52 protein-coding genes and 1 pseudogene (1 of these 53 running past the window's edge) are annotated in these 57671 nt (G+C 60.9%); 34 read left to right on the top strand and 19 right to left on the bottom strand.

Going from position 1 to position 57671, the window contains the following annotated elements:
* The first annotated feature begins 27 nt into the window (after positions 1-27).
* The 3 genes from ACU680_RS09150 (at position 28) to ACU680_RS09140 (ending at position 1860) form a co-directional block, all read left to right on the top strand.
* Entirely contained in the window at positions 28-498 is a 471-nt protein-coding gene (locus tag ACU680_RS09150; RefSeq protein WP_448179258.1) for a nuclear transport factor 2 family protein, read from the top strand.
* A 39-nt stretch (positions 499-537) separates the two neighbouring features.
* Positions 538-840: a GIY-YIG nuclease family protein gene (locus ACU680_RS09145; protein ID WP_448179257.1), complete on the top strand. Its 303-nt coding sequence runs from the start codon at positions 538-540 to the stop codon at positions 838-840.
* Positions 841-924: 84 nt separating this feature from the next.
* The gene (locus ACU680_RS09140) at positions 925-1860 is read left to right on the top strand and encodes a glutathione S-transferase family protein (RefSeq protein ID WP_448179256.1); all 936 of its coding nucleotides are present in this window, start codon (positions 925-927) and stop codon (positions 1858-1860) included.
* Between the two features lie 162 nt (positions 1861-2022).
* Here ACU680_RS09140 and ACU680_RS09135 read toward each other — a convergent pair whose 3' ends face one another.
* Both ACU680_RS09135 and yejK read right to left on the bottom strand, forming a co-directional pair.
* Positions 2023-2373 (bottom strand): glutaredoxin family protein, encoded by a 351-nt coding sequence (locus ACU680_RS09135; protein WP_115986579.1) that lies wholly within the window; start codon positions 2371-2373, stop codon positions 2023-2025.
* A complete protein-coding gene (gene yejK / locus ACU680_RS09130) occupies positions 2373-3377 on the bottom strand; it encodes a nucleoid-associated protein YejK (protein ID WP_108592630.1) in 1005 nt (334 codons plus the stop codon). Before yejK ends, ACU680_RS09135 begins: the two co-directional genes overlap by 1 nt.
* A 54-nt stretch (positions 3378-3431) precedes the next feature.
* Between yejK and ACU680_RS09125 the strand changes: the two genes are divergently transcribed.
* Together ACU680_RS09125 and ACU680_RS09120 are read left to right on the top strand one after the other, a co-directional pair.
* Positions 3432-3860, top strand: coding sequence for a hypothetical protein (locus tag ACU680_RS09125; protein WP_448179255.1), 429 nt, complete (start codon positions 3432-3434; stop codon positions 3858-3860).
* Between the two features lie 47 nt (positions 3861-3907).
* Positions 3908-4189: an HU family DNA-binding protein gene (locus tag ACU680_RS09120; RefSeq protein ID WP_003221909.1), complete on the top strand. Its 282-nt coding sequence runs from the start codon at positions 3908-3910 to the stop codon at positions 4187-4189.
* 179 nt (positions 4190-4368) lie between these two features.
* Here the strand turns inward: ACU680_RS09120 and rlmF are convergent, their stop codons facing one another.
* From rlmF to ACU680_RS09095, 5 genes are all read right to left on the bottom strand, one after another.
* Entirely contained in the window at positions 4369-5388 is a 1020-nt protein-coding gene (gene rlmF / locus ACU680_RS09115) for a 23S rRNA (adenine(1618)-N(6))-methyltransferase RlmF (RefSeq protein WP_041064757.1), read from the bottom strand.
* Positions 5389-5613: 225 nt separating this feature from the next.
* On the bottom strand, positions 5614-8460 hold the full coding sequence (locus ACU680_RS09110) for a valine--tRNA ligase (RefSeq protein WP_007965170.1): 2847 nt from the start codon (positions 8458-8460) through the stop codon (positions 5614-5616).
* A 265-nt stretch (positions 8461-8725) separates the two neighbouring features.
* The gene (locus tag ACU680_RS09105; RefSeq protein ID WP_007965168.1) at positions 8726-9112 is read right to left on the bottom strand and encodes a hypothetical protein; all 387 of its coding nucleotides are present in this window, start codon (positions 9110-9112) and stop codon (positions 8726-8728) included.
* Positions 9113-9120: 8 nt separating this feature from the next.
* The gene (locus tag ACU680_RS09100) at positions 9121-9549 is read right to left on the bottom strand and encodes a DNA polymerase III subunit chi (protein WP_400760994.1); all 429 of its coding nucleotides are present in this window, start codon (positions 9547-9549) and stop codon (positions 9121-9123) included.
* Positions 9550-9609: 60 nt separating this feature from the next.
* Positions 9610-11100, bottom strand: coding sequence for a leucyl aminopeptidase (locus ACU680_RS09095; RefSeq protein ID WP_027610952.1), 1491 nt, complete (start codon positions 11098-11100; stop codon positions 9610-9612).
* Between the two features lie 308 nt (positions 11101-11408).
* On the opposite strand from ACU680_RS09095, the gene lptF reads away from it, so the two are divergent.
* The 8 genes from lptF to pdxJ all read left to right on the top strand — a co-directional run bounded on the left by lptF (position 11409) and on the right by pdxJ (position 19851).
* Positions 11409-12530, top strand: coding sequence for an LPS export ABC transporter permease LptF (gene lptF, locus ACU680_RS09090; RefSeq protein ID WP_258678562.1), 1122 nt, complete (start codon positions 11409-11411; stop codon positions 12528-12530).
* Positions 12523-13584: an LPS export ABC transporter permease LptG gene (gene lptG, locus ACU680_RS09085; RefSeq protein WP_007965162.1), complete on the top strand. Its 1062-nt coding sequence runs from the start codon at positions 12523-12525 to the stop codon at positions 13582-13584. The genes lptF and lptG overlap by 8 nt, the downstream gene beginning before the upstream one ends.
* Before the next feature lie 172 nt (positions 13585-13756).
* Positions 13757-15553, top strand: coding sequence for a translation elongation factor 4 (gene lepA, locus ACU680_RS09080; RefSeq protein ID WP_003221926.1), 1797 nt, complete (start codon positions 13757-13759; stop codon positions 15551-15553).
* A gap of 9 nt (positions 15554-15562) precedes the next feature.
* Positions 15563-16417, top strand: a complete 855-nt coding sequence (lepB, locus tag ACU680_RS09075) for a signal peptidase I (RefSeq protein ID WP_007965160.1) — start codon at positions 15563-15565, stop codon at positions 16415-16417.
* Between the two features lie 183 nt (positions 16418-16600).
* A complete protein-coding gene (rnc, locus tag ACU680_RS09070) occupies positions 16601-17290 on the top strand; it encodes a ribonuclease III (protein WP_024011703.1) in 690 nt (229 codons plus the stop codon).
* Positions 17283-18185 carry a GTPase Era gene (era, locus tag ACU680_RS09065; RefSeq protein WP_003221935.1) on the top strand — a complete coding sequence of 301 codons (903 nt, stop codon included), beginning with the start codon at positions 17283-17285 and terminating at the stop codon, positions 18183-18185. The genes rnc and era overlap by 8 nt, the downstream gene beginning before the upstream one ends.
* Positions 18186-18375: 190 nt before the next feature.
* Positions 18376-19065 (top strand): DNA repair protein RecO, encoded by a 690-nt coding sequence (gene recO / locus ACU680_RS09060; protein WP_448179254.1) that lies wholly within the window; start codon positions 18376-18378, stop codon positions 19063-19065.
* Positions 19066-19104: 39 nt separating this feature from the next.
* The gene (gene pdxJ / locus ACU680_RS09055; RefSeq protein WP_008083632.1) at positions 19105-19851 is read left to right on the top strand and encodes a pyridoxine 5'-phosphate synthase; all 747 of its coding nucleotides are present in this window, start codon (positions 19105-19107) and stop codon (positions 19849-19851) included.
* Positions 19852-19936: 85 nt separating this feature from the next.
* On the opposite strand, the gene mltF is transcribed toward pdxJ, so the two are convergent.
* Positions 19937-21397: a membrane-bound lytic murein transglycosylase MltF gene (gene mltF, locus ACU680_RS09050; RefSeq protein ID WP_448179253.1), complete on the bottom strand. Its 1461-nt coding sequence runs from the start codon at positions 21395-21397 to the stop codon at positions 19937-19939.
* A gap of 285 nt (positions 21398-21682) precedes the next feature.
* Here mltF and purL point away from each other — a divergent pair, with 285 nt between their 5' ends.
* The 5 genes and pseudogenes from purL to ACU680_RS09025 all read left to right on the top strand — a co-directional run bounded on the left by purL (position 21683) and on the right by ACU680_RS09025 (position 29397).
* The gene (gene purL / locus ACU680_RS09045; RefSeq protein ID WP_448179252.1) at positions 21683-25579 is read left to right on the top strand and encodes a phosphoribosylformylglycinamidine synthase; all 3897 of its coding nucleotides are present in this window, start codon (positions 21683-21685) and stop codon (positions 25577-25579) included.
* A 5-nt stretch (positions 25580-25584) separates the two neighbouring features.
* Positions 25585-25896, top strand: a complete 312-nt coding sequence (locus ACU680_RS09040; RefSeq protein WP_367083238.1) for a YqfO family protein — start codon at positions 25585-25587, stop codon at positions 25894-25896.
* Between the two features lie 389 nt (positions 25897-26285).
* A pseudogene (locus ACU680_RS09035) lies at positions 26286-27374 on the top strand (autotransporter outer membrane beta-barrel domain-containing protein); the annotation flags it as partial.
* A gap of 1116 nt (positions 27375-28490) precedes the next feature.
* Positions 28491-28853 carry a DUF6124 family protein gene (locus tag ACU680_RS09030; protein WP_400760983.1) on the top strand — a complete coding sequence of 121 codons (363 nt, stop codon included), beginning with the start codon at positions 28491-28493 and terminating at the stop codon, positions 28851-28853.
* Positions 28854-29097: 244 nt separating this feature from the next.
* The gene (locus tag ACU680_RS09025; protein ID WP_448179251.1) at positions 29098-29397 is read left to right on the top strand and encodes a hypothetical protein; all 300 of its coding nucleotides are present in this window, start codon (positions 29098-29100) and stop codon (positions 29395-29397) included.
* A 79-nt stretch (positions 29398-29476) separates the two neighbouring features.
* Here ACU680_RS09025 and nagE read toward each other — a convergent pair whose 3' ends face one another.
* The 7 genes from nagE to ACU680_RS08990 all read right to left on the bottom strand — a co-directional run bounded on the left by nagE (position 29477) and on the right by ACU680_RS08990 (position 38394).
* Positions 29477-31192 carry an N-acetylglucosamine-specific PTS transporter subunit IIBC gene (gene nagE, locus ACU680_RS09020; protein WP_448179250.1) on the bottom strand — a complete coding sequence of 572 codons (1716 nt, stop codon included), beginning with the start codon at positions 31190-31192 and terminating at the stop codon, positions 29477-29479.
* 35 nt (positions 31193-31227) lie between these two features.
* Positions 31228-33741: a phosphoenolpyruvate--protein phosphotransferase gene (gene ptsP, locus ACU680_RS09015; RefSeq protein WP_448179249.1), complete on the bottom strand. Its 2514-nt coding sequence runs from the start codon at positions 33739-33741 to the stop codon at positions 31228-31230.
* 180 nt (positions 33742-33921) lie between these two features.
* Positions 33922-34944, bottom strand: coding sequence for an SIS domain-containing protein (locus tag ACU680_RS09010; RefSeq protein ID WP_448179248.1), 1023 nt, complete (start codon positions 34942-34944; stop codon positions 33922-33924).
* The gene (nagA, locus tag ACU680_RS09005) at positions 34925-36031 is read right to left on the bottom strand and encodes an N-acetylglucosamine-6-phosphate deacetylase (protein WP_448179247.1); all 1107 of its coding nucleotides are present in this window, start codon (positions 36029-36031) and stop codon (positions 34925-34927) included. Before nagA ends, ACU680_RS09010 begins: the two co-directional genes overlap by 20 nt.
* Before the next feature lie 24 nt (positions 36032-36055).
* Complete coding sequence (locus ACU680_RS09000; RefSeq protein ID WP_448179246.1) at positions 36056-36787, bottom strand: GntR family transcriptional regulator; 732 nt, start codon at positions 36785-36787, stop codon at positions 36056-36058.
* Between the two features lie 457 nt (positions 36788-37244).
* On the bottom strand, positions 37245-37760 hold the full coding sequence (locus ACU680_RS08995) for a L,D-transpeptidase family protein (protein WP_007967807.1): 516 nt from the start codon (positions 37758-37760) through the stop codon (positions 37245-37247).
* A gap of 82 nt (positions 37761-37842) precedes the next feature.
* Positions 37843-38394 (bottom strand): NUDIX hydrolase, encoded by a 552-nt coding sequence (locus ACU680_RS08990; protein ID WP_448179245.1) that lies wholly within the window; start codon positions 38392-38394, stop codon positions 37843-37845.
* A 146-nt stretch (positions 38395-38540) separates the two neighbouring features.
* Here ACU680_RS08990 and ACU680_RS08985 point away from each other — a divergent pair, with 146 nt between their 5' ends.
* The 5 genes from ACU680_RS08985 to purT all read left to right on the top strand — a co-directional run bounded on the left by ACU680_RS08985 (position 38541) and on the right by purT (position 41897).
* Positions 38541-39140, top strand: coding sequence for a CoA pyrophosphatase (locus tag ACU680_RS08985; protein ID WP_448179244.1), 600 nt, complete (start codon positions 38541-38543; stop codon positions 39138-39140).
* A gap of 47 nt (positions 39141-39187) precedes the next feature.
* On the top strand, positions 39188-39712 hold the full coding sequence (locus ACU680_RS08980) for a gamma carbonic anhydrase family protein (RefSeq protein WP_042606912.1): 525 nt from the start codon (positions 39188-39190) through the stop codon (positions 39710-39712).
* Positions 39709-39918 carry a DUF1289 domain-containing protein gene (locus tag ACU680_RS08975; protein WP_400760969.1) on the top strand — a complete coding sequence of 70 codons (210 nt, stop codon included), beginning with the start codon at positions 39709-39711 and terminating at the stop codon, positions 39916-39918. Before ACU680_RS08980 ends, ACU680_RS08975 begins: the two co-directional genes overlap by 4 nt.
* Before the next feature lie 230 nt (positions 39919-40148).
* On the top strand, positions 40149-40616 hold the full coding sequence (locus ACU680_RS08970) for a preQ0 transporter (protein WP_448179243.1): 468 nt from the start codon (positions 40149-40151) through the stop codon (positions 40614-40616).
* Between the two features lie 99 nt (positions 40617-40715).
* On the top strand, positions 40716-41897 hold the full coding sequence (purT, locus tag ACU680_RS08965) for a formate-dependent phosphoribosylglycinamide formyltransferase (RefSeq protein ID WP_003221968.1): 1182 nt from the start codon (positions 40716-40718) through the stop codon (positions 41895-41897).
* Between the two features lie 114 nt (positions 41898-42011).
* Here purT and ACU680_RS08960 read toward each other — a convergent pair whose 3' ends face one another.
* From ACU680_RS08960 to ACU680_RS08950, 3 genes are all read right to left on the bottom strand, one after another.
* A complete protein-coding gene (locus tag ACU680_RS08960; protein ID WP_047292737.1) occupies positions 42012-43328 on the bottom strand; it encodes an MFS transporter in 1317 nt (438 codons plus the stop codon).
* 362 nt (positions 43329-43690) lie between these two features.
* Complete coding sequence (locus ACU680_RS08955; RefSeq protein WP_400760962.1) at positions 43691-44923, bottom strand: CNNM domain-containing protein; 1233 nt, start codon at positions 44921-44923, stop codon at positions 43691-43693.
* A gap of 12 nt (positions 44924-44935) precedes the next feature.
* Complete coding sequence (locus tag ACU680_RS08950; protein ID WP_027610969.1) at positions 44936-45748, bottom strand: cytochrome C assembly family protein; 813 nt, start codon at positions 45746-45748, stop codon at positions 44936-44938.
* 195 nt (positions 45749-45943) lie between these two features.
* On the opposite strand from ACU680_RS08950, the gene ffh reads away from it, so the two are divergent.
* The 6 genes from ffh (at position 45944) to ACU680_RS08920 (ending at position 50088) form a co-directional block, all read left to right on the top strand.
* Positions 45944-47320, top strand: coding sequence for a signal recognition particle protein (ffh, locus tag ACU680_RS08945; protein WP_007967791.1), 1377 nt, complete (start codon positions 45944-45946; stop codon positions 47318-47320).
* Between the two features lie 261 nt (positions 47321-47581).
* Complete coding sequence (gene rpsP, locus ACU680_RS08940; RefSeq protein WP_003185073.1) at positions 47582-47833, top strand: 30S ribosomal protein S16; 252 nt, start codon at positions 47582-47584, stop codon at positions 47831-47833.
* A 5-nt stretch (positions 47834-47838) separates the two neighbouring features.
* Entirely contained in the window at positions 47839-48375 is a 537-nt protein-coding gene (gene rimM, locus ACU680_RS08935; RefSeq protein ID WP_047292745.1) for a ribosome maturation factor RimM, read from the top strand.
* A gap of 3 nt (positions 48376-48378) precedes the next feature.
* Positions 48379-49131, top strand: coding sequence for a tRNA (guanosine(37)-N1)-methyltransferase TrmD (trmD, locus tag ACU680_RS08930; RefSeq protein WP_003221981.1), 753 nt, complete (start codon positions 48379-48381; stop codon positions 49129-49131).
* A gap of 45 nt (positions 49132-49176) precedes the next feature.
* Entirely contained in the window at positions 49177-49527 is a 351-nt protein-coding gene (gene rplS / locus ACU680_RS08925) for a 50S ribosomal protein L19 (protein WP_003175895.1), read from the top strand.
* A gap of 147 nt (positions 49528-49674) precedes the next feature.
* The gene (locus ACU680_RS08920) at positions 49675-50088 is read left to right on the top strand and encodes an acyl-CoA thioesterase (protein ID WP_166221098.1); all 414 of its coding nucleotides are present in this window, start codon (positions 49675-49677) and stop codon (positions 50086-50088) included.
* A 115-nt stretch (positions 50089-50203) separates the two neighbouring features.
* Here ACU680_RS08920 and ACU680_RS08915 read toward each other — a convergent pair whose 3' ends face one another.
* Positions 50204-52012 carry a cation:proton antiporter gene (locus ACU680_RS08915; RefSeq protein ID WP_448179242.1) on the bottom strand — a complete coding sequence of 603 codons (1809 nt, stop codon included), beginning with the start codon at positions 52010-52012 and terminating at the stop codon, positions 50204-50206.
* 108 nt (positions 52013-52120) lie between these two features.
* On the opposite strand from ACU680_RS08915, the gene xerD reads away from it, so the two are divergent.
* The 5 genes from xerD to ACU680_RS08890 form a co-directional block, all read left to right on the top strand.
* Positions 52121-53017, top strand: a complete 897-nt coding sequence (gene xerD / locus ACU680_RS08910; RefSeq protein WP_096795208.1) for a site-specific tyrosine recombinase XerD — start codon at positions 52121-52123, stop codon at positions 53015-53017.
* Between the two features lie 300 nt (positions 53018-53317).
* The gene (gene dsbC / locus ACU680_RS08905; protein ID WP_007967782.1) at positions 53318-54049 is read left to right on the top strand and encodes a bifunctional protein-disulfide isomerase/oxidoreductase DsbC; all 732 of its coding nucleotides are present in this window, start codon (positions 53318-53320) and stop codon (positions 54047-54049) included.
* Positions 54050-54180: 131 nt separating this feature from the next.
* Positions 54181-55485, top strand: coding sequence for a homoserine dehydrogenase (locus ACU680_RS08900; RefSeq protein ID WP_448179241.1), 1305 nt, complete (start codon positions 54181-54183; stop codon positions 55483-55485).
* Between the two features lie 66 nt (positions 55486-55551).
* Complete coding sequence (gene thrC, locus ACU680_RS08895) at positions 55552-56961, top strand: threonine synthase (protein ID WP_108181786.1); 1410 nt, start codon at positions 55552-55554, stop codon at positions 56959-56961.
* A gap of 119 nt (positions 56962-57080) precedes the next feature.
* Positions 57081-57671, top strand: the beginning of a protein-coding gene (locus ACU680_RS08890; protein WP_448179240.1) for a transporter substrate-binding domain-containing protein. The gene runs 762 nt beyond the window's last position; 591 of the gene's 1353 nt are visible here — the first part of the coding sequence; the start codon lies at positions 57081-57083; its stop codon lies off the right edge, out of view.

Genomic DNA, 57671 nt, shown 5'->3' with positions numbered 1-57671 from the left:
AATCTGTCCATTTCCCGGAGTTTGCCCATGAGCGAAGCCCACGCCGCGTTGATCACCCGCTTCTATCAGGCCTTCCAGCGCCTCGACGCCGAGGCCATGGCCGCGTGCTACACCGACGATGTGGTATTCAGCGATCCGGCCTTCGGTGAGCTGCGCGGGCGCGATGCCGGCGACATGTGGCGCATGCTCACCACTCGGGCCAAGGACTTCTCCCTGACCTTCGACAATGTCCGCGCCGACGAGCGCAGCGGCGGCGCGCACTGGGTGGCGACTTACCTGTTCAGCCAGACCGGCAACGTGGTGATCAACGATATCCAGGCGCGCTTCGTCTTTCGCGACGGCAAGATCTGCGAACACCACGACTACTTCGACCTGTGGCGCTGGTCGCGGCAGGCGTTGGGTTTCAAAGGCTTGCTGCTGGGCTGGACACCGCTGGTGCGCAACGCGGTCCGTGCGCAGGCGCTGAAAGGGCTGAAGGCATTTCAGGCCGGTCGCTGATAAGATCGCGGCCTGTTTCCTACACGTCCAGATCCCGAAGTGACCAGCCTCAGCGAAAAACCGGTTGAAGTCGTCGAGCCAGCGAGCAAGGCCTGGTTCGTCTACCTCGTGCGCGCGGCCAACGGTTCGCTGTATTGCGGGATCAGCGACGACCCGGTGCGCCGCTTCGCCAAGCATCAGAGCGGCAAGGGCGCACGCTTTTTCCTGTCCAGCCCGGCGATGGCGCTGGTCTACACCGAACTCTGTCGGGACAAGAGCGATGCGCTGCGCCAGGAACGGCTGATCAAAAAGCTGCGCAAGAGCGCCAAGGAATGTCTGGTCGCGTCTTATCAATCTGACTGATCGGTTCCCATCAGGTAGATCTGTAGGCTGCTAATCAAATGCGCGCTAAGCTGCCGACTCACTTTCTGTGCGGCGGAGCCGAGCATGTCCGAGTTGATTCTGCATCATTACCCGACCTCTCCATTTGCCGAAAAGGCTCGCCTGCTGCTGGGTTTCAAAGGCTTGTCCTGGCGCTCGGTGCACATCTCGCCGGTGATGCCCAAGCCGGATCTGACCGCGCTGACTGGCGGCTACCGCAAGACCCCGGTGTTGCAGATCGGCGCCGACATCTATTGCGACACGTCGTTGATCGCCCGTCGTCTGGAGCAGGAAAAGGCCCTGCCGGCGTTTTTCCCCGAAGGCCAGGAAATGATCAGCGCCAGTTTCGCGGCATGGGCCGACTCGGTGGTGTTTCAGCATGCCGTCAGCCTGGTGTTCCAGCCGGAATCGGTGGCGGTGCGTTTCGGCAAGTTGCCGCCGGAAGCGATCAAGGCGTTCATTGCTGACCGTGCTGGATTGTTCAGTGGTGGCACGGCAACCAAACTGTCCGCCGAGCAGGCCAAGCACCAATGGCCAACGCTCATGGCGCGGCTGGAGCAGCAGTTGCAGCGCGAGCAGGGCGACTTCCTGTTCGGCGAGCCGTCGATTGCCGACTTCGCCCTGGCGCATCCGCTGTGGTTCCTCAAGGCGACGCACGTCACTGCGCCGTTGGTCGATGAATATCCGGCTGTGACTGCCTGGCTGGGGCGTGTGCTGGGCTTTGGTCATGGTGCAGCGAGTGCGATGACTGCCGAGGAGGCGCTGGAAGTCGCGCGCAACTCCACGCCGGCGACGCTGCCGGATGAGCAGTTTTTCGATCCGAACGGCTTCAAGGCGGGGCAGCAGGTGGCGATTGCTGCGACAGACTACGGGGTTGACCCGGTGGTGGGTGAGTTGCTGTTTGCTGGCCGCGAAGAGCTGATCCTGCGTCGTGAAGATCCGCGTGGCGGTGGGGTGCATGTGCACTTCCCGCGCTTTGGTTTCCGTATCGAAGCCAAGTAACGGTTACACACAACATCCTGTGGCGAGGGAGCTTGTCGAATCGTCGCACCGTCCCGCTCGACTGCGCAGCAGTCGTAAACCTGCGAACGTGTTCTCGCCCGGAAAAGCGGGGGCCGCTTCGCAGCCCAGCGGGAGCAAGCTCCCTCGCCACAGGTGTGTGTGTTACTTCAGGGCGGCGAGGATCTCGTCCGGGTCGAACCCACGAATCAACGTGCCATTCACGTCAATCAGCGGAATCCCGCGCCCACCCAGCGCCTCATACGCCTTGCGCGCCTCGGCGTCCTTCTCGATGTCGAATTCCTTGAAGGGAATCCCCTTGCTGTCGAGAAAACGCTTGGTCTGCTTGCAGTAGCCGCACCAGTCGGTGGCATACAGCACAACACGGGCCTGCGCCCGCGTCTGCTCGGAGACCATCTGCGACGGGTTGAACACCCGCTCGATCTTGCCCCAGTTCTGATAGACCACCACCACCAGGAGAACCAGCGCAACCTTCTTCAGCACATTGCCGAGCATCAGTTGCGGCGCTTGAGCTGATCGGTGAGCGAGGTCGGCAGGCCCTTGATGATCAGGGTGCCAGCCTCTTCGTCGTACTCGATCTTCGAGCCCAGCAGGTGCGCCTCAAAGCTGATCGACAGGCCTTCGGCGCGGCCGGTGAAGCGGCGGAACTGGTTGAGGGTGCGTTTGTCCGCCGGAATCTCCGGCGACAGGCCGTAGTCTTTGTTGCGGATGTGGTCGTAGAAGGCTTTCGGCCGCTCTTCGTCGATCAGCTCCGACAGCTCTTCCAGACCCATCGGCTCGCCGAGCTTGGCCTGGCTGCTGGCGTAATCGACCAGGGTCTTGGTTTTCTCGCGGGCGGAGTCTTCCGGCAGGTCTTCGCTCTCGACGAAGTCGCTGAAGGCCTTGAGCAGGGTGCGGGTTTCGCCCGGGCCGTCGACGCCTTCCTGGCAGCCGATGAAGTCGCGGAAGTATTCCGAAACCTTCTTGCCGTTCTTGCCCTTGATGAACGAGATGTACTGCTTGGACTGCTTGTTGTTCTGCCACTCGGAGACGTTGATCCGCGCCGCCAGGTGCAACTGGCCGAGGTCGAGGTGACGCGACGGGGTCACGTCCAGCTCATCGGTCACCGCCACGCCTTCGCTGTGGTGCAACAGGGCGATCGCGAGGTAATCGGTCATGCCTTGCTGATAGTGGGCGAACAGCACGTGGCCGCCGACTGACAGGTTCGATTCTTCCATCAGCTTTTGCAGATGCTCGACCGCGACTTTGCTGAACGCGGTGAAGTCCTTGCCGCCGTCCATGTATTCCTTCAGCCAGCCGCTGAACGGGAACGCACCGGATTCCGGATGGAACAGACCCCAGGCTTTGCCCTGTTTGGCGTTGTAGCTCTCGTTGAGGTCGGCGAGCATGTTCTCGATGGCCGCGGATTCAGCGAGCTCTGTATCACGGGCGTGCAGAACTGCGGGCGTGCCGTCGGGTTTTTTGTCGATCAGGTGGACGATGCAATGACGGATCGGCATGGGCTTCTCGGCTGGTGGAAGGGAGGAGGGCAGGCTCCCCCGAAAAAGCGCCCAGTGTACCGCAAACTCCATCCGAGACTCCCTGTAGGAGCTGCCGAAGGCTGCGATCTTTTGACTTTGATTTTTCAAAAACAAGATCAAAAGATCGCAGCCTGCGGCAGCTCCTACAAAAACAGGGCGCAGCAAAAAATTGCGGCCCATGGCGGCGTAATCAGGGGGTGGAAGGGCAAATCCGGGGCAAGTGCCCGGCCTTATGCAGTTTTTTACCGATTTAGAGCAATAAAGCTGACCAAATGGGTAGCTAGAGGCGGATATTTCCCCGTCTCTGTGCTAGTTTTGCCCGGTCTTACGCGAAGTCACTGCGTTAAGCGTGCATTCAGCATTTGTCAGGTCGAACCAAACCCTGATTTCGGCATCTATAACCCGACTCGTCGTGGTTATCGCCGAGGGTGCCAGATCCAGAAGATCGGGCTCGATGGCTGACACTGCACTCTGCAATCCATATGAATTTGATAGGGAAGGAACACTACATGGCTCTTACTAAAGACCAACTGATCGCCGACATCGCTGAAGCTATCGACGCGCCGAAAACCACCGCGCGTAACGCTCTGGACCAACTGGGCCAAATCGTTGCTGATCAGCTGGAAAATGGCGGCGAAATCACCTTGCCAGGTATCGGCAAGCTGAAAGTGACCGAGCGTCCTGCCCGCACTGGCCGTAACCCTTCGACTGGCGCTGCCATCGAAATCCCTGCCAAGAAAGTGATCAAGCTGGTTGTGGCCAAAGGCCTGACCGACGCTGTGAACAAGTAAGACGCAGCGAAAAAAAACCGTGCACCGGAGTGATCCGGGCACGGTTTTTTTGTGCCTGCGATTTGGCGTGGTGCTACGCCGCCCTGTAGGAGCTGACGAGTGAAACGAGGCTGCGATCTTTTGATCTTGTTTTCAAGCAGGATCAAAAGATCGCAGCGTGCCGCAGCTCCTACACAGAATCAGCGAACCCAGCGCTCGCGCCGCCAGATCTGCTGCTCGGACTTGGTCTGGAAGGTCCACGCCACGAAGCGGCTCTGTTTCTGCCCTTGCGACATCTCCACCACCTGACTTTCCAGCACACCGGCCTTTTTCAGGGCGGTTTCGATGGCGGGCAGGTTCGAGGCTTTCGACACCAGGGTGCTGAACCACAGCACCTTGTGCTGGAAGTTCGCGCTCTCGGCGATCAGTTGGGTCACGAAACGCGCTTCGCCGCCTTCACACCACAGCTCGGCGGACTGACCACCGAAGTTCAGCACCGGCAGTTTGCGTTTCGGATCGGCCTTGCCCAGTGCGCGCCATTTGCGCTCGCTGCCCTTGGTCGCCTCTTCCATCGAAGCGTGGAACGGCGGGTTGCACATGGTCAGGTCAAAGCGCTCGCCCGGCTCCAGCAAGCCGATCAGGATGTGCTTGCGGTTTTCCTGCTGGCGTAGCTGGATCACCTTGTTCAGCCCGTTGGACTGGACGATGGCTCGGGCGGCAGCCACGGCGGTCGGATCGATTTCCGAACCGAGGAAGTGCCAGCGGTATTCGCTGTTACCGATCAGCGGATACACGCAGTTGGCGCCCATGCCGATGTCCAGCACGTTGACGATTGCACCACGCGGCACCTTGCCGTCGTTCATGCTCGCCAGCAAGTCCGCGAGGAAGTGCACGTAGTCGGCACGACCCGGCACCGGCGGGCAGAGATAATCGGCCGGGATGTCCCAATGCTCGATGCCATAAAACGCCTTGAGCAGCGCCCGGTTGAACACGCGCACCGCGTCGGGGCTGGCGAAGTCGATGCTTTCCTTGCCGTACGGGTTGGTGATCACGAATTTCGCCAGTTCCGGCGTGGTCTTGATCAGCGCCGGGAAGTCGTAACGACCCTGATGGCGATTGCGCGGGTGCAGGCTGGCCTTTTCACGCGGCTCGACGGCTTTGGCCGGGGTCGCGGCATCAGGCTTCTTGCGCGCAGGTTTGGGTGTGCGGGGGGCGTTCATGGGTGTGATCGATTCGGGTATGGCTGAAAGTGACGGGTATTGTCCCACATCCAGCCGCTGTGAACCCCATTCCCTGTAGGAGCTGCCGCAGGCTGCGATCTTTTGATCTTGTTTTTAAAAAACAGAGTCAAAAGATCGCAGCCTGCGGCAGCTCCTACAGGGGGTTGGTGTTCTGGAATGAAAAAGGGAGGCCACTTGGCCTCCCTTTTTGATTGCGGCTTGCCCTTACAGGCTGGAAATCCGCGCGTGCTGCTCGGCCAGTTTGCCCAAGGCCTGTTCAGCCTCGGCCAGTTTGGCGCGTTCCTTCTCGATGACTTCGGCCGGGGCCTTGTCAACGAAACCGGCGTTCGACAGCTTGCCGCCAACCCGCTGGACTTCGCCCTGCAGACGCAGGATTTCCTTGTCCAGACGTGCCAGTTCGGCGCCCTTGTCGATCAGACCGGCCATCGGCACCAGCACTTCCATCTCGCCGACCAGCGCGGTGGCGGACAGCGGCGCTTCTTCACCGGCGGCGAGTACGGTGATCGATTCCAGGCGCGCCAGCTTCTTCAGCAGCGCCTCGTTCTCGGTCAGACGGCGCTGGTCTTCAGCGCTGACGTTCTTCAGGTAGATCGGCAGCGGCTTGCCCGGGCCGATGTTCATTTCGCCACGGATGTTACGCGTGCCGAGCATCAGGCCTTTGAGCCACTCGATGTCGTCTTCGGCCGCCGGATCGATGCGCTCTTCGTTGGCCACCGGCCACGGTTGCAGCATGATCGTCTTGCCCTGAATGCCGGCCAGCGGCGCGATGCGCTGCCAGATTTCTTCAGTGATGAACGGCATGAACGGATGCGCCAGACGCAGCGCCACTTCCAGCACGCGCACCAGCGTGCGACGGGTGCCGCGCTGACGTTCGACCGGCGCGTTTTCGTCCCACAGCACTGGCTTGGACAATTCCAGGTACCAGTCGCAGTACTGGTTCCAGATGAACTCGTACAGCGCTTGCGCGGCGAGGTCGAAACGGAACTGATCCAGTTGGCGGGTCACTTCGGCTTCGGTGCGCTGCAGCTGCGAGATGATCCAGCGATCCGCCAGCGACAGCTCGTAGGCTTCGCCGTTCTGGCCGCAGTCTTCGCCTTTGTCCAGAACATAACGCGCGGCGTTCCAGATCTTGTTGCAGAAGTTGCGATAGCCTTCGACGCGGCCCATGTCGAACTTGATGTCGCGACCGGTGGACGCCAGCGAGCAGAAAGTGAAGCGCAGGGCGTCGGTGCCGTAGCTGGCGATGCCGTCGGCGAACTCGTCGCGGGTCTGCTTCTCGATCTTCTTCGCCAGTTTCGGCTGCATCATGCCGGAGGTGCGTTTCTGCACCAGGGCTTCCAGCTCGATACCGTCGATGATGTCCAGCGGGTCCAGGACGTTGCCCTTGGACTTGGACATCTTCTGGCCCTGGCCATCACGCACCAGACCGTGCACGTAAACGGTCTTGAACGGTACTTGCGGGGTACCGTCCTCGTTCTTGATCAGGTGCATTGTCAGCATGATCATCCGGGCAACCCAGAAGAAAATGATGTCGAAACCGGTGACCAGCACGTCGGTGGAGTGGAATTTCTTCAGGAATTCGGTCTTTTCCGGCCAGCCGAGGGTGGAGAACGTCCACAGACCCGAGCTGAACCAGGTGTCGAGCACGTCGTTGTCCTGTTGCAGTGCAACGTCCGGGCCGAGGTTGTGCTTGGCGCGCACTTCGGCTTCGTCGCGACCGACGTAGACCTTGCCCGACTCGTCGTACCAGGCCGGAATCCGGTGGCCCCACCACAGCTGACGGCTGATGCACCAGTCCTGGATGTCGCGCATCCACGAGAAGTACATGTTTTCGTACTGCTTGGGCACGAACTGGATACGGCCGTCTTCAACGGCAGCAATCGCCGGCTCAGCCAGCGGTTTGGTCGACACGTACCACTGGTCGGTCAGCCACGGCTCGATCACGGTACCGGAACGGTCGCCTTTCGGCACTTTCAGGTTGTGATCGTCGACGCTGACCAGCAGGCCGGCGGCGTCGAACGCGGCAACGATCTGCTTGCGCGCTTCGAAACGCTCGAGACCGGCGTACTCGGCCGGGATCTTGCCGTCGATGCTGTCGTTCAGCGTGCCGTCGAGGTTGAACACCTGGGCTGCTGGCAGCACGTTGGCGTTCTTGTCGAAGATGTTCAGCAGCGGCAGGTTGTGCCGCTTGCCGACTTCGTAGTCATTAAAATCGTGGGCCGGGGTGATTTTCACGCAGCCGGTGCCGAATTCTGGATCGCAGTAATCGTCGGCGATGATCGGGATGCGGCGGCCAACCAGTGGCAGCTCGACGAATTTGCCGATCAGGGCTTTGTAGCGCTCATCGTTCGGGTTAACCGCGACGGCAGAGTCGCCGAGCATGGTTTCCGGACGGGTGGTCGCGACGATCAGGAAATCGTTGCCTTCAGCGGTTTTCGCGCCGTCGGCCAGCGGGTACTTGAGGTTCCACAGGAAACCTTTTTCGTCGTGGTTTTCCACTTCGAGGTCGGAAATCGCCGTGTGCAGCTTGGTGTCCCAGTTGACCAGGCGCTTACCGCGGTAGATCAGACCGTCTTCGTGCAGGCGCACGAAGGCTTCTTTGACCGCTTCCGAGAGACCGTCGTCCATGGTGAAGCGCTCGCGGCTCCAGTCCACGGACGAGCCGAGGCGGCGGATCTGACGGCTGATGTTGCCGCCGGACTGATCCTTCCACTCCCAGACTTTCTCGAGGAATTTCTCGCGGCCCAGGTCATGGCGGTTCTGGCCGGTGGCTTCGAGTTGACGCTCCACCAGCATCTGCGTGGCGATACCGGCATGGTCGGTGCCCGGCTGCCACAGGGTGTTGCGACCCTGCATGCGGCGGAAACGGATCAGGGCGTCCATGATCGCGTTGTTGAAACCGTGCCCCATGTGCAGGCTGCCGGTGACGTTCGGCGGCGGGATCATGATGGTGTAGGAATCGCCCGCGCCTTGCGGTGCGAAATAGTTCTCGGACTCCCAGGTGTTGTACCAGGAAGTTTCAATGGCGTGCGGCTGGTAGGTCTTATCCATGCGCGGCGGGACCCTATTGGCATTTATTCAGGAAAAGCCGGGAAGTATAGCGGGGCATGGGGCCGAGGGCGAGCGGGGCGGGCCGGATGGAGATCTAAATGTGGTCGCGAACTCTGTGGCGAGGGAGCTTGCTCCCGCTCGGCTGCGCAGCAGTCGTAACACGGCCACGCAGGCTTCGTGGACAAAACACTGTTGAATGGTTTTGGGGGGCGCTTCGCACCCCAACGGGAGCAAGCTCCCTCGCCACAAAATACCGGGGGCCGGACTATTCGTATTGGCTCAGCAACCGTTCCATCCGCGCCTCGAGGCGGCGTTTGATTTCGGTTTCGATGTGCGGCGCGAAGTCGTCGAGCACGTCCTGCATGATCAATTGCGCGGCGGCGCGCAGTTCGCTGTCCAGGTGCAGCAGGGCGTCCGGGCCTTTATCCACAGGCGCAACAGCAGGTGCCGGGGCCGGAGCGGGTGGTGGTTCGATGGCGGGCGGCGTGGCGTCGACGGCCTCGAACAACATCGGAATCTGTTCCTGTTCGCCATCCTCGACCGTGTCGGTCAGCAGTGGCGGTTGCAGGTTGTCATCGCCGAGCAACTGACGGATCGATTCGAGATCGTCCAGCAGGTGTGCGGGCTTTTGCAGCGGTTTTGGAGTGTCCATCGGCGTACTCAGAGTCGCTGTAAACGGTGATCTTGCAGAGGATAGCCCTGTTCGCGGTAGAAACGGAAACTCTCCCGTGCCGCCGCGCGAATCGTCGGATCTTCCACCACCACTTCCGCCACCCGGGCGAATTGGCTGGCGAAGGTCGGGACTTTCAGGTCGAGGTTGACCAGCAGATCCTGATGTCCGCCGCAGTCAGCACCCAGTCCCAGCACGATCAAACCGTCCGCTTCACTCTCGGCAGGGCCGTGGGGCACGAAGGTTTCACCCTTGAACGCCCACAGGCGCGCATCGAGGTCGTCACGCTGAGCGGCATCGCTGCAATGCAGGTAGATGCGGTGGCCCATGCGCCAGGCTTTCTCGGTGAGCTTGCAGGCAAAGTCCAGGCGAGCCGAAGGGTCGGCGCTGGGCAGGATGTAGAAGTCGACTTTGGTCATTGCGGTTCCTGAGCCTTGAGCGGCGTCACCGTAGAGTGACGCCGCCCAGGTTCATCGGTTTCAGGCTTTGGCGCGGTCCAGCAGGTATTGGGTCAGCAGCGGAACCGGACGGCCGGTGGCGCCCTTGTCCTTACCGCCGCTGGTCCACGCGGTGCCCGCGATGTCCAGGTGCGCCCAGTTGAGGTTCTTGGTGAAGCGCGACAGGAAGCACGCGGCAGTGATGGTGCCGGCCTTCGGCCCGCCAATGTTGGCGATGTCGGCGAACGGGCTGTCCAGTTGCTCCTGGTATTCGTCGAACAGCGGCAGCTGCCAGGCGCGGTCATCAGCGGCTTTACCGGCGCTGAGCAGTTGCTCGATCAGCTCGTCGTTGTTGCCCAGCAGGCCAGACGTGTGTGCACCGAGTGCAACCACACAGGCACCGGTCAGGGTGGCGATGTCGATCACCGCTTGCGGCTTGAAGCGCTCGGAATAGGTCAGGGCATCGCACAGCACCAGACGGCCTTCGGCGTCGGTGTTGAGGATTTCCACGGTCTGGCCGCTCATGGTGGTGACGATGTCGCCCGGACGCGAGGCATTGCCGCTCGGCATGTTTTCCGCGCAGGCGAGGATGCACACCAGATTGATCGGCAGCTTCAACTCAAGCACGGCACGCAGGGTCCCGAACACCGAGGCCGCGCCGCCCATGTCGTACTTCATTTCGTCCATGCCGGCGCCCGGCTTCAGGCTGATGCCGCCGGTGTCGAAGGTGATGCCTTTACCGACCAGCGCGTAAGGCTTCTCGGATTTTTTGCCACCGTTGTATTGCATGACGATCAGGCGCGGCGGCTGGGCGCTGCCCTGGCCAACGGCGTAGAACGAGCCCATGCCGAGGGATTTGATCTTCTTCTCGTCGAGGACTTCGACTTTCAGATCCTTGAACTCTTTGCCGAGGTTCTTCGCTTGCTCGCCGAGGAAGGTCGGGTGGCAGATGTTCGGCGGCAGGTTGCCCAGATTACGGGTGAAGGCCATGCCGTTGGCGATCGCGGTGGCGTGGTTCACGGCGCGCTGCACTTCAGCCTGAGCAGCCTTGATGGTCAGCAGGGTGATTTTCTTCAGGGCGCGCGGTTCGGCTTTCTGGCTCTTGAACTGGTCGAAGGTGTATTCGCCGTCCACCAGGGTTTCCGCCAGCAGGCGGGTTTTGCCGTAGCTGTCGCGGTTCTTGACGATGATTTCATCCAGCGCCAGCACGGCGTCGCTGCCGCCCAGGCCTTTGAGCGTATTGAGGATGCCGGCAACGATTTTGCGGAACGGACGGTCGCCCAGTTCTTCATCCTTGCCCACGCCGACCAGCAGCACGCGTTCGGCTTTCAGGTTCGGCAGGCTATGCAGCAGCAGGCTTTGACCGACCTTGCCGGCCAGGTCGCCACGCTTGAGCACGGCGCTGATCGCGCCACCGCTCAACTCGTCGACCTGTCTGGCAGCCACGCCGAGTTTGCGGCCTTCGCCGACGGCAACCACCAGGGTGGCGGTTTTCAACGTTTCTGGGCTAACGCTTTTTACAACCAGTTCCATGTCCGGATCCCTGAATGAATGGTCAACACACAGGCGCTCGACGGTGTCCGCAGTCGCCTGCTTATAGATAGAAGAGGCGCAGGTCTGTGCCTGCGACGAAGGCGGCAGTTTGAACCTCGCTCACCGCGCCTGACAACCCTCGGTTGTGCGATCTTCAACGGAATCTACGCTTGGGTGAGTGTGCGCAGTGACAGGCGCCCTCAATCACAGGATAATGCCGCATCTTTTTTCGACGGCTCTGCCTTGCGGGCCGGTCGAGACGTTTGCTTGTTTGGCCGCCTTAGCCTGACAACCCTGGAGTGTCTGGTTTGATCGTCTTCCGTTATCTGTCCCGTGAAGTGATGTTGACCCTGAGCGCCGTCAGCGCCGTGCTGCTGGTCATCATCATGAGCGGTCGCTTCATCAAATACCTTGCCCAGGCCGCTGCGGGCCAACTCGATCCGGGATCGCTGTTCCTGATCATGGGTTACCGTCTGCCGGGCTTCATGCAGCTGATCCTGCCGTTGGGCCTGTTTCTCGGGATCCTGCTGGCTTACGGCCGGTTGTACCTCGAAAGCGAAATGACCGTGCTTTCGGCCACCGGCATGAGTCAGCAGCGTCTGCTGCGCATGACCCTGTTCCCGGCGACGCTGGTAGCACTGGTGGTGGCGTGGCTGAGCCTGAGTCTGGCCCCGCAAGGCGCCAACCAGTTTCAGTTGCTGCTGAACAAGCAGGACGCCCTGACAGAGTTCGATACCCTCGAGCCTGGCCGTTTTCAGGCTTTGCGTGACGGCACTCGGGTGACCTACACCGAAAGCCTGACCGACGACCGCGTCAACCTCGGCGGCGTGTTCATCTCGCAGAAAAATCTCGGGGCCAATCAGAAGGACCGCGGGATTTCCGTGCTGGTGGCCGAAAAGGGCCGTCAGGAGATCCACTCGGACGGCAACCGCTACCTGATCCTGCACAATGGCTATCGCTATGACGGCAGCCCGGGTCAGGCCGATTACCGCGCGATCAAATACGACACCTACGGCGTATTGCTGCCAAAACCCGACGCCAGTGACGAAGTCACCGACCGTGACGCGATCCCGACTTCGACCCTGCTGGGCGCCGACGACGAGCGTTCCAGGGCCGAGCTGCAATGGCGAATTTCGTTGCCGTTGCTGGTCTTCATCGTGACCCTGATGGCGGTGCCGCTGTCGCGGGTCAATCCGCGTCAGGGCCGTTTCCTGAAGCTGCTGCCGGCGATTCTTCTTTATATGGCTTACCTGACTATCCTGATTGCCGCCCGCGGCGCCCTCGAAAAAGGCAAGATCCCACCGGCCCTTGGCCTGTGGTGGGTGCACGGGATCTTCCTGGTCATCGGTCTCGGCCTGCTGTACTGGGAGCCGTTGCGCCTGAAGCTGGCCAGCCGTCGCAGCGCTGCGCTGGAGGTGGCCCGTGGTTAAACTCGACCGCTACATCGGCAGCAGCGTATTCGTGGCGATCATCGCCGTGCTGGCGATCATTCTGGGTCTGGCGACCCTGTTCGCCTTCATCGACGAGATGAGCGACGTCAGCGATACCTACACATTGACCGACGTGCTGAGCTTCGTCCTGCTCACCGCGCCGCGTCGCCTGTATGAAATGTTGCCGATGGCCGCGCTGATCGGCTGTCTGATCGGCCTCGGCAGTCTGGCCAGCAGCAGCGAGCTGACGGTCATGCGTGCCGCGGGTGTGTCCATCGGGCGCATCGTCTGGGCGGTCATGAAGCCAATGCTGGTGCTCATGTTGGCCGGCGTACTGATCGGCGAATACGTGGCGCCGGCGACCGAAAGCATGGCCCAAGCCAATCGCTCGCTGGCGCAAGGCAGTGGCGACGCGCAGAGCGCCAAGCACGGCATGTGGCACCGTCAGGGTGAGGAATTCATCCATATCAACGCCGTGCAACCCGACGGCCTGTTGTATGGCGTGACCCGCTATCACTTCGACAAAGAGCGTCACTTGCTCAGTTCCAGCTTCGCCAAGCGTGCGGAGTTCGACGGCAAGCGCTGGCTGCTCAGCGACGTGACCACCACGGTGTTCCACGAGCGCAGCACCGAAGTGGTGAACGCGCCGAGCGAGGAGTGGGACGTGTCGCTGAGCCCGCAATTGCTCAACACAGTGGTGATGGCGCCTGAGTCGCTGTCGATTTCCGGTCTGTGGGGCTACATCCACTATCTGGCGGATCAGGGCCTGAGCAACGGCCGCTACTGGCTGGCATTTTGGGTCAAGGTGTTGCAGCCGCTGGTCACCGCCGCGCTGGTGCTGATGGCGATCTCCTTCATCTTCGGTCCGTTGCGCTCGGTGACCCTCGGGCAGCGGGTGTTCACCGGCGTGCTGGTGGGCTTCACCTTCCGCATCGTCCAGGATCTGCTCGGCCCGTCGAGCCTGGTGTTCGGTTTCTCGCCGCTGTTCGCGGTGCTGGTGCCGGCCACGGTCTGTGCATTGGCGGGTGTGTGGTTGCTGCGACGGGCCGGTTGATGGCCGCGTTGTTGCCAACGCTTTAACCGCGAAAACGCCTCGGTCGACAGATCGGGGCGTTTTCGTATGCAATCGGGGTGACAGGCGAACGTGACGCTTGCGCCGTGTATCAGGTACAATTCCCGGCTATTTTTCGGCGGGCCAAGCCTGCAGCCTTTTTGAGTGTTGATCCGTGAGTGATTTGAGTCATATCCGCAATTTCTCCATCATCGCCCACATTGACCATGGCAAGTCGACGCTGGCTGACCGTTTCATCCAGATGTGCGGTGGCCTGGCCGAGCGTGAAATGGAAGCCCAGGTACTGGATTCCATGGATCTGGAGCGCGAACGCGGGATCACCATCAAGGCCCACAGCGTTACCCTCTATTACAAAGCCAAAGACGGCGTCACCTACCAGCTGAACTTCATTGACACCCCGGGCCACGTCGACTTCACCTACGAAGTCAGCCGTTCCCTGGCCGCGTGTGAAGGGGCATTGCTGGTGGTCGATGCCGGTCAGGGTGTTGAAGCCCAGTCCGTGGCCAACTGCTACACCGCCATCGAGCAAGGCCTCGAAGTCATGCCGGTGCTGAACAAGATCGACCTGCCACAGGCCGAACCGGACCGCGTCAAGGACGAGATCGAGAAGATCATCGGCATCGACGCCACCGACGCCGTCACCTGCAGCGCCAAGACCGGCCTGGGTGTCGACGAAGTGCTCGAGCGTCTGGTCGCGACCATTCCTGCGCCGACCGGCAATATCGAAGATCCGCTGCAAGCGTTGATCATCGACTCCTGGTTCGACAACTACCTGGGCGTTGTCTCCCTGGTGCGCGTGCGTCATGGCCGCGTGAAGAAGGGCGACAAGATCCTGGTGAAATCCACCGGCAAGATCCACCTGGTCGACAGCGTCGGTGTATTCAACCCGAAGCACACCGCTACCGCGGACCTCAAGGCTGGCGAAGTGGGCTTCATCATCGCCAGCATCAAGGACATTCACGGTGCACCGGTCGGTGACACCCTGACCCTGAGCTCGACCCCGGATGTGCCGGTTCTGCCCGGTTTCAAACGCATCCAGCCGCAGGTTTACGCCGGCCTGTTCCCGGTCAGCTCCGACGACTTCGAGGACTTCCGCGAAGCGCTGCAGAAACTGACCCTGAACGACTCGTCGCTGCAGTACACCCCGGAAAGCTCCGACGCCCTGGGCTTCGGCTTCCGTTGCGGGTTCCTCGGCATGCTGCACATGGAGATCATCCAGGAGCGCCTGGAGCGCGAATACGACCTGGACCTGATCACCACCGCGCCAACGGTAATTTTCGAGCTGGTGCTGAAAACCGGTGAAACGATTTACGTCGACAACCCATCCAAGCTTCCGGATGTGTCGGCAATCGAAGACATGCGCGAGCCGATCGTGCGGGCCAACATCCTGGTTCCGCAGGAACACCTGGGCAACGTCATCACCCTGTGCATCGAGAAACGCGGCGTACAGGTCGACATGCTGTTCCTCGGCAATCAGGTTCAAGTGACCTACGACCTGCCGATGAACGAAGTGGTCCTGGACTTCTTCGATCGCCTCAAATCCACCAGCCGCGGCTATGCTTCGCTGGATTACCATTTCGATCGTTACCAATCGGCTAATCTGGTGAAACTGGACGTGCTGATCAACGGTGACAAGGTCGACGCCCTGGCGTTGATCGTGCACCGTGACAATTCGCACTTCAAAGGTCGCCAGTTGACCGAGAAGATGAAAGAACTGATTCCTCGTCAGATGTTCGACGTGGCGATCCAGGCGGCCATTGGCGGTCAGATCGTTGCCCGGACAACCGTCAAGGCACTCAGAAAGAACGTATTGGCCAAATGCTACGGCGGTGACGTAAGCCGTAAGAAAAAGCTGCTTGAAAAGCAAAAGGCCGGTAAGAAACGCATGAAGCAGGTCGGCAACGTGGAAATTCCACAAGAAGCCTTCCTTGCCGTGCTCAGGTTGGAATAGTCAGGTCCTATGTCACTAAATTTCCCGCTGTTGCTGGTCATCGCCGTGTTCGTCTGCGGCCTGTTGGCGTTGCTCGATCTGCTGTTCCTGGCACCGCGTCGGCGTGCTGCCATTGCCTCCTATCAAGGCAGTGTCAGCCAGCCCGAGCCCGTGGTGGTCGAGAAGCTGAACAAAGAGCCGTTGCTGGTTGAATACGGCAAGTCGTTCTTTCCGGTGCTGTTCATCGTGCTGGTGCTGCGTTCGTTCCTGGTGGAACCGTTCCAGATTCCATCCGGCTCGATGAAACCGACCCTGGACGTGGGCGACTTCATTCTGGTGAACAAGTTTTCTTACGGGATCCGCCTGCCGGTGATCGACAAGAAAGTCATCGAAGTCGGTGATCCACAGCGTGGCGATGTGATGGTGTTCCGCTACCCGAGCGACCCGAACGTCAACTACATCAAGCGTGTAGTCGGCCTGCCAGGCGACACGGTGCGTTACACCGCCGACAAGCGTCTGTTGGTCAATGGCGAGTCGATTGCCGAGCAACTGGTCGGCTCCGAGCCGGGCACGCTGGGCAGCGCGGAGCTCTACAAGGAAAAACTCGGCGCTGCCGAACACCTGATCCGCAAGGAAATGAGCCGCTACCGTGCTACCCCGGACCATACCTGGACCGTGCCGGCCGGCCATTACTTCATGATGGGTGACAACCGCGACAACTCCAACGACAGTCGCTACTGGGATGACCCGAACATTCCCAAGGATCTGCTGGGCATGGTTCCCGACCAGAATATCGTCGGCAAAGCCTTCGCTGTCTGGATGAGCTGGCCGGAACCGAAACTCAGCCACCTGCCGAATTTCTCGCGGGTTGGCCTGATCAAGTAATCAATCACGGCGCTGTTGACCACAGCGCCGAATGCATTTCTGGAGTCGACACAAATCGGCGCCAGGGCATGAAGCCACGATATTCAGGACGTCATTTTTGAACACAGCGTTAATTGTCCCAGGCCTGCGCCGTACCCCGGCGATGGCAGTGGAATCCAGCCACGAACTCAGCGTGGGTAAACCGTGAGCGTTTCTCTAAGCCGTCTCGAGCGCCAGCTCGGTTACACCTTCAAGGATCAGGAGCTGATGCTGCTGGCCCTCACGCACCGCAGCTTTGCCGGGCGTAACAACGAACGCCTGGAATTCCTCGGCGATGCCATCCTCAACTTCGTCGCCGGCGAGGCGCTGTTCGATCGCTTCCCGCTGGCCCGCGAAGGCCAGTTGTCGCGTTTGCGCGCACGCCTGGTGAAGGGTGAGACACTGGCCGTGCTGGCCCGTGGTTTTGACTTGGGCGACTACCTGCGTCTGGGCTCGGGCGAACTGAAAAGCGGTGGCTTCCGCCGCGAATCGATTCTGGCCGATGCCCTCGAAGCGCTGATCGGTGCGATCTACCTCGATGCCGGCATGGACGTCGCTCGCGAGCGCGTACTGGCCTGGCTGGCCGGTGAGTTCGAAGGCCTGACGCTGGTCGACACCAACAAGGATCCCAAGACCCGCCTGCAGGAACACCTGCAATCGCGCGGTTGCGAACTGCCACGCTATGAAGTGGTGGATATCCAGGGTGAGCCGCACTGCCGTACCTTCTTCGTCGAGTGCGAAGTGGTCTTATTGAATGAAAAAAGCCGAGGTCAGGGTGTGAGCCGTCGTATTGCCGAGCAGGTAGCGGCCGCCGCAGCACTGATTGCCCTGGGCGTGGAGAATGGCAATGACTGATACAAACGCAACTCGCTGTGGCTACGTTGCCATCGTCGGCCGTCCCAACGTCGGCAAGTCGACGCTGCTCAACCACATCCTCGGCCAGAAACTGGCGATCACCTCGCGCAAGCCGCAGACCACCCGTCACAACATGCTCGGGATCAAGACCGAGGGTGACGTGCAGGCGATCTACGTCGACACCCCCGGCATGCACAAGGGTGGCGAAAAGGCCCTGAACCGCTACATGAACAAAACCGCTTCGGCGGCGTTGAAAGACGTCGACGTGGTGATCTTCGTGGTCGACCGCACCAAGTGGACCGAAGAAGACCAGATGGTGCTGGAGCGCGTGCAGTACGTGACCGGCCCGCTGATCGTCGCGCTGAACAAGACCGACCGCATCGAAGACAAGGCCGAGCTGATGCCGCACCTGTCGTGGTTGCAGGAACAGCTGCCGAACGCGCAGATCATCCCGATTTCCGCGCAGCACGGGCACAACCTCGACGCGCTGGAAAAGGTCATCGCCGATCACCTGCCGGAGAATGATCACTTCTTCCCGGAAGACCAGATCACCGACCGCAGCAGCCGTTTCCTTGCCGCCGAACTGGTGCGCGAGAAAATCATGCGCCAGATGGGCGCCGAACTGCCGTACCAGATCACCGTCGAGATCGAAGAGTTCAAGCAGCAGGGCAAGACCCTGCATATTCATGCGCTGATCCTCGTCGAGCGTGACGGGCAGAAGAAGATCATCATTGGCGACAAGGGCGAGCGCATCAAACGCATCGGCACCGAAGCGCGCAAGGACATGGAGCTGCTGTTCGACTCCAAGATCATGCTCAACCTGTGGGTCAAGGTGAAGGGCGGCTGGTCCGACGACGAGCGTGCACTGCGTTCGCTGGGTTACGGCGACCTGTAAACGTTGGTTTCGCTGTGCGAGCGGGCTTCTGTGGCGAGGGAGCTTGCTCCCGCTCGGCTGCGAAGCAGTCGTGAAATCGGGCGCCTCGGTGTGCCTGACACACCAAATCGCTGATCTTGGGGCTGCTTCGCAACCCGGCGGGAGCAAGCTCCCTCGCCACAATTGATGATCTTCAGAGATCTTTCGGCTTATGTCGCAAACCCCATCTCCCGCCCAACTCGCCTACGTCCTGCATTCGCGCGCCTACCGTGAAACCAGCGCGCTGGTCGACTTCCTTACGCCGCAAGGGCGGCTGCGGGCGGTGTTGCGCAGTGCGCGGGGCAAGGCCGGGACACTGGCGCGACCATTCGTGCCGCTGGAAGTCGAGTTTCGTGGCAAGGGTGAACTGAAAAATGTCGGGCGCATGGAAAGTGCCGGCAACGCGACCTGGATGGTTGGCGAGGCGCTGTTCAGTGGCCTCTACCTCAATGAGTTGCTGATCCGCCTGCTGCCTGCTGAAGATCCGCACCCGGCGGTGTTTGATCATTACGCTGCAACACTGCTGGCCCTGGCCGAAGGTCGCCCGCTGGAGCCGTTGTTGCGCTCGTTCGAATGGCGCCTGCTGGACGATCTCGGTTACGGCTTCTCCCTGAATACCGATATCCACAGCGATCCGGTCGCGCCGGACGGTCTTTATCGTCTGCAAGTGGATGCCGGGCTTGAACGTGTCTTCCTGTTGCAGCCGGGTTTGTTCAACGGCACCGAATTGCTGGCCATGGCCGAAGCCGACTGGACCGCTCCCGGCGCGCTGTCGGCGGCCAAGCGTCTGATGCGTCAGGCACTGGCCGTTCATCTGGGTGGCCGTCCCCTCGTCAGCCGCGAGCTATTTCGCAAGCCCTGATATGCTGTGCGCCGAATCTTTCCCTTCAGGAGCGCATCCGTGACCACCAGCAATCGCATTCTTCTTGGCGTGAACATCGACCACGTCGCCACCCTGCGTCAGGCCCGTGGCACACGCTACCCGGATCCGGTCAAGGCAGCGCTGGACGCGGAAGAGGCGGGCGCCGACGGCATCACCGTGCACCTGCGCGAAGACCGCCGGCACATCCAGGAGCGCGACGTGCTGTTGCTCAAGGATGTGCTGCAGACCCGCATGAACTTCGAAATGGGCGTCACCGAAGAAATGATGGCTTTCGCCGAGCGCATCCGTCCGGCGCACATCTGCCTGGTCCCGGAAACCCGTCAGGAGCTGACCACTGAAGGCGGTCTGGATGTAGCGGGGCAGGAAGAGCGCATCAAGGCAGCGGTCGAGCGCCTGTCGAAGATCGGCAGCGAAGTGTCGCTGTTCATCGATGCTGACGAGCGCCAGATCGCCGCGTCGAAGCGCGTCGGTGCGCCGGCCATCGAACTGCACACCGGGCGTTACGCCGATGCCGAAACCCCGACCGAGGTTGCTGAAGAGTTGCAGCGTGTGGCGGACGGCGTGGCGTTTGGTCTGGCGCAGGGCCTGATCGTCAACGCCGGGCATGGCCTGCATTATCACAACGTCGAAGCCGTGGCGGCGATCAAGGGCATCAACGAACTGAACATCGGCCATGCGCTGGTGGCGCATGCGTTGTTCGTCGGGTTCAAGTCTGCGGTGTCCGAGATGAAGGCGTTGATACTGGCGGCTGCGCTCAAAGGCTAAAGATCTAAAGATCGCAGCCTTCGGCAGCTCCTACAGATGTACGCAAAACCCTGTAGGAGCTGCCGAAGGCTGCGATCTTTTGCTTTTAGAGCGGGGCAGGCTCTTGCGCCGGCTTGGTCTTATCGATCCCCGGCACATGCAGATTGCCCTCGGCCACCTGATCGCCTTCAAGCTGCGGCTGGGTCACCCAGGTCAGGATGTCGTAGTAGCGACGGATGTTCGCCACGAAATGCACCGGCTCGCCGCCCCGGGCGTAGCCGTAGCGGGTCTTGCTGTACCACTGCTTCTGCGACAGGCGCGGCAGCATCTTCTTCACGTCCAGCCACTTGTCCGGATTCAGGCCTTCACGAGACGCCAGTTTGCGTGCGTCATCGAGGTGACCGCTGCCGACGTTGTACGCCGCCAGCGCAAACCAGGTGCGGTCCGGCTCCTGAATCGATTCGTCGAGCTGATCCTTCATATAAGCCAGGTACTTGGCGCCGCCCATGATGCTTTGCTTGGGATCGAGACGGTTCGACACGCCCATGGCCTGAGCGGTGTTCTGGGTCAGCATCATCAGACCGCGCACGCCGGTTTTCGAGGTGACCGCCGGTTGCCAAAGCGATTCCTGATAACCGATGGCCGCCAGCAGGCGCCAGTCGACTTTCTCTTTCTTGGCGTAGGTCTTGAAGTGCTGTTCGTATTTGGGCAGGCGTTGCTGCAAGTGTTGGGCGAAGGTGGTGGCGCCCATGTAGCCGAGGACATCGACGTGGCCGTAGTAACGGTCTTTCAGGCGCTGCAGGGTGCCGTTCTTCTGCACCTTGTCGAGGTAGGCGTTGATCTCGTTGAGCAGGCTGTTGTCTTCGCCAGCGGCCACCGCCCAACTCTGGCTGCGCGCATCGCCGAGGTCGAAGGCCACGCGGATGTTGGTGAAGTACACCTGGTTCATCGCCACTTCGTTGGAGTCGACCAGCGTCAGGTCGATCTGGCCTTCATCGACCATGCGCAGCAGATCGACCACTTCAACAGCGTCGGATTCTTCGTACTCGATGCCCGGAAACTTCTTTTTCAGCTCCGCCAGTTGCTCGGCGTGGGTGCTGCCCTTGAGTACCATGATCTTTTTGCCGACCAGATCACCTGGATCGGTAGGGCGCGACTGGCCGTTGCGATAGATGATCTGCGGCGTGACTTCGAGGTAGGAGTGGGAGAAGCGCACCTGCTTCTTGCGCTCATCGCTGCTGACCAGACCCGCCGCCGCCAGCACCGGGCCGTTCGGCTTGCCGATCTGGTTGAACAGGTCGTCGAGGTTGTCGGCGGTCTCGATCTTCAGTTCAACACCCAAATCGTCGGCGAAGCGCTTCACCAGCTCGTATTCGAAGCCGGTTTCACCGCTGCGATCCTGAAAGTAGGTGGCGGGGCTGTTACGGGTAATCACCCGCAGCACACCATCCTCCTTTACGCGCTCGAGTGTGTTGGGTTTATCAACACAGCCACCGAGCATCAGGAAGAGTCCGGTTGCGATCAGCCATCTGGCGTACCGCGGACGCAAAGCCGTTGGGAAAAACATCTGCGCAGTATACGCAAACGGCTGCGGGCGCCATATCTCGACAGTGAGGGGCTTGTCTGCTAGAGATCACAAAACTGCACGAAACCCCGCAGGAATGGGGCTGAACGGCATTTTGTGACAGAAAAAATAAGCGCTGCCCGCACACCCTCGAAATTTGACTTCAAAGGCAGAAACACAGATTGATATCCGAGTGCAACCGTGCGTAGCGTTTCGGGTGATGTTGAGGGCGGTTTAGGCTAGAATGCACGGCCTCAAAGCACACCCCTTCCCGAGGCTGTCCCGAAGATGTTGATCCTGCGCGGCGCTCCTGCCCTTTCTGCCTTTCGCCACAGCAAACTCCTTGAGCAACTGAGCCAGAAGGTTCCAGCTGTCAGTGGCCTGTATGCTGAATTCGCTCACTTCGCCGAAGTCACCGGCGTCCTGACCGGCGACGAACAGCAGGTGCTTGCGCGCCTTCTGAAGTACGGCCCAAGCGTTCCGGTACAAGAGCCGACCGGCCGTCTGTTTCTGGTATTGCCGCGGTTCGGCACCATCTCGCCATGGTCGAGCAAGGCCAGCGACATCGCCCGCAACTGCGGCCTGAGCAAGATCCAGCGCCTGGAGCGCGGCATCGCGTTCTACGTCGCCGGCCAGTTCAGCGACGCCGAGGCCCAGCAAATCGCCGACGTGCTGCATGACCGCATGACCCAGATCGTTCTGGGCAATCTGGAACAGGCTGCCGGTCTGTTCAGCCACGCCGAGCCGAAGCCGCTGACCGCGATCGACATCCTCGGTGGCGGCCGCGCCGCACTGGAAAAAGCCAACACCGAGCTGGGCCTGGCCCTGGCCGAAGACGAGATCGACTATCTGGTCAACGCCTTCAACGGTCTCAAGCGCAACCCGCACGACATCGAACTGATGATGTTCGCCCAGGCCAACTCCGAGCACTGCCGCCACAAGATCTTCAACGCCAGTTGGGATATTGACGGCGAGAGCCAGGAAAAAAGCCTGTTCGGCATGATCAAGAACACCTATCAGATGCACAACGAAGGCGTGCTGTCCGCTTATAAGGACAACGCTTCGGTGATCGTCGGCAACGTCGCCGGCCGCTTCTTCCCGGATCCGGAAACCCGCCAGTACGGCGCGGTGCAGGAGCCGGTGCACATCCTGATGAAGGTCGAGACCCACAACCACCCGACCGCGATCGCCCCGTTCCCGGGCGCGTCCACCGGTTCCGGTGGCGAGATCCGCGACGAAGGTGCAACCGGTCGTGGCGCCAAGCCAAAGGCCGGCCTGACCGGTTTCACCGTGTCCAACCTGCAGATTCCGGGCTTCGAACAGCCGTGGGAAGTGCCGTACGGCAAGCCTGAGCGCATCGTCACCGCGCTGGACATCATGATCGAAGGCCCGCTGGGTGGCGCTGCGTTCAACAACGAATTCGGTCGTCCGGCCCTGACCGGCTACTTCCGTACCTTCGAACAATCGATCAGCACCCCGCACGGTGACGAAGTTCGTGGTTACCACAAGCCGATCATGCTCGCGGGCGGCATGGGCAACATCCGCGAAGAACACGTCAAGAAAGGCGAGATTCTGGTCGGCTCCAAGCTGATCGTGCTCGGCGGCCCGGCGATGCTCATCGGTCTGGGCGGCGGCGCTGCGTCCTCGATGGCCACCGGCACCAGCTCGGCGGACCTCGACTTCGCTTCCGTACAGCGTGAAAACCCTGAGATGGAGCGTCGCTGCCAGGAAGTCATCGACCGTTGCTGGCAGCTGGGCGACAAGAACCCGATCAGCTTCATCCACGACGTGGGTGCGGGCGGTCTGTCCAACGCCTTCCCGGAACTGGTCAACGACGGCGACCGTGGTGGCCGTTTCGAACTGCGCAACATTCCCAACGACGAGCCGGGCATGGCCCCGCACGAAATCTGGTCCAACGAATCCCAGGAACGTTACGTTCTGGCGGTCGGCCCGGCCGACTTCGAGCGCTTCAAGGCGATCTGCGAACGTGAGCGTTGCCCGTTCGCCGTGGTCGGCGAAGCCACTGCCGAGCCGCAACTGACCGTGACCGACAGCCACTTCGGCAACAACCCGGTGGACATGCCGCTGGAAGTGTTGCTGGGCAAGGCCCCGCGCATGCACCGTTCGGTGGTTCGCGAAGCCGAGCTGGGCGATGACTTCGATCCGTCGAACCTCGACATCAGCGAATCCATCGAACGCGTTCTGCACCACCCGGCCGTAGCGAGCAAAAGCTTCCTGATCACCATCGGCGACCGCACCATCACCGGCCTCGTGGCCCGTGACCAGATGGTCGGCCCATGGCAGGTTCCGGTGGCCGACGTCGCCGTCACCGCCACCAGTTTCGACGTCTACACCGGTGAAGCGATGGCCATGGGCGAGCGCACTCCGCTGGCGCTGCTGGACGCCCCGGCGTCGGGCCGCATGGCCATCGGCGAAACCCTGACCAACATTGCCGCTTCGCGCATCAACAAGATCTCCGACATCAAACTGTCGGCGAACTGGATGTCCGCTGCCGGCCACCCGGGCGAAGATGCACGTCTGTACGACACCGTGAAAGCGGTCGGCATGGAACTGTGCCCTGAACTGGGCATCACCATCCCGGTCGGCAAGGACTCGATGTCCATGGCCACCCGCTGGAACGACAACGGTGAAGAAAAAACCGTGACCTCGCCAATGTCGCTGATCGTGACCGGTTTCGCCCCAGTGGCTGACATCCGTCAGACCCTGACCCCGGAACTGCGCATGGACAAGGGCACCACCGACCTGATCCTGATCGACCTTGGTCGCGGTCAGAACCGTATGGGTGCCTCGATCCTCGCTCAGGTTCACGGCAAGCTCGGCAAACACGCGCCGGACGTCGACGACGCCGAAGACCTGAAAGCCTTCTTCGCGGTGATCCAGGGCCTCAACGCCGACGGTCACCTGCTGGCTTACCACGACCGTTGCGACGGTGGTCTGCTGACCTCCGTGGTGGAAATGGCGTTCGCCGGCCACTGCGGTCTGAGCCTGAACCTGGACAGCGTTGCCGAAAATTCGGCCGAAATCGCTGCGATCCTGTTCAACGAAGAACTGGGTGCAGTGATCCAGGTCCGTCAGGACGCCACCCCGGATATCCTCGCGCAATTCAGCGCGGCCGGTCTGGGTGACTGTGTGTCGGTGATCGGCCAGCCGATCAACAATGGCCAGATCAACATCACCTTCAACGGTGACACCGTGTTCGAAGGCCAGCGTCGTCTGCTGCAGCGTCAGTGGGCCGAGACCAGCTACCAGATCCAGCGTCTGCGCGACAACGCCGACTGCGCCGAGCAAGAGTTCGACGCGCTGCTGGAAGAAGACAACCCGGGCCTGAGCGTCAAGCTGAGCTACGACGTCAATCAGGACATCGCCGCGCCTTACATCAAGAAAGGCATCCGCCCACAGGTGGCCGTGCTGCGTGAGCAGGGCGTCAACGGTCAGGTGGAAATGGCCGCCGCGTTCGACCGCGCCGGTTTCAACGCGATCGACGTGCACATGAGCGACATTCTCGCCGGCCGTGTCGACCTGAACGAGTTCAAAGGTCTGGTGGCCTGCGGTGGTTTCTCCTACGGCGACGTCCTCGGCGCCGGTGAAGGCTGGGCCAAGTCGGCACTGTTCAACAGCCGTGCCCGCGATGCGTTCCAGGGCTTCTTCGAGCGTAACGACAGCTTCACCCTCGGCGTGTGCAACGGTTGCCAGATGATGTCCAACCTGCACGAGCTGATCCCGGGCAGCGAGTTCTGGCCGCACTTCGTGCGCAACCGCTCCGAGCAGTTCGAAGCGCGCGTGGCGATGGTGCAGATCCAGGAATCGAACTCGATCTTCCTGCAGGGCATGGCCGGTTCGCGCATGCCGATCGCCATCGCGCACGGTGAAGGCCATGCCGAGTTCTCCAGCGAAGAAGCCCTGCTGGAAGCCGATCTGTCGGGTTGCGTGGCGATGCGTTTCGTCGACAACCACGGTAAGGTCACCGAAGCCTACCCGGCCAACCCGAACGGTTCGCCGCGCGGGATTACCGGTCTCACCAGCCGCGACGGTCGTGTGACGATCATGATGCCGCACCCGGAGCGGGTGTTCCGCGCGGTGCAGAACTCGTGGCGTTCGGAAGACTGGACCGAGGATGCTCCTTGGATGCGCATGTTCCGTAACGCGCGTGTCTGGGTGAACTAAGCGTCGTGTACAAGCTCGGGTTTTTTGTTCCTGACAGTCATGTCGAGGTGGTCAAGGACGCTGTATTCGCTGCCGGTGGTGGGCGGATCGGGGACTATGACCACTGTGCTTGGCAGGTGCTTGGGTCTGGTCAGTTTCGGCCTTTGCACGGCAGTCAGCCGTTCATTGGCGAGGCGGGGCAGGTTGAGCGGGTTGAGGAATGGAAGGTTGAGCTTGTGGTGGTGGATGAGTTGATCGTGGCTGTTGTGGCGGCGTTGAAGCTCAGTCATCCGTACGAGACGCCGGCTTATGAGGTGTGGCGGCTGGAAGATTTCTGAGTCTTTGGCCGCTGATAAAAGAACCGCTGAAAGTGATTTCAGCGGTTTTTTTTGCCTGCTTTTTGCTGGTAATGCCAAAGCGCTATATAGGATGATCGAGTCATAACGACAAAAGGATTTCTCGCATGTTTCTTACCCGTCATCGTTTCACCGTATGTATGGCCTCGGTTGTTGCCGGAGGTTTTTTCAATCAAGTCAGAGCGGCAGAGACGATCAGCGATGCCTTCAATCGGGTGGACGTTCCTCATAAGCTGGACCTTAGTCGTTATGCTCGAACTGCGAACGGTATCCATGCCGCTGAAAGTATCCAAACGATAAGCCCTGCACTCGATTTCGACCCGATCTTCGGGCCTCCAGGGTCTGGATTTCCGGTCAATGGGGATAAGTCCAACGTCCTTTACAACGCTGTCATGACGATCTCTCAAGGTGCTGCAGGCATTAGTGCAGCCATCGAAAGTCTCGCTGCTGGCAGCAATGCCAATTTGAGCAGCGCCACACTGGCCGCCAGTTCGTCGGTAATGACCAGCATGCGTACAGCGATGCAGCAAATGGGCAGCGATAGCGGCTTGCGGGTGGGGCTTGATTCATCGCAGACCCCAGTTCTGGCGGCCACTGACGTTGCGAACACTGTTCGCAATCTGAACGATCCAAGCGCACCGGGCCGCGTATGGCTGCAAGGCATTGGCAGCTACGGCAAGCTCGACGGCGAACAGGGCAATTCCAGTTTTGAGCAACGAACGGCTGGCACTGTGCTGGGCGTGGATTGGTCGCTTTCGCCCGAATGGCGCATGGGCGTACTCGGTGGTTATTCGAAGACTGACCTCGACAGCCATAGCTTCGAGGGCACGCTGCACAGTTGGCATGTCGGCGCGTACGCCATGCGCCAGGATGGGCCTCTGGCGTTACGCCTGGGGGCGGCTTACAGCGGCCATGACGGAGATAATAAGCGAACGGTTGAATTCGAAGGCTTCAGCGACCGGCCAAAAGGCAACTACGATGCCGACAGCCAACAAGCCTTTGCGGAACTGGGCTATTTGTTGGGCAGTGGCCGGCTCAACGTCGAGCCATTCGCCAATCTGGGGTACCAGCGTTATCACCGCGAAGGGTTCACTGAAAAAGGCGGCTTGGCCGCGTTGGCCGTGGACTCCCAGACCCAGGATAACTTCAGCAGCACGTTCGGCGTGCGACTGGCGCAGCTTAATCAGTTGCAGAACGGTATCAGCGTAACGCCGAGGGGTAGCCTTGGCTGGCGCCACACTTACGGCGACGTAGAAAGTGAAACCCGTCAGGCCTTTGTTTTGGGTGGCTCCGGGTTCAATGTCCAGGGCAGTGCTTTGGATCGCGACAGCCTGATAGTCGGGGCAGGTGTGGACGTCGGGATCTCTGCACGCCAAACCCTGAGTATTGGTTACAACGCCGAGGTGGGTAGCAATAGTCGTAATCAAGCGTTGACCGGGCAGTGGCAGATGAGTTTCTAGAGGCAAAATGTAAACCCGCGGAAAGCAAATTCTGCGGGTTTTTTGTTGGCCACGATTTGAGGGGTTAACTCATTTAACTGTGGAAGTTGGCTTGCCGGCGATGGCGCCCTTATAGTCGACCATGCTCTTGTTGATTGGGTGAATATCCATTCTTTTGGTTGCTGCGGCTGGCGGTTTCGCCCTTACGGCGACTCACTTTTTTACAAGCGCCTAAAAAAGTAAGCAAAAAACGCTTGCCCCAACGTTCGGCCCGCTCGCTGAGGCTCGGGGTTCCTTCGCTCCGGGATTGATCCGGGCGCATCGCCTCCGGTTTGCTTCGCTGCACCTCCTCTCGATGTGTTCGACTTCGTCGAACGGTCGCTGCGCTCCCACCCTCCGGATCAATCCCTCCACTCAGCCTGCCGACGGGGCCGGTGGATCAAGATCAAAAGCTGCAGCCGAGCTTGCGCTCATCCTGTTGAGTGGTGAAGAGCACGGGGTGTTCGGTTTTTGATTTGTGTTGGAGCTGCCCCTCATCGGAACGCCGACCGCCCAGCCCTTTCCCGAGGGAGAGGGGGCCGATTTTTGGGCTTTTCAGGATATGAGTTCGACTCGGTATTTCACGTCGGCGTACATCCACCAAACACCTCGGTCAGTCCCTTCTCCTCTGGGTGAGGGGGGGGTGAGGGGCTTTTGATCTGTTTCAGAGTCTGAATTCGATTCGGTATTTCACGTCGGCGTACATCCACCAAACACCTCGGTCAGTCCCCTCTCCCTCTGGGAGAGGGCTAGGGAGAGGGTTTGTTTTTGGTTGTTTAATGATGTGTCGAATAACCAGAACCTTCCCACAAGGTTTTCAGGTTGTCCGTCGGACGCCCGCTCTCTAGGCTTTGTCTGTCGCTGCCAATTCAGCGACCGGGCGTGAGATCCCCGGAATGCTTGCAACTAGCGCCAACACCACGATAATTGGCGCCAGCTCAATCTGCTGCCTGCTTTATGGCGGCTGTGTGCGGGCAGACTTCGGTCTGGCCGGTTGCCTGCTCCGGTGGATCTCACCCTGCACATAGCTGCCACCTCTTTGCCGCGTGAGATCCGGCGAACGATGGCATCTTCACACGCCGTAGCAGGAGTTGAATTTTGGACAAACTGATCCCCGACCCACCCCACGAAACCACAGCACCCCCCGTAGACGCTATCCGCGTCGAAGACCTGACGAAAGACCGTGAAGCCATCAAGCGCGCTGTCGATTTCTACTTCACTCCGCAAACCGCTCAGGCGCATCAGCCCAGCACAATGTTCATGGTCAACCCCAACGTCGACCCCGAAACCCTGCTGGCCCACGCCTACGAATCGTTGGCCTGCGCCAGTGCCATGGCCAGCAACTTCGCCAACGAACTCAGCGGCCTGCAACGCAGCACCGCACTGGCGATCCAGCAAATCGTCATGCTCGCCGAACTGGCGGTAAACCGCGCGCTGGACCGGGTCGATCCGCAAACCTGATTCATCGGATGATCATCGCAAACCGGCTCGTCCCGTCGCGGACCTCATCTCCTTTCTGGGGAGTTGAGACCTCGCGTGGGAGCGAGCCGTCGGCAACCGACTTTTGGATTCAATGCCCAGGTTTGCCTTGATGATGACCGATCATCGGAAACCACCGCTTACCTGTAATTTCTGACAGTGGTGCGCTTCGGCCAACTTCTATCTGATGAGACCTCCAACCACAACGGGTAAGAAGGATTTTGCTATGTCTACTGAAAAAAATACTGTGCCAGTAATTACCTCTTTAAAAGACAGTAAAGGTGCGGAGATTCCAAACGGTGGTACCACCTCGGCCACCGCTGTTGAGTTGAGTGGCCTGGCGCCTGCTGCTGATACCGTCGAAATTTTTGACAATGCTGCTGTGAAGGGGCGCGTAACCGCTAACGCTGCAGGCGATTGGCTCTTTCACTTGACAGGGTTGTCAGTGGGGGTTCATTCGATCACGGCCAAAGGAGAGGCTGGCACTTCCGCAGCACACAGGTTTACCGTTGTCGCCGCCAAGTAAACACCCGATAAAAAGCCGCTGAGCTCCACAGCCCAGCGGCTTTCCGTTTATCAGTGAGGCTGGTGAATTTTGCCGAGGGTTAAACCTTGGCGCTGACCTCACTCCGATTAACCAACGCCTCAATCGCCCCACTCAAACTCGCCGCTTTCTCACCAATCAACAAATGCCAGACCCCATCTTCCAAGGGGCTGACACCCTGGCAACCCAACGCTTTCAACTGAGCCTCGGACAACGCTTTTCCATCGGCCAATTGCAGGCGAATACGCGTCAGCGCGATGCAGTCCAGTTGCAGCACATTCTCGCTACCGCCCAGTGCCGTCAGCCATTGTTGAGCTTCCGGTGCAGCGACCAACGCAGCTTTCGATTCCTCGACCACCACCGCAGGCGCAGCCACAAGTGCACGCCCCAGCGCCGGCATGGCGAGGCGGATTTCATCGGCGATGCTGTCGGCCAATGGCCCCACAACAACCTGCAAACTGCCGCCCTTGCCCGGGCGTACCACGGCCATCGCACCCAGTGCCTTCAAGTCAGCGTCGGAAGCCTTGTTGCGATCAACCATTTCAAGGCGCAGACGAGTCGTGCAGGCGCCCACGGTAAGCAGATTCTCGGCACCGCCCAAGGCCTTGATGTACGCCGCCGCACGTTCGTTTTCCGTGAGCACCGACTTCTCGGTGGCGGCCACGTCCTCACGCCCCGGCGTCTTCAGATTGAAGCGGCGGATACAGAAATCAAACACCGCGTAATACACCACGGCGTACGCCAGCCCGACCGGAATCACCAACCAGCCATTGGTCGAGCGCCCCCAACCCAGCACCATGTCGATGAAGCCGCCAGAGAAGGTAAAACCCAAATGGATGTTCAGCGCATTGGTGATCGCCATCGACAACCCGGTCAGCAGCGCATGTAGCAGATACAGCAGTGGCGCCAAAAACATGAAGGCGAATTCAATCGGTTCGGTCACCCCGGTCAGGAATGATGTCAGCGCCATCGACAGGAAGATCCCGCCCATGACCTTGCGCCGCTCCGGCAGGGCGTTGCGGTACATCGCCAGACACGCGGCGGGCAGGCCGAAGATCATCATCGGGAACATGCCGGTCATGAACTGGCCACCCTTCGGGTCGCCGGCGAAGTAGCGCGACAGGTCACCCGTCACCAGAGCACCGGTCGTTGGATCGGTGAAGTTGCCGAACACGAACCACGCCATGTTGTTGAGGATGTGGTGCAGGCCAGTAACGATCAGCAGGCGGTTGAACACGCCAAACACGAACGCGCCGATGCTGCCGCTTTCCATCATCAGCGCACCAAAAGCGTTGATGCCGTGCTGGATCGGCGGCCAGATGTAGCCGAACACCACGCCCAAACCGACGGCGGCGAAGCCAGTGACAATCGGCACAAACCGCCGGCCACCGAAGAACGCCAGGTATTCCGGCAGCTTGATGTCCTTGAAGCGGTTGTACAGTGCGCCGGCCATCAGGCCGCTGACGATCCCGGCGAGCATGCCCATGTTGATGCTCGGGTCGAGCACCTTGAGCGTGGAGATCATCACCAGATAACCGATCACCCCGGCCAGGCCGGCGGTGCCGTTGTTGTCCTTGGCGAAACCGACGGCGATGCCGATGGCGAAGATCATCGCCAGGTTGGCGAAAATGACTTGGCCGGCATCGTGAATGATCGCGATGTTCAACAGGTCGGTGTCACCCAGACGCAGCAGCAGGCCGGCAATCGGCAGGATCGCGATCGGCAGCATCAGCGCACGGCCGAGGCGTTGCAGGCCTTCGATGAAGAGTTGGTACATGGTGGTTCTCCCTGCTCTTTATAGAGAGCTTGTTGTTAGTGCAGAGGCCAATGCTGGTGGCAGGCCTGACGTACCGCAGCAGCGCTGTTGAGTTTCAACAGGTCGAGGCTGAGGCGTTGGCATTCGGCCTCGTGCAACTGGCGCACGCGATCCTTGATTTCACCGATCTGTACCGGGCTCACCGACAGCTCGGTCACGCCGAGGCCGATCAGCACCGGGGTTGCCAGCGGATCGGAAGCGAGGGCACCGCACACGCCGACCCAGCGCTTGTGCACCGCTGCACCTGCGCAGGTCATGGCGATCAGCCGCAGCAGCGCCGGGTGTAGCGCATCGACCCGAGCGGCCAAACCTGCGTGGTCGCGGTCCATGGCCAGGGTGTATTGCGACAGGTCGTTGGTGCCGATCGACAGGAAGTCGGCGTGCTCGGCCAGTTGTTCGGCTTGCAGCGCGGCGGCGGGCACTTCGATCATCACACCGATTTCCGGGCGCTGATTGATGCCCAACTCCAGGCACAGCGCATCGACCCGTTGGCGGATGTGCAGCAGTTCGTCGACTTCGGTGACCATCGGCAACAGGATCCGGCAACGGCGCAGCGGGCTGACTTGCAGCAGCGCGCGCAGTTGCTGATCAAGGATTTCCGGGCGGGCCTGAGCCAGACGAATGCCACGCAAGCCGAGCACCGGGTTGGCTTCGGCGGGCAGCGGCAGGTAGTCGAGTTGCTTGTCGCCACCGACATCGATGGTGCGGATGATCACCGAGTGCTCACCCATCGCATCGAGCACGGCTTGATAGGCAGAGCGCTGTTCTTCGACGTCCGGCGCCGTTTGCCGGTCGACGAACAGAAACTCGGTGCGCAACAGGCCAACGCCATCGGCGCCGTTGGCAAAGGCGTCCGCCGCCTCATGGCTGGAGGCAACATTGGCAACCACTTCGATGTGCACACCGTTGCGGGTTTCGGCCGGCAAGTGAGCGTTGGCTTGTTGCGCATCGCGGCGTTGCTGACGGTCGATTTGCGCCTGCTGCACTTCGGCCTGGCGTTCGGCGTTCGGCGTCAGTTCGAGGCGGCCGCCATCGGCATCCAGCACCACAGACTGACCTTGTGGCTGATCGAGCAGAACCGAACCCAGCGCCACCAGGCACGGCAGGCCTTTGCCGCGCGCCAGAATCGCCACGTGCGACGTCGCGCCGCCTTCGGCCATGCACAACCCGGCGACGCCTTGCGCGCTGAGTTGCAGAAGGTCCGACGGCGTCAGTTCATGCGCAGCGACGATGGCCCCGGCCGGCACATCGTAATGCCAGGCTTCGCCGAGCAGGGCGCGCAGCACCCGTTGCTTGAGGTCGCGCAGGTCGTTGGCGCGTTCGGCCAGCAGCGCACTGCCGGTATGTTGCAGCACTTCGCACTGCACGTCGATCGACTGGCTCCAGGCGTGAGTCGCCGCCGTGCCTTGGTCGATAGCATGCTGCGCGGCATCGAGCAGGGCCGGGTCTTCGAGCAGTGCCAGATGCGCGGCGAAGATCGCTTCTTCGTCGCTGTTCCGGTGCTTTTTCGCTTGGGCGAGGGTCGCGTTGATTTCGCCGCGAACCTGATTCAGCGCCGACTCAAGCACTTGCTGTTGCACCAGCGGATCATGCTTGCCCGCATCCGCCGGCAGGCTGATCGCGTTGAGGCGAAACAGCGGCCCGCCGACCAGTCCCGGTGCGGCGCACACCCCTTGCAGCACGCCAGCTTCGGCCGGGCGTTTTTGCGGTGCGGCGCTGACCGGAGCAGCGGCGTGATGATCGTCGGGCAGAGCCGTCGCCAACGCATTGAGCAAGGCTTGCAGCGCGGCTTCGGCGTCCGGTCCCTGGCAGCTGACCTGCACTTGATCCTGTTCGCCGATGGCCAGACCCATCAGCCCGATCAGGCTGTTGCACGGCGCCGATTTGCCGGCGAAGTGCAGGTGCGACTGGCTCTTGAAGCCTTGTGCGGTCTGGCGAATCAGCGCGGCCGGGCGCGCATGCAAGCCGCCGCGATGAGCGACCAATACTTGACCCTGAACCTCTGGGCCACCCATCTGTTCAGTCGCCGCCGTGGCATTGTTGCGCGCGACGATGTGCAACAACGGTTCGCCAACTTTCACCGCTTTAAGCGTGATCGGGCGCACCTGGAAATCCTGGCTGTTAGTCAGGATCAACAGGCTGACCAGGCTTTTGCATTGCTGGCCGACCTTGTCCAGGTCGTAGCGCAACAACGGCTGGCCGTTGCTGACCCGGGTGCCTTGCTTGACCAGCATCGAGAAGCCTTCGCCGTTCAGTTCAACGGTGTCCAGGCCCAGATGCAGGAGGATTTCCGCGCCGTTGTCGGCGCGCACGGTCAGCGCGTGGCCGGTGCGGGCGACATGGATGATCTCCCCGGCGCAGGGCGAGTACAGGGTGTCATTCAGCGGGTCGATGGCGATGCCGTCACCCATCGCGCCGCTGGCGAACACCGCGTCCGGGACTTTGGCGAGCGTGAGCACCGGGCCGCTGAGCGGGGCGCTGAGGGTCAGCTCTTTATTGTTGTTGTGCATGGCTCGGTCTCATCAGTAATTTCGCTGTCCCCTGTAGGAGCTGCCGCAGGCTGCGATCTTTTGATCTTGTTTTTTCAACGTCAAAATCAAAAGATCGCAGCCTGCGGCAGCTCCTACAGGGTTGTGCATCAATCAACGGTTTTCCGTCCGCCGACAGGGTTGTGCATCGTTCAGCAGTGGTTAGTGCGTACGGGTCACTTTGCTCAGGTGGCGCGGCTGGTCCGGGTCCATGCCGCGGGCCACGGCCAGGCCGGCGGCCATCACGTAGAAGCTCTGGATCGCCAGAATCGGATCGAGGGCCGGGTGTTCGGCGCGACTCAGGGTCAGGTCGCGTTCAAGGATGTCGTCCGGCGCCGCGAGCAATACACGGGCGCCGCGTTGCCGCATCTCCGCCGCAAGGCTGATCAGACCGGCCTGCTCGGCACCGCGTGGGGCGAACACCAGCAGCGGGTAGTGCTCGTCGATCAGCGCCATCGGGCCGTGGCGGACTTCGGCACTGCTGAAGGCTTCGGCCTGAATTGCCGAGGTTTCCTTGAATTTCAGCGCGGCTTCCTGAGCGATGGCAAAACCGGCGCCACGACCAATGACCATCAGGCGTTCGCAATCGCGCAGCGCTTCGATGGCCACGCTCCAGTCCTGTTTCGCTGCTTCGCGCAGGCCTTCGGGCAAGGCGTTGTGCGCCTCCAACAGTTCGTTGTCCTCTTTCCAGTGCGCGATCAGGCGGGCGCTGGCGCTGAGGGTGGCGATGAAACTCTTGGTCGCGGCGACGCTGCTTTCGGTGCCGGCGAGCAGTGGCAGGCTGAATTCGCAGGCCGCTTCCAGTGGTGAATCGGCGGCGTTGACCATCGACACACTGAGCGCGCCACGCTTGCGCAGCAGGCGCAGGCTGTTGACCAGATCCGGACTTTGCCCCGATTGCGAAAAGGCGAACGCGACTTGACCGCTGACCTTCAGCGGCGCCTGCTGCATGGTCACCACCGACATCGGCAACGACGCCACCGGCACCCCCAGTTGCTGCATGGTCAGGTAGGCGAAGTAGCTCGCCGCGTGGTCGGAACTGCCGCGCGCGACGGTCATCGCCACTTGCGGCGGCTGCCGGCGCAGACGCCCGGCGATCTCGATCATTTGCGGGTCGAGCTGTTGCAGTTGGGCTTGCACGGCCTCGAACGAGGACAGCGCCTCTTCAAGCATTTTTGAAGTCAATGTCTTCTCCTTCGACCATGACGGCGGTCAGTGTGAGTGAGCGATCCAGCCGCACGCAGTCGGCCCAGGCACCCGGTTCGAGGCGCCCGCGTTCGTTGATGCCGAGGTAGTCGGCGGGAAATTGCGACAGGCGCTGCGAGGCCTCGGCGATCGGCAGTCCGATCTTCACCAGATTGCGCAGGGCCTGATCCATGGTCAGGGTGCTGCCGGCCAGCGTGCCGTCGGGCAGGCGCACGCCGCCCAGGCATTTGGTCACGGTGTGGCTGCCGAGCTTGTATTCACCGTCGGGCATGCCGGCGGCGGCGGTCGAATCGGTGACGCAGTACAGGCACGGGATCGAACGCAGTGCCACGCGGATCGCACCGGGGTGCACGTGCAGCAAGTCCGGGATCAGTTCGGCGAATTTGGCATGGGCCAACGCGGCGCCGACGATCCCCGGTTCGCGGTGATGCAGCGGGCTCATGGCGTTGTACAAATGGGTGAAACTGGTGGCGCCGGCATCCAGGGCGGCGACGCCTTCCTCGTAGCTGCCGAGGGTGTGGCCGATCTGCATGCGGATGCCGCGGCTGCTCAGTTCACGAATCAAGCCGTCGTGGCCGGCGATTTCCGGAGCGATGGTGATCACCCGGATCGGCGCCAGCGCCAGGTATTCCTCGACTTCAGCCATCAACGCGGTGTGGGCGAAATTCGGTTGCGCGCCGAGTTTGCCGGGGTTGATGTACGGGCCTTCGAGGTGTACGCCGAGTACTCGGGCGGTGCCGTGCGGACGTTGTTCGCAGAACTCGCCGACCTCTTTCAGCACGCTGGAGATCTCGGCACTCGGCGCGGTCATGGTGGTGGCCAGCAGCGAAGTGGTGCCGAAACGTACGTGGGTTTTGGTGATGGTTTCGAAGGCGCTGGCGCCTTCCATGATGTCTTTGCCACCACCGCCGTGGACGTGCAGATCGATGAAACCCGGCAGCAGGTAGGGCAGGTCATTGTCGGCCGGATCGCAGGGCACGCCTTCGATCGACACGACTTTGCCGTGTTCGTGGATCAGCCGACCGCGAACCCAGCCGCTGGCGGTAAGGATGTTGTCTTCGGACATTTCGGTTCTCGCTTATGGCTGCTCTTAACGACGCAGCTCTGCAACAAAGTCGTAGTAGTCGTTGCGGCAATAGGTGTCGGTGACTTCGATCGGCGTGTTGTCTTCCAGGTAGCCGACCCGGGTCATCAGCAGCATGGCGGTGCCGGGGGCGATGCCGACCAGCGCTGCGAACTCGTCCGAGGCGTTGATCGCCTGAATGTGCTGCAGGGCGCGAACGATGGGTTTGCCGATGCCGTCGAGGTATTCGTAAAGCGAATCGCCGACCAGGTGCGGCTTGGGCATGATCGAGGCGGGCAGGGTGCTCATCTCGATGGCCATCACCGTGTCGTCGGCCTTGCGCAGGCGTTTCATGCGCGCGACCTTGTCGTTCGGCGACAGGCTCAGGCGGATCAGTTCTTCGTGGGTCGGCAGGGTGATTTCGCGTTCCAGCCACTGCGAGCTGGGGACGAAGCCCTTGAGGCGAAGCATTTCGCTGAAGCCCGAGAGGCGTGACAGCGGTTGTTCCAGCCGGGGGGTGATGAAGGTGCCGGAACCTTGCAGGCGGCGGATCAGACCTTGATCGAGCAGCACTTCCAGCGCCTTGCGCGCGGTGACCCGGGAGATCCCCAGTTGCTCGCTGAGGTTGCGCTCGGAGGGCATGGCCTGCTCGGCCTTCCAGTGCCCGGAATGGATCGCCGATTCCAGATTGCGCGCCAGCTGCAGGTACAGCGGCGTCGGCTGGGAGTCATCTGGGCGTAGGGCCTGGAGGTCGTTCATGTAGGTCATTTCCGACGCGAGTATAGGATTGTTGTGGCTCGCTTGTGGGGCGGAAATTAATACCACTTGAATACCATGTCAACGCGGGGAATCGAGCTGTGGCCCAATGAAATGGCGGGTTTCGGGGGGTGTGGTTTGAAGTGGTATTAGCGGTGGGCTTCAAAAAACAAAAGATCGCAGCCTGCGGCAGCTCCTACAGTGGGAAGTGGTATCAACCCTGTAGGCGCTGCCGCAGGCTGCGATCTTTTGATTTATTTTTTCGAGAGCGACCAAAGGTAGCGGTAGTGCTCATATCTGTGGCGAGGGAGCTTGCTCCCGCTGGGCTGCGAAGCGGCCCCAAACCCTATCTCCGCTAACTGTCTGACATACCGCGCGTTCAGCTTTTACGACTGCTGCGCAGCCGAGCGGGACGGTGCGTCGATTCGACAAGCTCCCTCGCCATAGGTTTTCGGTCAGCCTAAGGGCGAATCTCGATCATCGTACCGTCCGGCACCAGACCCCAGACTTCACGCATGTCCATGTTGCGCATGGCGATGCAGCCGTCGGTCCAGTCCAGGGTGTGGAACAGGTCTTCGGGAGTTTCTTCCGAATCCGGGGTGCCGTGGATCATGATCATCCCGCCAGGCTCGACGCCTTCGCGGCGGGCGCGGGCCGAATCGCTGATGTTCGGGTAGGAGATGTGCATCGCCAGGTTGAATTTTTCACTGACCTTGCGCCAGTCGATCCAGTAGAAACCTTCCGGCGTGCGTTTGTCGCCTTCAATCAGTTTCGGTCCTTTTTTCGCGCCCTTGCCCAGGGAAATGCGATAGGTCTTGATCGGTTTGCCGTCGGCAATCAGCTGCAGTTGATGCGCCGATTTGAGCACCAGGATTTTTTCGATCATCGGGGTATTCGACGGCGTGACGGTGGTCACGAAGGAGGCTTGTGAGACCGTGACGAACGACAGGCAAAGCAGGGCAAGCAACCAGCGCATTGAAACGATTCCCCAAGAGTGACGCAATGTTAAGTGTAGGAGCTGCCGCAGGCTGTGATCTTTTGATCTTTGATTTTTTGAGTCAGCTGATGGCGGGCTGGACCAACGGCGGAATCGATTCCGAACGAACCGGATACGCCTCGATCCGTCGATCCGCGAAGAAGCATTCTAAGGTACGCCCCACGGTGCGGAAAGCCAGCTCGTCCCACGGGATGTCGGCTTCGTCGAATAGTTGCACTTCCAGGCTCTCGGGGCCGGCGGCAAAGTCCAGATCGGCCAGTTCGGCGCGGAAGAACACATGCACCTGACTGATGTGCGGCACATCGATCAGGGTATAGATGCTCAGGTTGCGCACCCGGGCGCAGGCTTCCTCGGCGGTTTCGCGGATCGCGGCCTGCTCGATGGTTTCGCCGTTTTCCATGAAACCGGCAGGCAGCGTCCAGTAACCGAGGCGTGGCTCGATGGCACGGCGGCAGAGCAACACTTTGCTGCCCCAGGTCGCGACGCAACCAGCGACGATATTGGGGTTTTGATAGTGAATGGTCTGACAGCTGTCGCAGACAAATCGCAGCCGCGAGTCGCCTTCGGGAATGCGCTGGGTCACCGGGTTGCCGCACTGGCTGCAAAATTTCATGCTGGGGTTCCTGAATGCTGCGCCTATCTTGGCGTGCAGCGGTGCCGGTCGGCAAGTTGTCGTTTCGCGACATGGCCCGGTCAGGGGCTTGGGCGGCTGCAATGATTGGTGCATGATGCAGGGTAAGGCACAGATCGAGAACACTCATGCTGGACGAGCTACTGCATAGGGTAAGCAACCACACACCGCGCACGCTGGAGACCGATAAACGTTTCCCCGAGGCCGCTGTCCTGGTGCCGATCACCCGCAGTGACGAGCCCGAGCTGGTGCTGACCCTGCGCGCCAGCGGCCTCTCGACCCATGGCGGCGAGGTGGCCTTCCCCGGCGGACGCCGTGACCCGGAAGACCCCGATCTGATCTTCACCGCTCTGCGCGAAGCCGAGGAAGAAATCGGCCTGCCACCGGGGCTGGTCGAGGTCATCGGCCCGCTCAGCCCGCTGATCTCCCTGCACGGCATCAGGGTTACGCCGTATGTCGGGGTGATCCCCGACTTCGTCGAATACCAGGCCAACGATGCCGAGATCGCAGCGGTATTCAACGTGCCGCTGGAGTTCTTCCGTAAAGATCCGCGCGAACACACGCACCGTATCGATTACCAGGGCCGCAGCTGGTATGTGCCGAGTTATCGCTATGGCGAATTCAAGATTTGGGGTTTGACCGCTATCATGATCGTCGAACTGATCAATCTGCTCTATGACGAAAAGATCAGTCTGCATCGTCCGCCCAAAAGCTATATCAACACCTGAAGCCATCGCTCGAATGGCCCGTCAACGTGAGCCCTGAGGAAAACAAGATGAAATACCGCCTGGGCGACGCCCGCGTCGAAACCCATCCACAGAGCTGGGTCGCGCCCAATGCCGTGCTGGTGGGCAAGGTCAGACTGGAAGAGGGCGCCAACGTCTGGTTCAACGCCGTGCTGCGCGGCGACAACGAACTGATCCTGATCGGCAAGAACAGCAACGTCCAGGACGGCACGGTGATGCACACCGACATGGGCTATCCGCTGACCATCGGCACCGGCGTGACCATCGGTCACAACGCCATGCTGCATGGCTGCACCGTCGGCGACTACAGCCTGATCGGCATCAACGCGGTGATCCTCAACGGCGCGAAAATCGGCAAGAACTGCATCATCGGCGCCAATTCGCTGATCGGCGAAGGCAAGGAGATCCCCGATGGCTCGCTGGTGATGGGCTCGCCGGGCAAGGTCGTGCGTGAACTCACCGAGCCGCAGAAGAAAATGCTCGAAGCCAGCGCCGCGCACTATGTGCACAACTCGCAGCGCTATGCGCGTGACCTGGTCGAGCAGGAAGAATGAGCACGCCTGAAAGACCGGTCGCCTCGCCATGCGTGAATATCTGCGCACTGGATGAGGACGATATTTGCACCGGCTGCCAGCGCACGGTCGCGGAGATCACCCGCTGGGGGCGCATGACCAACGATGAGCGGCGGGTGGTGCTGGGGTTGTGTCATGAACGGGCGAAGGCCAGTGGGTTGGTGTGGATGATCCCTTCGAAATCGTGATCGGCTTGAGGGTGCCCTCACCCTAACCCTCTCCCGGAGGGAGAGGGAACTGACCGGGTTGATAGTTCAAGCTACATCGACCTGAACTATTGAGACGAACTCAATTTTTGAAAAGCCCCCCAATCGGCTCCCTTTCCCCCTCGCCCCCTTGGGGGAGAGGGCTGGGGTGAGGGGGTGGCTCTTGATCTGCGGGTCCAGTAACCTGTGCGCCAATCTGACAGGTCGCCACCATGATTTTCCTCATCGCCTACATCAGCAGCGTCGTGCTGATCAACTTCGCTTTCTCCACCGCGCCACATCTGGACATCATCTGGTCGGCCTGGGGCGGGTTGGTGTTCGTGTTGCGCGACATGGTGCAAACCCGCTTCGGCCACGGTGCGCTCGTGGCGATGCTGGCGGCGCTGGTGCTGTCTTACGTCACTTCCGATCCGTCCATCGCCCTGGCCAGCGCCACGGCGTTCGCAGTGTCGGAAATCATCGACTGGCTGGTGTTCAGCGTCACCAAACGGCCGTTGCGCGACCGCCTGTGGATCAGCTCGGCGCTGAGCATTCCTCTCGATACTTTTATCTTTTTCGGCATGATCGACCTGATGACGCCGCCGGTGATCATCACCGCACTGGTCTCGAAGGTTGCCGGCGTCACTGCCGTCTGGCTGATCATGGCCTGGCGCGAGCGCAAACAGGCTGTCGCGAGCTGAGCCAAACCCTGCGGTTCATGTAAAATGCCGCGCTTTCTCCCCATGGAAAGCGCGTCTGGCGTTGCTTTCCTCGATGATCCGCTTCTTTGAGGACCTGAGATGACCCGTATCGGAACTCCATTGTCGCCAACCGCGACCCGCGTATTGCTGTGTGGCTGTGGTGAGTTGGGCAAGGAAGTGGTGATCGAGCTGCAACGCCTGGGCGTTGAAGTGATTGCCGTCGACCGTTACGCCAACGCGCCGGCCATGCAGGTTGCGCACCGCAGCCACGTGATCAACATGCTCGACGGCGCGGCCCTGCGTGCAGTCATCGAAGCCGAGAAGCCGCACTTCATCGTGCCGGAAATCGAAGCCATCGCCACCGCCACGCTGGTCGAGCTGGAAGCCGAAGGCTTCACCGTGATCCCGACCGCGCGCGCCGCGCAACTGACCATGAACCGCGAAGGCATCCGCCGTCTGGCCGCTGAAGAGCTGGACCTGCCAACCTCGCCGTACCACTTTGCCGACACCTTCGAGGACTACAGCAAAGCCGTTCAGGACCTGGGCTTCCCGTGCGTGGTCAAGCCAGTCATGAGCTCGTCGGGCAAAGGCCAGAGCCTGCTGCGCAGCGCCGATGACGTGCAGAAAGCCTGGGATTACGCGCAAGAGGGCGGTCGCGCCGGCAAAGGTCGGGTGATCATCGAAGGCTTCATCGATTTCGACTACGAAATCACCTTGCTGACCGTGCGCCACATCGGCGGCACCACGTTCTGCGCACCGGTCGGCCACCGTCAGGAGAAGGGCGACTATCAGGAATCCTGGCAGCCGCAGGCCATGAGCCCGATTGCTCTGGCTGAGTCCGAGCGCGTGGCCAAAGCCGTGACCGAGGCTCTGGGTGGTCGTGGTCTGTTCGGCGTGGAATTGTTCATCAAAGGCGATCAGGTGTGGTTCAGCGAAGTTTCGCCGCGCCCGCATGACACCGGTCTGGTGACCTTGATTTCCCAGGACCTGTCGCAGTTCGCCCTTCACGCCCGCGCCATTCTCGGTCTGCCGGTGCCGCTGATCCGTCAGTTCGGTCCGTCGGCTTCGGCGGTGATTCTGGTGGAAGGGCAGTCGACCCAGACTGCGTTCGCCAATCTGGGCGCTGCGTTGAGCGAGCCGGATACGGCATTGCGTCTGTTCGGCAAGCCTGAAGTCAACGGTCAGCGCCGGATGGGCGTAGCGTTGGCGCGGGATGAGTCGATCGAGGCTGCGCGTGCCAAGGCGACCCGGGCGGCTCAGGCTGTTGTCGTAGAACTCTAAACCGAGTCGCGACCATCGCGGGCAAGCCCGCTCCCACAGATTTTTTGGTGGTGCACAAAATTTGTGATCAACAGAGAACCCTGTGGGAGCGGGCTTGCCCGCGATAGCGATCTATCAGGCAACCTGATTCAGATCGTTATTGCGCGTTTCCTTCAGGCACAGCACAGCAATCAGGCTGAGCACCGCTGCCGCCGACACATACCCGCCGACATAACTCAAACCACCCATCGCCACCAGTTTCTGCGCGAAGAACGGAGCCGCCGAGGCGCCGACGATCCCGCCGAGGTTGTAAGCGGCCGATGCGCCGGTATAGCGCACGTGGGTCGGAAACAGTTCCGGCAGCAGCGCGCCCATCGGGGCAAACGTCACGCCCATCAAGAACAGCTCGATGCACAGAAACAGCGCCACGCCCCAGGTCGAGCCCTGTGTCAGCAACGGCTCCATCAGGAACCCGGACAGAATTGCCAGCACGCCGCCAACGATCAGCACCGGTTTGCGCCCGTAACGGTCACTCGCCCAGGCGGACAACGGCGTTGCCGCGGCCATGAACAGCACGGCAAAACACAGCAGCCCAAGAAACGTCTCGCGGCTGTAGCCGAGGGTGGATACGCCGTAGCTCAGGGAAAACACCGTCGAGATGTAAAACAGCGCGTAGCACACCACCATCGCCGCCGCGCCGAGCAGGGTGGGCGCCCAGTACTGGCTGAACAGCTCGACCAACGGCACCTTCACTCGCTCCTGACGGGCGATGGCGTTGGCGAATACCGGGGTTTCGTGGAGTTTCAAGCGCACATACAGGCCGACCATCACCAGCACCGCGCTGAGCAGAAACGGAATCCGCCAGCCCCAGCTGCGGAACTGCTCGTCGTTGAGGGTCATGGCCAGGGTCAGGAACAGGCCGTTGGCCGCGAGAAACCCAATCGACGGGCCAAGCTGCGGAAACATGCCGAACCACGCTCGTTTGCCCTTGGGCGCATTCTCCGTGGCCAGCAACGCCGCGCCACCCCATTCGCCGCCCAGGCCCAGCCCCTGACCAAAGCGTAATACGCACAATAGAATCGGTGCCCAGGCGCCAATGCTGTCGTAACCCGGCAGCACGCCGATCAGCGTGGTGCACACGCCCATCAGCAACAGCGAGGCGACCAGCGTCGATTTGCGCCCGATGCGATCACCAAAGTGGCCGAACAATGCCGAGCCCAGCGGGCGGGCGAGGAAGGCGATGCCGAAGGTGAGAAATGCCGAGAGCATCTGCGCAGTGCCGGACGTCTGCGGAAAGAACACCGGCCCGATCACCAGTGCGGCGGCCGTGGCGTAAACGTAGAAGTCGTAGAACTCGATGGCGGTGCCGATGAAACTCGCCGTTGCCACGCGGGTGGCGGAGTTGGTCGGCTGGGCAGGCGCGGTGGCGCTGTAAGCGGTACTGGTCGTCATGCGGTGATCCCTGACAGTCATGGCTCCGTTGGAGCGAATTATTATGGTCGAGCACCCAGGGATGTGGGATGAGGCGCGAGCGCTGTTTCGAGTAGGAACAGTCGCCGGGGTAGTGCGGAAAATGGCCGAAACCGCCTTAGTGCGGGGTAAGCACAGGGCTCGGCATCGCTTGGGTAAGCGGCTCGATTATAGGAAGGGGGCTAACGAATGAACAAGAGCAAAGATCGCTGCTGTCGGGCTTTCTGTGGCGAGGGAGCTTGCTCCCGCTCGGGCGCGCAGCGGCCGCATGAATCTGTGGGTAAATCAAAAGCCAGGGCTGCTTCGCAACCCAGCGGGAGCAAGCTCCCTCGCCACAAAAGCGCTTAAACCTTGGCGGGCACCGCGCTCGTATGCCAGATCAGCACCTTGCTCACCCGGTTGTCCTCGGTCTCGAGAATCTCCAGCCGGTAACGCCCGATCTTCAGACACACCGCGCTGTCCGGAATGGTCTCCAGCGCCTCGGTCACCAGACCGTTGAGGGTTTTCGGCCCGTCGCTCGGCAAATGCCAGCCCAGGCATTTGTTCAGCTCGCGGATCGACGCAGTGCCGTCGATCACCATGCGCCCGTCTGGCTGCGGATGGATGTGCGGGTTGTCGAGGCTGTGCTCGCTTTCGAATTCGCCGACGATTTCTTCGAGAATGTCTTCCAGGGTGACGATGCCCAGCACTTCGCCGTACTCGTCCACCACCATGCCCAAGCGGCGTTGCTGCTTGTGGAAATTCAGCAGTTGCAGTTGCAGCGGCGTGCTTTCCGGGACGAAGTACGGTTCGTAGCTGGCGGCCAGCAGCGCTTCGCGGGTCAGTTGGCCATCGTTGAGCAGATGGCGGATCTGCCGGGTGTTGAGTACCGCTTCGACCTGGTTGATGTCGCTGTGGAACACCGGCAGGCGTGTGCGTTTGTTCTGGCGCAGTTGTTCGATGATCGCTTCGATCGAGTCGTCGAGGTTGATGCCGTCGACATCGCTGCGCGGCACCAGAATGTCGTTGACCGTGATGTTGTCCAGCGCGTGGATCCCGGAAACCGGGTGGGTACGAGACGGATGCTCCGGGTCGTCGTTCGGGTCGGCAGGTTCTTCGTCTTCGCTTTGCTGCACCACCTGGGCTTTGCGCGCGAAGGGGCGCAGCAACAGACCGCTGATGCGGCTCAGCAGCCAGGCCAGCGGGTAAAGGATCTTCAGCGGAACGGCCAGCAAGGTATTGCCGAACGACAGCACGGCATCCGGATAACGCTGGGCCACGGTGCGCGGAAAGTAATCGGCAAATACCAGCAACACGGCGCCAGCGCCGAGGCAGGCGGCCCACGGGCCGTTTTCTTCGCAAAGGAAGATTGCCAGCAGCGTGGCAATGACCACCGCAAGGGCGCGGCACAGGGTGTTGCACAGGATCAGACTGTCGAGCGGGAAGCTCAGCTTCGCCAGCGGCTTATCGCTGGCGCGCGAGGCGGTGCGTTGCGCGAGCAAGTGCTGCTGCGCGATTTCGACGGCGGTAAACAGCCCCGACCATAAAATCAGCAGGACAAATACCGCGAGCATCGGCCCTATGGGCAAACCGTCCATTTATGCCGCCCGTCAGATGTGCAGGATGTATTCACGAACCAGTTTGCTGCCGAAATACGCCAACATCAGCAGGCAGAAACCGGCGAGGGTCCAGCGAATTGCCTTGTGGCCGCGCCAGCCGAGGCGATTACGGCCCCACAGCAGCACGCTGAACACGATCCAGGCCAGGCACGCCAGCAGGGTCTTGTGCACCAGATGCTGGGCGAACAGGTTCTCGACGAACAGCCAGCCGGAGATCAGCGACAGCGACAGCAGCGTCCAGCCGGCCCAGAGGAAGCCGAACAACAGGCTTTCCATGGTTTGCAACGGCGGGAAGTTCTTGATCAGGCCCGACGGGTGCTTGTGCTTGAGCTGGTGATCCTGCACCAGCAGCAACAAGGCCTGGAACACCGCGATGGTGAACATGCCGTAGGCGAGGATCGACAGCAGGATGTGGGCGAGGATGCCCGGCTCTTCGTCAATGATCTGCACCGTGCCGGCCGGGGCGAACTGTGCCAGCAACACTGTCGCCGCGCCGAGCGGGAACAGCAGCACCAGCAGGTTTTCCACCGGGATCCGCGAGCAGGCCAGCAGCGTCAGGGCAATGACGGCCGCGGCGATCAGGCTGGCGGCGCTGAAGAAGTCCAGGCCCAGGCCGATCGGCGTCAGCAGGTGAGTGAGCAGGCTGGCGCTGTGGGCCAGCACGGCGAGGATGCCGAGCGTAACCAGCAGGCGCTTGTTCGCCTTGGCACCGGAGGCCAGGCGGGTGCCCTGATAAAGGGTCGCAGCGGCATAAAGAAGCGCGGCGGCGATGGTAGTCAGCAAACTGGGTGACAAGGGGAGCATAAATCCTGTTAGGCAGGCCCGAAAGGCGCTGAGTTTGGCATAGAACCGCCACACCACGAAAGTGCGAGGTGTCCGCCCGACGCAGTCTTCGCTATAATCCGCGACCTGCCCACGCCGCAGGCTCGCCGAGCACATGTTGAATCCGGTCTGGGCCGCCATTATCCCGGTCTACACAGGGCCTGAAAGGATCGCGCAATGTTTGAAAACTTAACCGACCGTCTCTCGCAGACGCTGCGCCATGTCACCGGCAAGGCCAAGCTGACTGAAGACAATATCAAAGACACCCTGCGCGAAGTGCGCATGGCGTTGCTCGAAGCCGACGTCGCCCTGCCGGTGGTCAAGGACTTCGTCAATTCGGTCAAGGAGCGCGCTGTCGGCACCGAGGTGTCGCGCAGCCTGACGCCGGGCCAGGCATTCGTGAAGATCGTCCAGGCCGAACTCGAAAGCCTGATGGGCGCGGCCAACGAAGACTTGAACCTGAGCGCCGTGCCGCCCGCCGTGATTCTGATGGCCGGTCTGCAGGGTGCGGGTAAAACCACCACCGCCGGCAAACTCGCGCGCTTCCTTAAAGAGCGCAAGAAGAAGTCGGTGATGGTCGTCTCGGCGGACATCTACCGTCCGGCTGCGATCAAACAGCTGGAAACCCTGGCCAACGACATCGGCGTGACGTTCTTTCCGTCCGACCTGAGCCAGAAGCCGGTCGACATCGCCAACGCGGCTATTAAAGAAGCAAAACTGAAATTCATCGACGTGGTCATCGTCGACACCGCCGGTCGTCTGCACATCGATGAAGAGATGATGGGTGAAATCAAGGCGCTGCACGCCGCGATCAACCCGGTGGAAACCCTGTTCGTGGTCGACGCCATGACCGGTCAGGACGCCGCCAACACGGCCAAGGCCTTCGGTGATGCGCTGCCGCTGACCGGGGTGATCCTGACCAAGGTCGACGGCGATGCCCGTGGCGGTGCCGCACTGTCGGTCCGCGCGATCACCGGCAAGCCGATCAAGTTCATCGGTATGGGCGAGAAGAGCGAAGCGCTCGATCCGTTCCACCCTGAGCGTATCGCTTCGCGGATCCTCGGCATGGGCGACGTGCTCAGCCTGATCGAACAGGCTGAAGCGACCCTCGACAAGGACAAGGCCGACAAGCTGGCCAAGAAGCTGAAGAAGGGCAAGGGCTTTGACCTCGAAGACTTCCGCGATCAGCTGCAACAGATGAAGAACATGGGCGGCCTCGGCGGGCTCATGGACAAACTGCCGAGCATCGGCGGCGTCAACCTGTCGCAGATGGGCAATGCCCAGAACGCCGCAGAGAAGCAGTTCAAGCAGATGGAAGCCATCATCAACTCCATGACCCCGGCCGAGCGCCGCGACCCTGAGCTGATCAGCGGTTCGCGCAAACGCCGGATCGCCATGGGTTCCGGCACTCAGGTGCAGGACATCGGTCGCTTGATCAAGCAGCACAAGCAGATGCAGAAGATGATGAAGAAATTCACCGCCAAAGGCGGAATGGCGAAAATGATGCGCGGCATGGGCGGTATGTTGCCCGGCGGCGGCATGCCGAAAATGTGATTCAGGACACCATGACTTCGCCGGTCGTCGCACCGGCGCAGACCCTGCAAGGACGCAGGATCAACAGCAAACCCGCACTCGGCGGGAGCTGACTGGCCGTTTTCATCGACGGCTCTATATGCAAATCCGCACGGCATGCCATGGGCGCCGGAAAAAGTCATTTGCAAAAGTCCGGATATTCCTTAGAATATGCGGCCTTTCGGGCACCCATGCCCGCTGTGCATTTAGATTTGCAGCACCGACTACAGGAACGATGTTCACATGCTAACAATCCGTCTTGCCCTTGGCGGCTCCAAAAAGCGCCCGTTTTACCACCTGACCGTAACCGACTCGCGTAACCCGCGTGACGGCTCCCACAAAGAACAGGTTGGCTTCTTCAACCCTGTTGCCCGTGGTCAGGAAATCCGTCTGTCCGTGAACCAAGAGCGCGTAGCCTACTGGCTGAGCGTTGGTGCACAGCCTTCTGAGCGTGTTGCTCAGTTGCTGAAGGAATCTGCCAAGGCTGCAGCCTGAGCAGTATGAGCGCGACGCCAGAAAAAGCTGATGACCTGATCGTTGTCGGCAAGATTTTTTCGGTTCACGGCGTTCGCGGCGAGGTGAAGGTCTTTTCCTTTACCGATCCGATTGAAAACCTGTTGGACTACCGCAACTGGACGCTTCGGCGCGAAGGCGTGGTGAAACAGGTCGAGCTGGTCAGCGGCCGATCCACTCAAAAGGATCTGGTTGCCAAGCTCAAAGGCCTCGACGATCGCGATGAAGCCCGTCTTCTGAGCGGTTATGAGATTTGCATCTCGCGAAGCCTTTTGCCCAACCTGACAGGCGACGAGTACTACTGGTACCAGTTGCAGGGTCTGAGCGTCATCAACCAGGACGAGCAATTGTTCGGCAAGGTTGATCACCTGTTGGAGACCGGCGCGAACGATGTATTGGTGGTCAAGCCCTGCGCGGGCAGCCTGGATGATCGTGAGCGTTTGTTGCCCTATACAGAGCAATGCGTGCTGACCATCGATCTGGATGCAGGCGTTATGCGGGTGGAATGGGACGCGGACTTCTAAGCAATGGCCAGCCTGCGCGTAGACGTCATAACGTTGTTCCCCGAGATGTTCTCGGCCATCAGTGAGTACGGCATTACCAGTCGTGCGGTCAAACAGGGGCTGTTGCAGCTGACCTGTTGGAATCCGCGGGATTACACGACGGATCGGCATCACACTGTGGACGATCGCCCGTTTGGCGGTGGTCCGGGCATGGTGATGAAGATCAAGCCCCTGGAAGATGCTCTGGTTCAGGCCAAGGCAGCAGCCGGGGAGGCGGCGAAGGTGATTTACCTGTCCCCCCAAGGCCGTCAACTGACTCAGTCGGCGGTACGCGAGTTGGCAAAATCGGATGCATTGATCCTGATTGCCGGCCGCTATGAAGGCATTGACGAGCGCTTTATTGAGGCTCATGTCGATGAAGAGTGGTCGATTGGTGACTATGTACTGTCTGGCGGCGAGCTGCCGGCCATGGTCATGATCGATGCGGTTACACGACTGCTGCCCGGAGCTTTAGGGCATGCGGATTCCGCTGAGGAAGATTCCTTTACGGATGGTCTGCTGGATTGCCCGCACTACACCCGACCTGAGGTGTATGCGGATCAGCGTGTTCCCGACGTGTTGCTAAGTGGCAATCACGCGCATATCCGGCGTTGGCGTTTACAGCAGTCCCTTGGTAGGACCTATGAACGACGCGCCGATCTTCTGGAAAGCCGCTCGCTTTCTGGAGAAGAGAAGAAGCTGCTCGAGGAATACATCCGCGAGCGGGACGATAGTTAACAACGTATCGATGGTAGATCAGTTGATTTACCTTAGGAGCACAGCATGACCAACAAAATCATCCTTGCACTCGAAGCAGAGCAGATGACCAAAGAAATCCCTACCTTTGCCCCGGGCGACACCATTGTCGTTCAGGTGAAAGTGAAGGAAGGCGATCGTTCCCGTCTGCAAGCGTTCGAAGGCGTTGTAATCGCCAAGCGCAACCGCGGCGTGAACAGTGCGTTCACCGTTCGTAAAATCTCCAACGGTGTTGGCGTAGAACGTACTTTCCAGACCTACTCCCCGCAGATCGACAGCATGGCTGTCAAACGTCGCGGTGACGTACGTAAAGCCAAGCTGTACTACCTGCGCGACCTGTCGGGTAAAGCAGCTCGCATCAAGGAAAAACTGGCTTAAGTCCAGCTTCCGATGCAGAAAAAAGCAGCCTACGGGCTGCTTTTTTGTTGCCTGCAATTTAACCCGCCCCCTGTAGGAGCTGCCGAAGGCTGCGATCTTTTGATCTTGCTTTGTATTTGGAAGCCCGCGATTTACGAGCAATAACCCATGACCACCCGCGACCAGGAAATCCAGCGCCGCACCGAACTCTCGGTAACCCGCGTAACCAAAGCCGTCTTCCCGCCGACCACCAACCACCACAACACCCTGTTCGGCGGCACCGCCCTGGCATGGATGGACGAAGTGTCGTTCATCACCGCCACGCGCTTCTGCCGTTTGCCGCTGGTGACTGTCTCAACTGACCGCATCGACTTCAATCACGCGATCCCGGCCGGTTCCATCGTCGAGCTGGTCGGCAAAGTGATCAAGGTCGGCAACACCAGCCTCAAGGTCGAGGTGGAAGTGTTCGTGGAAAGCATGAGCTGTGATGGGCGTGAGAAAGCGATTCATGGGCAGTTCAGCTTTGTCGCCATCGACGATGACAAGCGGCCGGTGCCGGTGCTGCCTGGGTTTGCAGTCTGATCTGAATCCGAGTCGCGGCCATCGCGAGCAGGCTCACTCCTACAGTGTCTGTGTCGTCCACACCTTTTTTACGACACGGACACTGTAGGAGTGAGCCTGCTCGCGATTCGATTTATCAGGCGCCGCTGCTCTCAGGCTGAATCAACGCCAACAACGTCCACCCGGATCCCGGTTTCAAAGCAGTCTCCGGCGTCACCACATGCACCCAGCCACTGTCGTCACGCATGAACAGCAAGGTCGCCCGATTACCATGCAGTGCCTGGTAATCTTCCCAGCCAAACCCATCGGTCAACGTCGTGCTGTACAGCTCGGCGCCGTTGCTGATCAGACTGGCGAGCTTGGCGTAGGTCAGGGCCTCGCTCCCCAGCTGATTGCCGCGATGCTCAAGACTCGCCCGGTGCTTGTCACTGCGACGGCTTTCCTGACCGCTGGCCAGACCAAACAGGCGTTGATGACCGAAGTCATGACGAAAACGCATGGCCGCCAAAGTGTTCAGCTCGCCTGAAGGCGATAGCGCCAGCAAGTGCCCCAAACCCACCAGATCCAGATGCGCATCGGCATGCTGCGAAGCCGGGTTACCAAAATACGTCGGCAAACCTTCCATGCGCGCCGCACGAATGTTTTCCCAACTCGAATCGGTCAGCAGCACTCGACTGCCCAGTTGCTGCAACGATTTGCCCAGCAGACGCGCCGGGCCGTTGGCGCCGACGATCAGGAAACCGCTCGGCGCCGGTTCGGCGACGTTCAGCAAGCGCGCCAAAGGGCGGGCTGTTGCGCTTTGCAGCACCACGGTGCCGATGATCACGGCGAAGGTCAGTGGCACCAGCAGCAGCGCACCTTCGTGCCCGGCTTGATCCAGGCGAATCGCGAAAATCGCCGACACTGCTGCCGCCACGATCCCGCGCGGGGCGATCCAGCACAGCAGGGCGCGTTCACGCCAGCTCAGGCTGGAGCCGGCCGTGCTCAACAGCACGTTCAACGGGCGTGCAATCAACTGAATCACCAGCAACAGAATCAGCACCAACGGCCCGAGGCCGATCAAGGCATGCAGATCCAGGCGCGCCGCCAGCAGAATGAACAGTCCGGAAATCAGCAGCACGCTGAGGTTTTCCTTGAAGTGCAGGATGTGCCGCACATCCACGCCCTTCATGTTCGCCAGCCACATGCCCATCAGCGTCACCGCGAGCAGGCCGGACTCGTGCATCACCTGATTGGACGCAATGAAAATCCCCAGCACCGCCGCCAGCGAGGCGAGGTTGTGCAGGTATTCCGGCAACCACTGACGCCGGATGACGGTGCCCAGCACCCAGCCGCCGACCACCCCGAATACGCTGCCGCAGACAATCACGCCGCCGAAGGTCAGCAGGCTCTGTTCGAGGCCGTTGCCCTCGGCGCGGGCAATGATAAAGCTGTAGACCACCACCGCGAGCAGGGCACCGATCGGGTCAATGACGATGCCTTCCCAGCGCAGAATATTGGCGATCGAGGCTTTCGGTCGCACCACCCGCAGCATCGGCACGATCACCGTCGGCCCGGTCACCAGCGTCAGGCTGCCGAACAGGATCGCCAGCAGCCAGTCGAAGCCGAGCAAGAAGTGGGTTGCGACCGCGATCACCACCCAGGTCGTGAGCGCGCCGATTGTCACCAGCCGATGTACGACGCTGCCGATCTCGCGCCATTCCGACAGGTGCAGGGTCAGACTGCCTTCAAACAGGATCAACGCTACCGCCAGCGACACCAGCGGCATCAGCAGCGGGCCGAACATTTCCTGCGGGTCGAGCCAGCCGAGCACCGGCCCGGCGAGTATCCCGGTCAGCAACAGAAAAAGAATCGCCGGAAGCTTCAAGCGCCACGCCAGCCACTGGCAACCCAGCGCAGCGGCGCCGATCCCGCCAAATGCCAAGAGAATTTGCTGCTCGTTCATTGAAGCTCCCTGTTCCTTGAAATTGCGGGCTATGAAAGACTAGCGGCCATTCCTACAGTTCACTCTACATTTGCGCACAGCCCCGGAGGTTGTGTGTCTTGAGCGCCCATGCCTGCCATCGACCATCCGCTGATTGACCAATTCCTCGACGCCCTGTGGCTGGAAAAAGGCCTGTCCGACAACACCCGCGGTGCCTACCGCAGCGATCTGGCGCTGTTCAACGGCTGGCTGCAGGAGAAAAACCTCGAGCTGATCAATGCCGGTCGCGAGTTGATCCTCGATCACCTGTCCTGGCGCCTGGAGCAGAACTACAAACCGCGCTCCACCGCCAGATTTCTCTCCGGTGTACGTGGCTTTTATCGCTACCTGCTGCGGGAAAAGCTGATCAGCGTCGATCCGACCTTGCGCGTCGACATGCCGCAACTGGGCCGGCCGTTGCCCAAGTCGTTGTCGGAAGCTGACGTCGAAGCGCTGCTCAAGGCACCGGATCTGAGCGAAGCCATCGGTCAGCGTGACCGCGCCATGCTGGAAGTGCTGTACGCCTGCGGCCTACGGGTGACCGAACTGGTCAGCCTGACGCTGGAGCAGGTCAACCTGCGTCAGGGCGTGCTGCGGGTGATGGGCAAGGGCAGCAAGGAGCGGCTGGTGCCGATGGGCGAGGAGGCGATTGTCTGGGTCGAGCGTTACATGCGCGATGGCCGCAGCGAGCTACTCGGCGGACGCCCCAGCGATGTGCTGTTCCCCAGCCAGCGCGGCGAGCAGATGACCCGCCAGACCTTCTGGCACCGCATCAAGCATTGGGCCAAGGTCGCCGGGATCGGCAAATCGCTGTCGCCGCACACCCTGCGTCATGCGTTCGCCACGCACCTGCTCAACCACGGCGCCGATCTGCGGGTGGTGCAGATGCTGCTCGGCCATAGTGACCTGTCGACCACACAGATTTACACCCATGTGGCCCGCGCCCGCCTGCAGGACCTGCACGCCAAGCACCACCCAAGAGGCTGATGCAAAGTCAGCTTTTTGTGGCGAGGGAGCTTGCTCCCGCTGGGGTGCGAAGCGCCCCCGAAATCTGTCAGTCGCATCGATTGTGCAATATCTACGACTGCTGCGCAGCCGAGCGGGAGCAAGCTCCCTCGCCACAGGGAAATTCGAGTCATCCCCAGCAGTGAGTGTCTGGCGACAGGCGCATTCGGCCATGCGGGCCTTATGTGTTAGGCTTTGCCGGTTTGCACGATGGACGGTTATGACCCGGTGTTCCGGCACGGGCGTTCTGACCGTTTCATTTGTCCGCCTTCAGGAGTTCTCATGCGTCTGACCCAGATTTTCGCCGCCGCAGCCATTGCGTTGGTCAGCACCTTTGCCGTCGCCGATGACGCGGCCGACAAAGCCATTCGTCAAAGCCTGGAAAAACTCGAGCTCGAGGTTCCGGTAGAAAGCATCAGTGCCAGCCCGTTGCCGGGCATGTATGAAGTCAAGCTCAAGGGCAGCCGCGTGCTGTACGCCAGCGCCGACGGCCAGTACATCGTTCAGGGCTACCTGTTTCAGCTCAAGGACGGCAAACCGGTCAACCTGACCGAGAAGACCGAACGCCTGGGCATCTCCAAACTGATCAATGCCATTCCAGTGGCCGAAACCGTGGTGTATCCGGCGGTGGGCGAGACCAAATCGCACATCACCGTGTTCACCGACACCACCTGCCCGTACTGCCACAAGCTGCACGCCGAAGTGCCTGAGCTGAACAAGCGCGGCATCGAAGTGCGCTACGTGGCGTTCCCGCGTCAGGGCCTCGGCTCGCCGGGTGACGAACAACTGCAGGCCGTGTGGTGCTCGACCGACAAGAAAGCCGCCATGGACAAAATGGTCGATGGCAAGGAAATCAAGGCCGCCAAGTGCGCCAACCCGGTTTCCAAACAGTTCGCTTTGGGTCAGTCGATCGGCGTGAACGGCACACCGGCCATCGTTTTGGCCGACGGACAAGTCATTCCGGGCTACCAGCCGGCGCCACAAGTCGCCAAACTGGCGCTGGGCGCCAAGTAATTCGCATCGTCACGGTCAGCCTTTGACGATCATGGTCCGGCGGTAACTTCGCCGGGCCATTAATAGAGAGCCGCGAACACGCGGTTGTTTTCCGGCCGACCTTGCGTCGGCCGTTTCATGGGGAGTTCACAGTGAATCCGGTCAAAGTAGGCATCTGTGGGTTAGGGACCGTCGGTGGCGGTACCTTCAACGTACTTCAGCGCAACGCCGAGGAAATTGCTCGTCGTGCCGGGCGTGGGATCGAAGTGGCGCAAATTGCCACGCGCACGCCAAAGCCTCAGTTCCAGACGACCGGTATTGCGATTACCAACGATGTCTTCGAAGTGGCCACGAACCCTGAGATCGACATCGTCATAGAGCTGATGGGCGGCTACACCGTTGCCCGCGAGCTGGTACTCAAGGCCATCGAGAATGGCAAGCATGTGGTCACCGCGAACAAGGCACTGATTGCCGTTCACGGTAATGAGATTTTCGCCAAGGCACGCGAGAAAGGCGTGATCGTGGCGTTCGAAGCGGCTGTGGCCGGTGGTATTCCGGTGATCAAGGCGATCCGTGAAGGCCTGTCCGCCAACCGCATCAACTGGGTCGCCGGGATCATCAACGGCACCGGTAACTTCATCCTCACCGAAATGCGCGAGAAGGGTCGCACCTTCGAAGACGTGCTGGCCGAAGCGCAGGCGCTGGGCTACGCCGAAGCCGATCCGACCTTCGACGTCGAAGGCATCGATGCGGCGCACAAGCTGACGATTCTGGCGTCGATCGCGTTCGGCGTTCCGCTGCAATTCGACAAGGCTTACACCGAAGGCATCACCAAGCTGACCACCGCTGACGTGAACTACGCCGAAGCGCTGGGCTACCGCATCAAGCACCTCGGTGTGGCGCGCAGCACCGCTGCCGGCATCGAGCTGCGCGTGCACCCGACGCTGATCCCGGCCGATCGTCTGATCGCCAACGTCAACGGCGTGATGAACGCGGTGATGGTCAACGGTGACGCCGCCGGTTCGACGCTGTTCTATGGCGCCGGTGCCGGCATGGAGCCGACCGCTTCGTCGGTGATCGCCGACCTGGTGGACGTGGTTCGCGCCATGACTTCCGATCCGGAAAACCGCGTACCGCACCTGGCCTTCCAGCCGGATTCGCTGTCAGCGCATCCGATCCTGCCGATCGAAGCCTGCGAAAGCGCCTACTACCTGCGCATCCAGGCCAAGGACCATCCGGGCGTACTGGCTCAGGTGGCGAGCATCCTCTCGGAGCGCGGCATCAACATCGAGTCGATCATGCAGAAGGAAGTCGAGGAACACGACGGCCTGGTGCCGATGATCCTGCTGACCCACCGCGTGGTCGAGCAGCGTATCAACGATGCGATCGCCGCCCTCGAAGCCCTGGCCGGCGTGAATGGTCCGGTTGTGCGGATCCGCGTCGAGCACCTGAACTAAGTCGTTGGCCTGCAATGGCCCCGTGAAAGGGGCCACTGTTGTGCACACTCTCCATTGGAGTCAGTCATGCGTTACATCAGTACCCGCGGCCAGGCACCGGCCCTGAATTTCGAAGACGTCCTGCTGGCAGGTCTTGCCACCGACGGCGGTCTGTACGTCCCGGAAAACCTGCCACGTTTCACCCAGGAAGAAATCGCTTCCTGGGCCGGCCTGCCGTATCACGAGCTGGCTTTCCGCGTGATGCGCCCGTTTGTCACCGGCAGCATCCCGGACGCCGATTTCAAAAAGATCCTCGAAGAAACCTACGGTGTGTTCTCGCACAGCGCCGTTGCGCCGCTGCGTCAGCTCAACGGCAACGAATGGGTATTGGAGCTGTTCCACGGCCCGACCCTGGCGTTCAAGGACTTCGCCCTGCAACTGCTCGGTCGTCTGCTCGACTACGTGCTGGAAAAGCGCGGCGAGCGCGTGGTCATCGTCGGTGCCACCTCGGGTGACACCGGTTCGGCCGCCATCGAAGGCTGCAAGCACTGCGAAAACGTCGACATCTTCATCTTGCACCCGCACAACCGTGTGTCCGAAGTGCAGCGTCGGCAGATGACGACGATTGTCGGCGAGAACATCCACAACATCGCCATCGAAGGCAACTTCGATGACTGCCAGGAAATGGTCAAGAACAGCTTCGCCGACCAGAGCTTCCTCAAGGGCACGCGCCTGGTAGCGGTGAACTCGATCAACTGGGCGCGGATCATGGCCCAGATCGTCTACTACTTCCACGCAGCCCTGCAGTTGGGCGGCCCGGCGCGTTCGGTGGCGTTCTCGGTACCGACCGGCAACTTCGGCGACATCTTCGCCGGTTATCTGGCGCGCAACATGGGCCTGCCGATCAACCAGTTGATCGTCGCGACCAACCGCAACGACATCCTGCACCGCTTCATGAGCGGCAACCAGTATGTCAAGGAAACCCTGCACGCCACGCTGTCGCCGTCGATGGACATCATGGTCTCGTCGAACTTCGAACGCCTGCTGTTCGACCTGCACGGTCGCAACGGTGCGGCGATCGCCGGTTTGATGGATTCGTTCAAGCAGGGCGGTGGTTTCAGCGTCGAGCAAGAGCGCTGGACCGAAGCCCGCAAGCTGTTCGACTCGCTGGCCGTGGACGATGCACAAACCTGCGAAACCATCGCCGAAGTCTACGCGCAGTGCGGCGAAGTGCTCGACCCGCACACCGCCATTGGCGTGCGTGCTGCCCGCGAATGCCGTCGCAGCCTGGACATCCCAATGGTGATCCTGGGCACTGCGCATCCGGTGAAATTCCCGGATGCCGTGGAGAAAGCGGGTGTAGGAAAAGCTCTCGAACTGCCTGCACATCTTTCTGATTTGTTTGAGCGAAACGAGCGCTGCACCGTTCTGCCAAACGAGCTGAAAGCCGTACAGGCCTTTGTCAGCCAGCATGGCAACCGCGGCAAGCCGCTGTAAGCCGAAAAAGCTGTCACATTTTGAAGCCCGTCTCCTGACGGGCTTTTTTGTTTGTGCTGCCACACTGCTCGGGTTTTCGCCCATGAAGGACGGGTGAGTCGATCTCGAAGGAAGTGGCAATGCTGTTTGAAAGAGGATGGAAACACGCCCTGAAGCGGGTTTTTCTGCTGTGCCTGTTGGTTGGCTGGCGCGTGGGCGTTGCGGCGCATCTGGCGCATGATGAAGAGCAGTTGAACATCGGCACCGTCGTGCTGAATGAAGCCGAGCGGCAATGGGTTCGCGATAACCCGACGGTGATCGTGGCGGCGGAGCAGTACCCGTTGTACCTGTTTCTGGATGAGCATGGTCATTGGAGCGGCTTGAACAACGATGTGCTCAAACGCATCAGTGCCATGACCGGGTTGCAATTCGTTTACCGCGAGTCGTTTTCCACCGCGCAAATGCTCGAGCGCCTGGAGACCGGTGCCGCCGATATGAGCACGACCCTGGCGATGAATGATGAGCGCCGATTGAGTCTGGATTTCAGTCATGCCTTTGGCGGTGCCGGCTGGGTATTTGTCGGCCGCGCCGGCGAGCCGGGGGTGCAATCGCTGGAGCAGTTGGCCAAACGGGTACTGGTATTGCCGGGTCGGCATGCGCTGGAGGGGGTGATCCGACGCGATTATCCGTCCATCGAATTACGTTCGGTGAAAACCTATGCCGAGGCGCGG

The organism is Pseudomonas sp. LF020, assembly GCF_053456425.1.
The sequence above is the reverse complement of the archived record's forward strand: the minus strand, read 5'-3'. Positions and strand labels throughout refer to the sequence as shown.

Bases quoted from the DNA above. Each gene is read 5' to 3' on its own strand.
- nagE (WP_448179250.1), bottom strand. From the start codon at position 31,192: ATGTACCAACTCTTCATCGAAGGCCTGCAACGCCTCGGCCGTGCGCTG.
- ACU680_RS09110 (WP_007965170.1), bottom strand. From the start codon at position 8,460: ATGGATAAGACCTACCAGCCGCACGCCATTGAAACTTCCTGGTACAAC.
- ACU680_RS08975 (WP_400760969.1), top strand. From the start codon at position 39,709: ATGAGCACGCCTGAAAGACCGGTCGCCTCGCCATGCGTGAATATCTGC.
- ACU680_RS08950 (WP_027610969.1), bottom strand. From the start codon at position 45,748: ATGCTCCCCTTGTCACCCAGTTTGCTGACTACCATCGCCGCCGCGCTT.
- ACU680_RS08915 (WP_448179242.1), bottom strand. From the start codon at position 52,012: ATGAACGAGCAGCAAATTCTCTTGGCATTTGGCGGGATCGGCGCCGCT.
- ACU680_RS09025 (WP_448179251.1), top strand. From the start codon at position 29,098: ATGTCTACTGAAAAAAATACTGTGCCAGTAATTACCTCTTTAAAAGAC.
- rpsP (WP_003185073.1), top strand. From the start codon at position 47,582: ATGCTAACAATCCGTCTTGCCCTTGGCGGCTCCAAAAAGCGCCCGTTT.
- era (WP_003221935.1), top strand. From the start codon at position 17,283: ATGACTGATACAAACGCAACTCGCTGTGGCTACGTTGCCATCGTCGGC.
- ACU680_RS09150 (WP_448179258.1), top strand. From the start codon at position 28: ATGAGCGAAGCCCACGCCGCGTTGATCACCCGCTTCTATCAGGCCTTC.
- purL (WP_448179252.1), top strand. From the start codon at position 21,683: ATGTTGATCCTGCGCGGCGCTCCTGCCCTTTCTGCCTTTCGCCACAGC.
- ffh (WP_007967791.1), top strand. From the start codon at position 45,944: ATGTTTGAAAACTTAACCGACCGTCTCTCGCAGACGCTGCGCCATGTC.
- mltF (WP_448179253.1), bottom strand. From the start codon at position 21,397: ATGTTTTTCCCAACGGCTTTGCGTCCGCGGTACGCCAGATGGCTGATC.
- ACU680_RS09120 (WP_003221909.1), top strand. From the start codon at position 3,908: ATGGCTCTTACTAAAGACCAACTGATCGCCGACATCGCTGAAGCTATC.
- nagA (WP_448179247.1), bottom strand. From the start codon at position 36,031: ATGTCCGAAGACAACATCCTTACCGCCAGCGGCTGGGTTCGCGGTCGG.
- ACU680_RS08980 (WP_042606912.1), top strand. From the start codon at position 39,188: ATGAAATACCGCCTGGGCGACGCCCGCGTCGAAACCCATCCACAGAGC.
- ACU680_RS09095 (WP_027610952.1), bottom strand. From the start codon at position 11,100: ATGGAACTGGTTGTAAAAAGCGTTAGCCCAGAAACGTTGAAAACCGCC.
- ACU680_RS09100 (WP_400760994.1), bottom strand. From the start codon at position 9,549: ATGACCAAAGTCGACTTCTACATCCTGCCCAGCGCCGACCCTTCGGCT.
- ACU680_RS09135 (WP_115986579.1), bottom strand. From the start codon at position 2,373: ATGCTCGGCAATGTGCTGAAGAAGGTTGCGCTGGTTCTCCTGGTGGTG.
- thrC (WP_108181786.1), top strand. From the start codon at position 55,552: ATGCGTTACATCAGTACCCGCGGCCAGGCACCGGCCCTGAATTTCGAA.
- rlmF (WP_041064757.1), bottom strand. From the start codon at position 5,388: ATGAACGCCCCCCGCACACCCAAACCTGCGCGCAAGAAGCCTGATGCC.
- ACU680_RS08920 (WP_166221098.1), top strand. From the start codon at position 49,675: ATGACCACCCGCGACCAGGAAATCCAGCGCCGCACCGAACTCTCGGTA.
- ptsP (WP_448179249.1), bottom strand. From the start codon at position 33,741: ATGCACAACAACAATAAAGAGCTGACCCTCAGCGCCCCGCTCAGCGGC.
- ACU680_RS08970 (WP_448179243.1), top strand. From the start codon at position 40,149: ATGATTTTCCTCATCGCCTACATCAGCAGCGTCGTGCTGATCAACTTC.
- ACU680_RS08995 (WP_007967807.1), bottom strand. From the start codon at position 37,760: ATGCGCTGGTTGCTTGCCCTGCTTTGCCTGTCGTTCGTCACGGTCTCA.
- yejK (WP_108592630.1), bottom strand. From the start codon at position 3,377: ATGCCGATCCGTCATTGCATCGTCCACCTGATCGACAAAAAACCCGAC.
- ACU680_RS08990 (WP_448179245.1), bottom strand. From the start codon at position 38,394: ATGAAATTTTGCAGCCAGTGCGGCAACCCGGTGACCCAGCGCATTCCC.
- purT (WP_003221968.1), top strand. From the start codon at position 40,716: ATGACCCGTATCGGAACTCCATTGTCGCCAACCGCGACCCGCGTATTG.
- trmD (WP_003221981.1), top strand. From the start codon at position 48,379: ATGGCCAGCCTGCGCGTAGACGTCATAACGTTGTTCCCCGAGATGTTC.
- rplS (WP_003175895.1), top strand. From the start codon at position 49,177: ATGACCAACAAAATCATCCTTGCACTCGAAGCAGAGCAGATGACCAAA.
- ACU680_RS08960 (WP_047292737.1), bottom strand. From the start codon at position 43,328: ATGACGACCAGTACCGCTTACAGCGCCACCGCGCCTGCCCAGCCGACC.
- ACU680_RS08985 (WP_448179244.1), top strand. From the start codon at position 38,541: ATGCTGGACGAGCTACTGCATAGGGTAAGCAACCACACACCGCGCACG.
- lepB (WP_007965160.1), top strand. From the start codon at position 15,563: ATGTCACTAAATTTCCCGCTGTTGCTGGTCATCGCCGTGTTCGTCTGC.
- dsbC (WP_007967782.1), top strand. From the start codon at position 53,318: ATGCGTCTGACCCAGATTTTCGCCGCCGCAGCCATTGCGTTGGTCAGC.
- ACU680_RS09105 (WP_007965168.1), bottom strand. From the start codon at position 9,112: ATGGACACTCCAAAACCGCTGCAAAAGCCCGCACACCTGCTGGACGAT.
- recO (WP_448179254.1), top strand. From the start codon at position 18,376: ATGTCGCAAACCCCATCTCCCGCCCAACTCGCCTACGTCCTGCATTCG.
- rimM (WP_047292745.1), top strand. From the start codon at position 47,839: ATGAGCGCGACGCCAGAAAAAGCTGATGACCTGATCGTTGTCGGCAAG.
- xerD (WP_096795208.1), top strand. From the start codon at position 52,121: ATGCCTGCCATCGACCATCCGCTGATTGACCAATTCCTCGACGCCCTG.
- ACU680_RS08955 (WP_400760962.1), bottom strand. From the start codon at position 44,923: ATGGACGGTTTGCCCATAGGGCCGATGCTCGCGGTATTTGTCCTGCTG.
- ACU680_RS09140 (WP_448179256.1), top strand. From the start codon at position 925: ATGTCCGAGTTGATTCTGCATCATTACCCGACCTCTCCATTTGCCGAA.
- ACU680_RS09000 (WP_448179246.1), bottom strand. From the start codon at position 36,787: ATGAACGACCTCCAGGCCCTACGCCCAGATGACTCCCAGCCGACGCCG.